Consider the following 53,874-nt stretch of genomic DNA (forward strand, 5'->3'; position numbering starts at 1 on the left):
GTGTGGTGGGGACACCGCGGTCGTAGCCCATGATCTTGGCGACCTCGGGGTCGTGGACCATGAAGTCGATGAACTGGGCGACTTCCCTGGGGTGCTCGGTGCGCTTGTAGCCGCTGAGCATCAGCGAGCCGAGGTACTGGCCGGTGCGCTTGCCGTCCGTGGTGGGGATCGGCGCGAGTCCGTACTCGCTCTTGCCCTCGGAGGTGTAGCGGACGGTGAAGTTGTCCCAGGTGAACTCACTGCCGGCGAGTTCCGCGGACAGGGCCGACTTGGGCTTGATCTGGGCGACCTTCTTGGCGTCGGCGAACAGGCCGGACTTCACACCCTGCTCCGCCTTGGTCCACCAGGTGGTCAGATCCGCCTCGGTGAAGCCGAGTCCGTCCTTGGTGAAGAAGGCCTTGCCGTTCTGGCGGAGGTACAGGTCGTAGAGGTACATGACGCCGTACATGCCGCTGTCCCCGGCCCGGCCGGTCCTGTCGCGGACCTTCGTCATCGCCTCGTCGAAGTCGTCCCACGTCCAGCCCTGTTCGGGCTTGATTCCGGCCCGGGTGTAGACGGGCTTGTCGATGACCAGCGCCATCGAGTTGGAACCCACGGGCACGCCGAGGAGCTTGCCGTCGATCTCGCCGAACTTCTCCAGGCCCGCGCGGAATCCGTCCATGGAGAGGTTTCCCGCATCGACCTGTCCGCTCAGATCGAGCAGGACATTCTTGGCGTCGTATTTACGGAGAAATCCGATGGCAATCTGGAAGACGTCCGGTGGATTCCCCCCGGAGGCCTGGGTGTTGAACTTCTTCCAGAAGTCCGTGTACGGCTGGAAGTCGGTCTTGACCTTGATCTTCGGATACTTCTTCTCGAAGAGCGCGATGGTCTTGTTGATGCGTTCCGCCCGGTCCTCGGCGCCCCACCAGGAGTAACGGATCGTCACCGTTCCGTCTCCGGAGCCGCTGCCGCCGCCGCACGCGGTGGCCGTGGCCCCCAGTCCGGCGACAGCCAGTGAGGCCCCCGCCGCCTTGAGGATCGTGCGCCTTCCGGCCTGCCGCTCCGCATTCCCGCCCTGCTGCATACGAGCCTCCCCGCGACGTCGCTTCCGCCTCATGAATCGTTTCAAGTAAGCGCTTGCTGGCACAAGGTACGGAGGGCCCACGGGTGCGTCAATGATTCGGACAGGAATTGATGGACGGGGGTCGCGACCGGTCCGGCACTCCGTTCGGGAAACGCCGTCCGGCGCCCGGGAGAACCCACAGGTCGGCGCGGTGCGACCGACCGGCCGAACAGCCGCGGGGCCGCGGAGAGCCGTGACTCCGAAGGTCACGGTTGGGTGAAGGCGGGCGGATGCGGAATGCCCGGGCACCTGGGCTCGGCACACACGAAGGCGGCCCGGCTCACGATCGTGAGCCGGGCCGCCTGATGATCCGGTGGGCGATACTGGGTTCGAACCAGTGACCTCTTCGGTGTGAACGAAGCGCTCTCCCACTGAGCTAATCGCCCGGACGCAGGGAGAACATTACCCCATGTCAGAGCCACCGGTGACCAGCGGAGGCCACGCCGACGCACCCGTGCGGGCGGTCGGGCGCACCCCCGCGGGCGGTCACTGGTCCTTGATCTTCCACGGCAGCTCGAGGCCGAACTTCCAGAGGTAGATCCCGGCCAGCACGGCGACGATCACCACGCCGATCGAGGTCAGGATGATGTTCCGGCGCCGCACCTTCGGATCGAGGGCACGCTGCGCCGCCTCGGTGACCTTGCGCTTGGTCCAGCGCAGCACCAGCTGGGCCCAGACGAACTCGGTCGCCCAGATCGCCATGCCGCCGAAGATCACGACCCAGCCCGGTCCGGGCAGCACCAGCATGGCGACGCCGGCCAGCACCACCGCGAGGCCGACGACGAAGACGCCGACCTGCCAGCTCAGGTGCAGCGCACGGCGCGCCTTGACGAATTCCGGTGCCCGCGAACCGAGCGCTCGCTCGGCCGTGGCCTCGTCCGTCCCCGTACGGTCTGCCGCCACGGCCGCCTCGCCGGGCTTGTTACTCCCCGTGTTCATACGGCCAAACACTACCGGAGCGAAACCTGTCACCGGAATGGGCGCAGGACCCGAACGGTCCGTCGGCCGGAAGAGTTACGTAAACACACGCAAAACACTCAGAGGGGTTTACAACGGCACCGTAGGTGGCATGTCGATTTCGCCGACGTGCGAATCCCCGAGCGCACACTGAGCGAAAGGCCCTGGCGCTTATGAACACCACGGTCAGCTGCGAGCTGCACCTGCGCCTCGTTGTGTCGAGCGAGTCCTCCCTGCCTGTCCCCGCAGGCCTGCGGTACGACACGGCCGACCCCTACGCCGTGCACGCCACCTTCCACACCGGAGCCGAGGAGACCGTCGAGTGGGTGTTCGCCCGCGACCTCCTCGCCGAAGGTCTCCACCGTCCCACCGGCACCGGCGACGTCCGAGTCTGGCCGTCCCGCAGTCACGGCCAGGGCGTCGTGTGCATCGCTCTCAGCTCCCCGGAGGGCGAGGCACTGCTCGAGGCCCCGGCGCGGGCCCTGGAGTCCTTCCTGAAGCGCACAGACGCCGCCGTGCCCCCCGGCACGGAACACCGGCACTTCGATCTCGATCAGGAGCTCTCGCACATCCTGGCGGAAAGCTAGGGCGGGGCCCCGCGTGAAGCCGCCCGTCGCCGTCGACTCGGGGTGACGGCACGGGCCCGGACAACCGCATACGGCACACACGGCGTCGTCGCCGCGGATCTCCCGCGGGGGCGACGCCGCCGCGTGCGCGGCGGCGGGGAACGAAGACGGGCCGGCCGCCGTTGTAGAGGCAACCGACGACCGGGACCGGCTCGCGGCCGGTTCGCCCGCCGCGCGAGCCACTACCATCGGCCAGCATCGGCGGGCGCCCGCCCGACCCCCCAGGCCAGGGAGCGAAACGTGCTGATCACCCACGACACCCGGTGCGCGCTCGACACCGTGGTGGATCTGGTGAACACCGTGCCGGAGGACGAATCGGCTCCGGACGGGCTGGCGGACGTCCCGGCCCTCCAGGAATTCGTGGGAACGCACGAAATCAGCGACGTCGGTGTGCTCACGGAACTCGATCTCTCGGCGGTGCGGAGGATTCGCGCGCGGTTCGCGGCGGTCTTCGCCGCTCCGGACGCCCGGACCGCCGCGGGACTGATCAACGACCTCGTCGCGGCCGCCGGCACCACACCCCGGCTGACCGACCACGACGGCTACGACTGGCACGTCCACTATTTCGCGCCCGGCGCCTCCGTCGCGGACCACCTGACGGCGGACTGCGGGATGGCCCTGGCGTTCTTCGTGGTGGCCGGGGAGCAGGAGCGGCTGCGGCGGTGCGAGGCCCCCGACTGCCGGCGCGCCTTCGTCGACCTCTCCCGGAACCGCTCGCGGCGGTACTGCGACAGCCGCACCTGCGGAAACCGCTTGCACGTGGCCGCCTACCGGGCCCGGCGCAAGGAGGCGGCGGGCTGACACCGCCCTTCGGGGCCGGTGCGGACGCGGGGACGGCGACGCGGCCCCCGGCGGGTGGCGCCGGGGAGCGCGGGTACGGCTCACAGCAACAGCAGATCGTGCAACGAAGCCATGAGCAGCAGACACCCGATCACCGCTAGGAAGATCATGAGCGGTGGCTGGGAAAGGGCGAAGAGGCAGCCGCGTGGTTCGTCCTGCACCCGCGCGGTTTCGCTCTGTCTCGTGTCCAGCTGGGAATCCAGCTGAGTGGTGTCCGGCATCTCGCCGCGATGATGACGCAGCGGGTGGGGTTTACGCGATCAACACGCCCGTTATGACCGGCTGTTGGTTGAATGTCGCAATGTCCGGTCGGATCGTGATCATTCCGGAGCACGGGCTGTCGGGCTCGGACCGCTGTGCCGTTCAGCCCCGGAGGCCGGCCGTCACGTCCCGTGCCTCATGTCCCGTGTCTCATGTCCCGTGTCTCATGTCCCGTGGCTCAGATCCCGTGGCTCAGATCCCGTGCTTCTTGAGGATGGCCTCGATGTCGCTGAAGTCGTCGTCACCGCCCCCGGACGCCTTTGCCGGGCGGGAGGCGGGCCGGCCGGCGGGCCGGGGGGAGCCCGATCCGAGGGAGGGGGCGGAGGCCTCCGGAGCCACCGCATCGCGCTGTGCCGCGGCCCGGGCCTCCTTGCGCTCCTTGCGGGTGCCGCCGCGGCGGCGCTCCACCGCGCGTGTGGTCATGAAGAGCACCCAGGCCACGCCCAGCACCCCGAAGCCGGCCCAGGCCACCGGGCTGAAGGCCGTGTCGGCCAGCCACTCGACGACCCCGGTCATGACCAGGCCGATCGGGACCAGCGAGTAGGCCGCGATACGGGCAGCGGTCAGGAAACGCCTGCGGTACGCGGTGACCGCCGCGATGCCCAGGCCCGCCGCGGACACCGCGGAACAGACGGTCTCGGCAATCATCCGGTCCTCCAGGGCTGGGCTCGGTCGGGCACGAGTACTTCGTCCCTTCCATCCTGCACCGTCCGCCCGCCGCGGGGCCATGCCGGAGGACCGAGATCAGGGAGATCTCGGGGTCGGCTCCTCCGCAGGTGCTGGTGGGCGTGGTCACGACGCCGGTTGGGGCGTCGTGCCGCTGGCTGGGAGGATGGGGGCATGAGCGACTCCTCCCCCGCCCGTCCCGCCGTGCCCGTCCTCGACGTCTGGTGCGAGCTGCAGTGCCCGGACTGCCACACCGCCCTGGACGACCTCCGCGCTCTACGGGCCCGCTACGGCGACCGTCTGGAGGTGCGGCTGCGGCACTTCCCGCTGGAGAAGCACAAGCACGCCTTCGCCGCCGCGCAGGCCGCCGAGGAGGCCGTCGCCCAGGGCCGGGGCTGGCCGTACGCCGAAGCGGTCCTGGACCGGGTCGGGGAGCTGGACCGTGGGGGAGAACCCTTCCTGGTAGAGATCGCCCGGGAACTGGGACTGGACGCCGAGGAGTTCGACACGGCGCTCATCGACGGCCGGCACATCCTGATCGTCGACGCCGACCAGGCCGAGGGCAAGGCGATCGGCGTGACCGGCACCCCCACGTACGTGATCGGCGGCGAGCGCCTCGACGGCGGCAAGAGCCAGGAAGGGCTCCGCGAGCGCATCGAGGAGATCGCGGACCGGCTGCTGGCCTAGGCCCTGTCGTCACATTCCCGGCGTCCGCCCGGAGCGCGGGCTCGGCGGCGTCGGATCGCCGCCCGCCGTCACAGCAGCGGCTTGCAGTAGCTGTACCGCGTGGTCTCGTAGCCGAGCGACTCGTAGAGCCGCTCGGCGGCGGTGTTCCCCGCGAAGACGTTGAGGCCGATCAGGGAGCGGCCGGCGGTGACCGCCTGGGCCTCGGCCAGCAGCATCAGGGTGCGGCCGTGTCCCCGGCCCCGGTGCGGAGCGTCGGCCTCGACGTCGAAGACGAAGGCCCGGTCCTCGCGCAGTGCCAGCCACAGGGTCCCGACTCGCTCGCCCTCGTGCTCCAACACGCTGAACCGCATGTTCTCGGTGGCCGGCCCCCGAGGCAGCAGCACTTCGTGATCGCGGCGGGCCTTCGCGTGCGCGTCGGCCTCGGGCACGCCCCGCTCCATCCAGGTCCGGGCGTAGCGCTCCGACTCGTACGCGTGCCAGGCGGCGAAGTCCTCGGGCGTCATGGGCCGCGCCCGGCTGCCCGGGGGCAGGGTGGGCGGGGCGTCGCCGAGCGGCTTGGCCATGGCGCGGTTGCGTACGGCGTAACCGAGTGCCTGCGCGAGCCGCGAGCCCGCCTCGGCGTCGCCGGCGACGCCCGCCTCGATCTGCCGGCAGCCCCAGGCGCGTGCCACCTCCTCCGCGGCGAGCGCGGCCACCGTGCCCCGGCCGCGTCGGCGGTCCGGCTCGTCGACGCGCAGCTTGTGGATCACGGCCACCGAGTCGCCGAGGGAGGGCGAGGTGCCGAGGTGCAGCACGCCGACGGGACGGCTGTTCACACACACCTGGTAGTGGCGCGAACGGGTCCCGTCGGCTGCGCGCTGGAGCGGCTCGGTCGGCCGCAGGGTCGTGGTCATCACGGCAGTTCTACCCGCCGTGGACGAGAACGTCAGCCGAATATCGCGGCTTCGAGGGCGGCTTCGAGGGCGGCTTCGAGGACGCAGGCCGCCGCTCCCCGTCACGGATCCAGGTCGTCCCCGGACCGCTCCTCGAAGATCCGCATGGCCTTGGCCGTCACCGGGCCCCGGGCCCCGGGCAGTTCACGGTCGTCGACCCGGTGCACGGCCTGTACGTCCCGCAGCGTCGAGGTCAGGAAGACCTCGTCGGCGCGCTCCAGGACGTCCAGCGGGAGGTCGGTCTCGCGGGCGCCGGTCCATTCGGCGGCCAGGGCGCGGGTGATCCCGGCGAGGCAGCCGGAGGCGACCGGCGGGGTGTGGATCTCGCCGTCGAGGACGACGAAGACGTTCGACCCGGTGCCCTCGCACAGCCGGCCCACCGTGTTGCCGAACAGCGCCTCGGAGGCGCCCCGTTCGCGGGCGCGGGCCAGGGCGACGACGTTCTCGGCGTAGGAGGTGGTCTTCAGGCCGGTGAGCGCGCCGCGTTCGTTGCGGGTCCAGGGCACCGTGATCACGGCGGTGGAGTCGGGGCGGCGGCCGGTCTCGCCGAGGGCGACGACGAGGGTCGGGCCGTACTCGCCGCGGTCGGAGCCGAGCGGGCCGTGGCCGCCGGTGTAGGTGATGCGCAGCCGGCCCAGCGGCATCGGGTTGGCCTCCAGCACGGCGGCGCAGGCGCGGCGGACCTCGTCGAGGTCGGGGGCGGGCAGGCCGAGGCCGCGGGCCGAGCGGCTCAGCCGGTCCAGGTGCCGGGTCAGCGCGAACGGCCTGCCGTCCACCGCCTTCACGGTCTCGAAGATGCCGTCGCCCACGGTCAGCCCGTGGTCGAGGACGGAGACGCGGGCAGCGCCGATGTCCTGCAGCCCGCCGTCGAGCCAGATCTTCACGTCGCCAGCGCCTCTCCCGTCGCGTTCACCTCGTACGCCCCCGACGCTACCGCGAGCAACCGGGCGGCCTTCAGTTCGGTCTCCCGCCACTCGCCCTCCGGGTCGGAGCCCCAGGTGATGCCGGCGCCGGTGCCGAAACGCAGCCGGGCCTCGCCGTCGGCGGCGCGCTCGATCCAGAAGGTGCGGATGCCGACGGCCAGCTCGCCCGTGCCCCGGTCGGCGTCGACCCAGCCGACGCCCCCGCAGTACGGGCCGCGGGGCGCGGTCTCCAGCGCGTCGATGATCCGCAGGGCGCTGGACTTGGGCGCGCCGGTGACGGACCCGGGCGGGAACGCGGCGTCGAGCAGTTCCGGCCAGCCGGCGTCCACGCGCAGCTCGCCGCGCACCGTGGAGACCAGGTGGACGAGGCCCGGGTGCTTCTCGACGGCGCACAGGTCGGGCACCGTGACCGTGCCGGTGGCGCAGACGCGCCCCAGGTCGTTGCGGACCAGGTCCACGATCATGACGTTCTCGGCGTGGTCCTTCTCCAGCAGGTCGGCCTCGGTCCGCCCGGTCCCCTTGATCGGCCCGGACTCGACCGTGCGGCCGTCCCGGCGCAGGAACAGCTCGGGCGAGGCGGTGGCGATCTCGACGCCGTGTCCGGGCAGCCGGATCGTCCCGGCGTACGGCGCCGGGTTGCCGCGGGCCAGCAGGGCGGTGAGGGCGTCCACGTCGGCTCCGGGGGCGACGGGTGCCGAGAGCACCCGGCAGAGGTTGGCCTGGTAGACCTCGCCGGCGGCTATGTGCGCGCGGATGCGCCGTACGCCCGTCGTGTACGCGGCGTGGTCGAGCGAGGACGTCCAGTCGCCGACGGCGGGACCCCGCCATGCCCCGGTGGTGGGCGCGGGCACCGGCTCGGTCCGCACATCCGCGAAGCGGGCACAGGTCAGGCGGCCTTCGAAGTCCGCGCAGACGGCCCAGAACCCCTCGGATTCGAGGGCGGCGGGATCGCTCGTGACGTCGAGGAGACCGGTGGCGAGGCGGTCGCCGAAGCGGGCGAGTGGCGGGAGGTCGAGCACACTGCCGAGTCTAGGCCGGTGACTCCCGAGTGACCCGAACGTGTCCTTCCGGGTGCCCCGACCAGGTCCGTGACCGGACGCACCGCAGCACGCTGCACAAACGCGTTTTTGTGCTGGCCCCGGAATCCGCTAGAGTTCATCACGTCGCCGGGCCGCGCAAGCGGACCGAACCGACAGGCGGACGTAGCTCAGTTGGTAGAGCGCAACCTTGCCAAGGTTGAGGTCGCGAGTTCGAGCCTCGTCGTCCGCTCGCAGGAAGAGGAGACCTCCCGGGTCTCCTGCACTCCTGGTGGAGTGGCCGAGAGGCGAGGCAACGGCCTGCAAAGCCGTCTACACGGGTTCAAATCCCGTCTCCACCTCCAAGGACGATTAGCTCAGCGGGAGAGCGCTTCCCTGACACGGAAGAGGTCACTGGTTCAATCCCAGTATCGTCCACTGATCCGCAAGGATCACCGATCCGTACGGATCCCCGCGCGATTAGCTCAGCGGGAGAGCGCTTCCCTGACACGGAAGAGGTCACTGGTTCAATCCCAGTATCGCGCACGCAGTACTACCGCACCTGGTGTTTCCAGGACGATTAGCTCAGCGGGAGAGCGCTTCCCTGACACGGAAGAGGTCACTGGTTCAATCCCAGTATCGTCCACACAGAACGAAGCCCCCGGCCGCCTCGAGCGGCCGGGGGCTTCGTCGTGGGCGGGTCAGCTCGAGAAGAGCATGCGGCCGAAGCTCTTCTGGCGGTGGTGGCCGTAGTGGCCGTGACCGCCGCCGTGCGGGGCACCCCAGGCCGGCGCCTGGGCCGCGGGGTACGCCTGCGGCGCGGCGGGCGGGGCCGGCGGAGCGGGCTGGGACCACTGGGCCTCCAGGCGGGTCAGCGACTCCAGCTCGCCGTAGTCGAGGAAGATGCCGCGGCAACCGCTGCACTGCTCGATCTGAACGCCGTTGCGGTTGTAGGTGTGCATCGGTGCGTGGCACTTGGGGCACTGCATGCTCGGCTCAACTCCTCGCCGGTCGGTCCTGCTTCGCGTATCGCCAGGACAGACTCCGTCCCGCCCCGGGTCGGTTGCACCCTACTTCGCGGAACTTCGGCTCAACCCCGTGGGTCGGCGGGCCGTACGGACGCCATGCGCGCGCACGCGTCCACGAGGGAACACTCCACCTCGTCCAGCGCCCGGCCCTCCAGGACCGCCTTGGTGACGGCCCGGGCGGCGGTCTGCGCGGTGAGGGCGCGGGCCGGGACGTCCAGGGCGGGCCACGGGTCGCCGGCGGCGGGGACGGCCGGGCCGCCGGCGGTGCGGTAGGCGGTCAGGAACCGGTGCCACTCCTCGGGCGGGAGCAGCCCGCAGGCGTACCAGGCGGCGGGGCGGGCCAGGTCCCAGGCCGGGACGCCGGTTCCGAGGTCGTCGACGTCGATCAGCAGCCAGGGCCCGTCGGGGGCGGGGTGGCGTATGAGCTGGCCGAGGTGGAGGTCGCCGTGGCAGAGGAGGGCCGGGCCCGGCATGGCGGCCTCGCCGCGCGCCCAGGCGGGGAGCGCGGCCCAGGCCGCCAGCACGGGCCCGGTGGCGGGGTGGTCGGGGGCGGTGCCGCGCAGGCGTGCCGCGGCCAGGGCCGCTTTCGCGGGGCCGCGCATGGGAGGCAGGGCGGCGGGGACCGGTGTGCGGTGGAGGCGGGCGAGGAGGGTCGCCGCGGCTTCCCACGGGGCGGCGTCCGGATCCTCCGGCTCCACGGGCGTGCCGTAGGGCCAGTAGGTGACGAGCCGCCCGTGCACGTCGACGGGGGCCGGGGCGAGCGGGGGCAGCAGCACGCCGGGGAGCAGGGCGGCCGCGGTGACACGGAGGGACAGCTCGGCGGGGTCGGCGTCCGCGGCGTGGGCCTTGGCGACGGTGCCCGCGTGCCGGACGACGGTGGCGTCGGGGCGGTCGGCGAGAGTGGCCGCGCCGCAGGGGCAGGCCGCGGTTCGGGCGTGGGCCGTCTCCCTGACGCGGGCCTCGAGGGCGGGGAGGAGGGTGTGGGCGTCCGTGGTCACGAAGGTGAGGGTACGCAGCAGGCGGAGTGTGCCGCCGCGCTCCCCGTCCCGGCGCTGCCCGGGGAGGGAAAAGCAATGCCGGCGCAGCTCCCCAGCTGCGCCGGCATTTTGCCGTCCGCCGCACCCCCGTCCCCACGGGGTTTCATGGATGGATGTCCCCGCCCGGACCGCTCTTCCGGGCCTGGGGTCGCCGCTCAGCGCCCCAGCACCACACCCACGGACGACGCCTGTGTGGCCACTGTCTCCCACCCGTCGAAGACGAGGAGGAGCAGGACCGCCAGGGGCAGGGCCATCAGCGTCGCCACCGCGGGGTGGCGACGGCCCTGACGGCGGGTTTCCCGTGTGCGGACCAGCGTCCGCGGAACCGTCTGGGCCATGGTCCCTCTCCTGACCGTTCGTTGAGTCGTTCGCGTTGTCTCGTTGCAGCGGCGGGTGTCTGACCTCGGGGGACGAGTTCTGCACCCGCCGCTTGACCTCAAATCTATGCGTCGGGCCATCGCCCGACGTCATGCCCTCGTACCGATTGCCGGGCCTCCCGGAGGATGAGCCGTGACCGGCCGACTACTCCCCTGGGTGGAGATCGGCTCCCCGGTCTCGGGGTCTTCCCGGACGGGGCGCCCACCGTGTCCCGGTATCTCCGGGCTGTCCGGTGACTTCCCTCACTCCGGCCGCCTCCCGGCACACCCCGCCCCGCCCCGGGCAGGGCTCCGCCCGGCGTCGGGCCGTGGGTGCGCCGCCGCTCCCCGTCTCCCCCGCAGGTCCACGGCCGGTTGCCCTCGCCCGTCCCAATCCCTCGGCCGCCGCGGGCGGTTGGGATCACGGGCGGAGGGCGGCCGGCCGGTCCGCGCAGATGCTGACCGCCTCTCAACTCTGGGGCCGGGCACTGACAATCCGTTGTCGCGAGAGGGCGCGGCCTCTGCGCGCGGGCCGCCGGGGAAACGTAAGCTGTGCCACGTCACAGGGACCGGGCAGCGGGGATGAACATGGCGATGATGCGCCTGAGGCGCGAGGACCCGCGCGTCGTCGGCTCGTTCAGGCTTCACAGGCGGCTCGGCGCGGGTGGGATGGGCGTGGTCTACCTGGGCTCCGACAAGAAGGGGCAGCGGGTCGCGCTGAAGGTCATCCGGCCGGACCTGGCGGAGGACCAGGAGTTCCGGTCGAGGTTCGCCCGTGAGGTCTCGGCGGCCCGGCGCATCCGGGGCGGCTGCACCGCCCGGCTGGTCGCCGCGGACCTGGAGGCGGACCGCCCCTGGTTCGCCACGCAGTACGTGCCCGGCCCCTCCCTGCACGACAAGGTCGTCGACGGCGGGCCGCTCGTCGCGGCCGACGTCGCGGCCGTGGGTGCCGCGCTGTCCGAGGGCCTGGTCGCCGTCCACGAGGCCGGGGTGGTGCACCGGGACCTGAAGCCGTCCAACATCCTGCTGTCCCCGAAGGGGCCGCGGATCATCGACTTCGGCATCGCCTGGGCCACCGGTGCCTCCACCCTCACGCACGTCGGCACGGCGGTCGGCTCCCCCGGGTTCCTCGCGCCGGAGCAGGTGCGCGGGGCCGCGGTCACCCCGGCCACGGACGTGTTCTCGCTCGGTGCCACGCTGGCGTACGCGTCGATGGGCGACTCGCCCTTCGGGCACGGCAGTTCCGAGGTGATGCTCTACCGCGTGGTGCACGAGGAGGCCCAGCTGCACGGGGTCCCGGACGCGCTCGCGCCGCTGGTGCGGGCGTGCCTGGCCAAGGACCCCGAAGAACGCCCCAGCACCCTGCAACTGTCACTGCGGCTCAAGGAGATCGCCGCCCGTGAGGCCCAGGGCATGGCCGACGTCCGGCCGCCCGCGCCGCGCAGCGGTGAGGCGGACGTGCCCACGGGGCGGCTCGCCGACACCTATCCGGAGCGTGCCCAGCGGCGCCCGCAGGGGACTCCCGCGCCGCGCGGCACGTCGGGGTCGCGGGGATCCGCGCCCCGGGGTTCCGTCCCGTCGCGGGGCGGAGCACCCTCGCGTGGCGGGACGCCCTCGCGCGGTGGCACACCGTCCCGGGGCGGCGGTACGGGGGCGCGGTCCGGGTCCCGGCCCACGCCGTCCTCCCGCGACACGACCGGCCGGACCCCCTCCCGCAACAACGGCGGCCGGTCCGCACCACGCAGCGGATCCGGTCGTACGGCGCCCAGCACGACGGGGACCCGCTGGCGGCGGCCCGCCAATCCGCGACTGCTGCGGCAGCGTCTGTTCGTGTTCGTGGTCGTGACGCTGCTGGTCGCGCTGGGCATCGCCGCCGCACAGGGCTGCCAGGGGCCCGCGCGGGGGCTCGGCGACGAGCGGGGCGGCGGGGTGCGGGCTACGCAGCAGGAGCGGGTGGACCCGCCGGGCGGCCTCCCGGAGCGGCGGACCCCCGGGCTCTGAAGGCCGGGACCGGACGGCACATCAGGCCGAGGGCCGTCCCGCCGTCACCGCGTAGAAGGCGACCGCGGCCGCCGCGCCCACGTTCAGGGAGTCGACGCCGTGGGACATCGGAATGCGGACCCACGTGTCGGACGCCGCCAGGGCCCGCCGGGACAGGCCGCTGCCCTCGGCGCCCAGCATGAGCGCCACCCGGTCCATGCGGTGCGGGGCGACCGCGTCGAGGGGCTCGGCCCGCTCGTCGGGGGTGAGGGCGAGGAGCGTGAAGCCCGCCTCACCGACCGTCGCCAGACCGGCCGGCCAGGCGTCGAGGCGGGCGTACGGCACGGTGAAGACGGCGCCCATCGAGACCTTGACGCTGCGCCGGTACAGGGGGTCCGCGCAGTCCGGGGAGAGCAGGACCGCGTCCATGCCGAGCGCGGCGGCGGAGCGGAAGATCGCCCCGATGTTGGTGTGGTCGTTCACGGACTCCATGACGACGACGCGGCGGGCGGTCGTCAGGAGGCCGGCGGCCGTGTCCAGCGGCTTGCGCTGCATCGAGGCCAGCGCGCCGCGGTGCACGTGGTAGCCCGTGACGCGTTCGGCGAGCGCCGGGTCCACGACGTACACGGGGGCGGGCGCCTCGTCGATGACGTCGCGCATGGTGTCGACCCACTTGGCGGACAGCAGCATCGAGCGCATCGTGTAGCCCGCCTCGCCGGCCCGCCGGATGACCTTCTCGCCCTCGGCGATGAACAGGCCCTCGGCGGGTTCGCGTCGGCGGCGCAGCTCGACGTCGGTCAGGCCGGTGTAGTCGTGCAGGCGCGGGTCGTCGGGGTCGTCGATGGTGATGAGGTCGGCCATGTCAGACCGTCCCGTACGGACCGACGGCGACGACCTCGCCGACGACGATGACGGCGGGCGGCCTGACCTCCTCGGCGACGGCCACCTCGGCGACGGTGGCGAGGGTCGCGTCCACCCGGCGCTGGGCGGCCGTGGTGCCCTCCTGGACGAGGGCGACCGGAGTGGCGGGGGACTTGCCGTGCGCGATCAGCGTCTCGGCGATCTTGCCGATCTTGTCGACGCCCATGAGGACCACGAGCGTGCCGGTCAGCTTCGCGAGGGACGGCCAGTCGACCAGGGAACGCTCGTCGTCGGGGGCGACATGCCCGCTGACCACGGTGAACTCGTGGGCGACGCCCCGGTGGGTGACCGGGATGCCGGCCGCGCCGGGGACCGAGATGGTGCTGGAGATGCCGGGGACCACGGTGCACGCGATGCCCGCCTCGGCCAGCGCCTGCGCCTCCTCCATGCCCCGGCCGAAGACGAACGGGTCGCCGCCCTTCAGCCGTACGACCGACTTGCCCTGCTTGGCGTGCTCGATCAGCGCGTGGTTGATGGCCTCCTGGGCCATGAAGCGGCCGTAGGGGATCTTGGCCGCGTCGATGACCTCGACGTGCGGCGGCAGCTCGGCGAGCAGGTCGCGGGGCCCGAGCCGGTCGGCGATGACGACGTCGGCCTCGGCGAGCAGGCGGCGGCCGCGGACGGTGATCAGGTCCGGGTCGCCGGGACCGCCGCCGACCAGGGCGACGCCGGGTGTGCGGGTGCGCCGGTGCGGGGCGACGAGGGTGCCGTCGCGCAGGCCTTCCACCACCGCGTCGCGGATGGCGGCCGTGTGGCGGGGGTCGCGGTGGCGCGCGTCGGTGGTGAGCACGGCGACGGTGACGCCCTCGCTGTGTCCGGTCGCCGGGGTCCAGGCCGTGGCCCGGTCGGCGTCGTCGGAGCGGACGCACCACACGCGGTGCCGCTCCCCCTCGGCGGAGGCGGCGTCGTTGGCCGCGGTGTCGCTGGTGGCGATCAGGGCGTACCAGGCCTCGGCGAGGTCCCCGTCCGCGTACGGGCGCTGATCCCAGGTGATCTCGCCCGCGTCCGCCATCGCCTCGACGGACGGGGTCGCCTCCGGGGAGACGAGGCGGATGTCGGCACCGGCCGCGATGAGGGCGGGCAGACGGCGCTGGGCGACCTGTCCGCCGCCGAGGACGACCACGCGACGGCCGGTGAGGCGGAGACCTACGGGGTAGGCGGGGTGTTCGGCCATGAGGGGACGGCTCCTCTTGCGGCGGTGGCGCTGACGTGCGGATTTTACGGCGCGGTGGCCGGTGGGGCCCAGGTGGTCCGGTGGTTGGACCCCCGGTCCGACGGTTGGACGGCCGCTCCGGTGACGAGACCCGGCTGCCGGGTGGGGCCGCGGGCACGGCAGCCCGGCGGGGGCCCGGCACCGTGGTCCCGGGCCCCGCGGCATGCGTGGTCCCGGGCCCCGCGGCGTGCGGCCGCTACTTCTCGGTGACGCCCGCCGAGTCGAAGGTCGCCACCTCGTGCATGGCCCGCGCGGTGCTCTGCACCATGGGGAGCGCGAGCAGCGCGCCGGTGCCCTCGCCGAGGCGGAGGTCGAGGTCGACCAGCGGACGAAGGCCCAGCTTGTTGAGCGCGGCGACGTGGCCGGGCTCGGCGCTGCGGTGACCGGCGATGCAGGCGGCGAGGACCTCGGGGGCGATCGCGCGGGCCACCAGGGCGGCGGCACCGGCGCTGACGCCGTCCAGGATCACCGGGGTGCGCAGGGACGCGCCGCCGAGCAGCAGACCGACCATGGCCGCGTGCTCGAAGCCGCCGATCGCCGCCAGCACGCCGATCGGGTCGGCCGGGTCCGGCTGGTGGAGTTCGAGGGCACGGCGGACGACCTCGGTCTTGCGGGCCAGGGTCTCGTCGTTGATGCCGGTGCCGCGGCCGGTGACCTCGGCCGGGTCGGCGCCGGTGAAGACCGAGATGAGCGCGGCGGACGCGGTGGTGTTCGCGATGCCCATCTCGCCGGTGAGCAGCGCCTTGTTGCCGGCCGCCACCAGGTCGCGGGCGGTCTCGATGCCGACCTCGATGGCCTGCTTGGCCTCCTCGCGGGTCATCGCCGCGCCGGTGGTCATGTCGGAGGTGCCCGCGCGGACCTTGCGGGGCAGCAGGCCCGGGGTGGCGGGCAGGTCGGTGGCGACACCGACGTCCACGACGCAGACCTCGGCGCCGACCTGGGTGGCGAAGGCGTTGCAGACCGCTCCGCCGCCCAGGAAGTTGGCCACCATCTGGGCGGTGACCTCCTGCGGCCAGGGGGTGACGCCCTGGGCGTGCACCCCGTGGTCGCCGGCGAAGACCGCGACGGCCGCGGGCTCCGGGATGGGCGGCGGGCACTGCCGGGACAGTCCGGACAGCTGGGCGGAGATGATCTCCAGCATGCCGAGCGCTCCGGCCGGCTTGGTCATGCGCTTCTGCCGCTCCCAGGCCTCGCCGAGCGCCTTGGCGTCCAGCGGGCGGATCTGCGCGACGGTCTCGGCGAGCAGGTCGTGCGGCGCCTCGCCGGGCAGGGCGCGACGGCCGTACGTCTCCTCGTGCACCACCCAGGACAGCGGGCGGCGCTTGGACCAGCCGGCCTGCATCAGTTCGGGCTCGTCCGGGAACTCGTCGACGTAGCCGACGCACAGGTAGGCGACGACGTCCAGGTGCTCGGGCAGGCCGAGGGCGCGGACCATCTCGCGCTCGTCGAAGAAGCTGACCCAGCCGACGCCGAGACCCTCGGCGCGGGCGGCGAGCCACAGGTTCTCGACGGCGAGCGCGGAGGAGTACGGCGCCATCTGCGGCTGCGTGTGCCGGCCGAGGGTGTGCCGGCCGCCGCGGGTCGGGTCGGCGGTGACGACGATGTTGACCGGGGTGTCGAGGATGGCCTCGATCTTCAGTTCCTTGAACTGCTTGGCCCGGCCCTTGGGCAGCGACTTGGCGTACGCGTCCCGCTGACGCGTCGCCAGTTCGTGCATGGCGCGACGGGTGTCGGCGGAGCGGATGACGACGAAGTCCCAGGGCTGCGAGTGGCCGACGGAGGGCGCGGTGTGGGCGGCCTCCAGGACCCGGAGCAGTACCTCGTGCGGGATGGGGTCGCTGCGGAAGCCGTTGCGGATGTCGCGCCGCTCGCGCATGACCTTGAGTACGGCCGCGCGCTCGGCGTCGTCGTAGCCGGGGGCCGCCGGGCCGGCGGGGTGCCGGGCGTCCGCGGCCGGGGTCCCGTCGTGCGGGGCCTCCTGCGGGACGGGAGCGTCCTGGGGGGCGGGCTCCGCGTCCGGCGCGGCGGGGGCGCCGGGGGCGTTCGCCGCCTCGGCGGTCGCTGTGGCCGTTGCGTCGGCTCCGGCCACGTGGTCGTCCTCGCCGGCGCCCCGGGTGGCCAGGTCGTCGACGCTCTGCACGAGTTCGGGGTCGGCCTCGCGCGGCGCCGGTACCGCGGCGACCGCCTGCTCGGCCACGGGGGCCGCGGCGACGGGCTCCGGTTCCGGGGCCGCTTCCGGCGGGACCAGGACGGCCTCGGGCGGGGTGGGCGCGAGGTGCGGGGTCGTGGGCACCTGCCCGCCGTCGACGGGCAGGAACTGGCCCACGGGCTGGGCGGGGTGCGGTTCCCGGGCGACCGGGGCCGGTACGGGCGCGGGCTCCTGGGCGCCGGAGGCGGACGCGTCCGCCGCTACGGGCTCCGCGGTGCCCTCGGCCACGGCCACGGCCACGGCCCGCTCCCGCTCCTGCTCCTGCTCCTGCTCCTGCTCCTGCTCCTGCTCCTGCCGCATGGTGGCGTCCATGAGGGACTGGGGGCCCTGGGCGGGCTGCGCCGCGGGAGCCTCGGGGGCCTGCGGCTCCGGATCGGATTCCGGGGAGGGCTGCGGGACGGCGAACTGCACGGGCTGGACGTCCGGCTGCGGGTGCGGCGCTTCGTCCGGGGCGGGCGGTGTCTCCGGCGGCGTCGGCTGCGCGGCCTCGACCTGGACCGGAGCGGGCTGCTCCGGCGCCGGAGACGGCTCGGGTTCGGCGACCCCGGGCACGGGCGCTTCGGGCGCGGGCGCCTCGGGTGCCGACGCCACGGGCTCCGCGACGGCCACGGGCGCGTCGGGTGCCTGGGCGTCGCCGCGTTCGGGCTCGGGTGCCTCGGAGGCCGGTGCTTCCTGCGGCGCGGGCGCCTCGGGGGCGTGGTCGGCCACCGGGGGTTCGTCGAGTCCCTGCGGTGCTTCCGCGGGTACCCCTCCGGGTACTTCCGCCGGTGCTTCTTCCGGAGCCGACTGCGCGGGGGCCTCCTGGGCCTCCGGAACCGCCAGCGCCTTTTCGGGCCCGGCGTCTTCCTCGACCGCCGCACGGACGGGCTCGGTCACGGGGATCGCGGGGACCGCCTCGGGAGTCGGTCCGGCTTCCTCCGTGGGACCGGTCGGCTGCCCCGCGCCGGTGTGCGCCGCCTCCGCCGCGGCGGCCTCCTGCGGTTCGTGGGGCTCGCCGGCGCCCGCGGGCGTCCCGCCGGTCGCCGCCACGGCCTCCGTGGCCACGCGGGTCACGAGCGCCTGGGCCGCTCCCACCGGCTCGGCCGCCTGCTCCTCCGGTACCGGAACAACCGTTTCCGCATGCCCCGCCCCGGCGTTCACCGGGACCTCCTGGGCCTGCGGCGCCGTCTGCGCTCCCCAGGGTGCCGCCGCCTGCGGGGTCGGCACGGCGGCCTGCGGTACGTCGAGGTACTCGGGACCCGCGGTGGGCGGGCCGGGGTGCCGTACCGGCGCGTCGGCGGGGCCGCGGTCGGCGAGGGAGCGGACCGGGCTGGCGGAGGTGTCGGGGATCGGCGGACCGAGGTGGAGGGGCCTGCGCGCCGGGACCGGGGTGGAGGCGGGGTCCTGCGCCGGGTCGGGCAGGCGGACACCACTGAGGTCGACCGAGCCGCTGTCACGGCCGGACATCTCGTGCGGTCCGGGCTGGTGCACGGTCTCGACGACCGGCTCCGGCGTCGGCGGCGCGACCTCGTTGCCCCAAGCACTCTGGGCTCCCGGCAGCAACAACAGGTCCTCGTCCTCGGCGGCGGCCTCGGAGAGGTAGGTGTACGCGCCGGGTGCGGGGACGCCCGGCTGCTCCACCATGCCTGCGTTCTCCGGCAGCCCCTCGCCCGGGATCTGGCCGGTGTCGGTCATGCGTAACCCCTCGCCCATCGGTTAGTGCTTCTACGACCAGCTCACCCGGGACGGCGCACCGACCGCCCGTAGTGAAGAACGAGCGGGCGTGCCCAGCGGCACGAACGACCCGCGGGAAAAGACGACAAAGCCATTGAGTGGCATTGTCGCGGTCGTCCCCCCGCCACGACAGCTTGATCCGCGACGGCCCGCTGTGGACTGCGCCACGTTGCGCGTCCTCCGGTTCTGCCGTACCACACCCGCCCCCTGAGGAGCGGGTTTTTACGGACATCGACTGACGAACCGTCGGGTGTCCGCATGCGGTACAACAATCCGCCAGCCTACCCCGCGCGGTATGAACAACGGATCACGGGGCGCGGTCCTCGTCGGGTCCTCAGCGGGGTGCTTCGCGCCGCACGATCTCTCCGCTGAGCAGGAACGCGACGCTCCGCTCCGTCTCCGTCCAGGCCCGGGTGTCGAGTCCGACGGACTGCAGCAGGGCGCAGTCGACGCGGTACCCGTGCTCCGTCAGGTCCCTGCCCACGAGTTCGGCCGCGTCGCGGGTCGCGGCGTGCGCGACGATGCGCTGCGGGCGTCGGTCGGCGACCGCGGAGACCACGGGCACTCCCCCGCCGCCGACCCGGACGACGTCCGGTTCGGGGAGGTCCTCCAGGATGTGGGGGGCGTTGCCGTGCACGGTCTGGAGCTGGACGCCGAAGTGCCGTGCGGTGGCCTCGGTGCGGGCGCAGGCGTCGGCGTCCCGGTCGACCGCGATGACGGCGGCCCCGGCGCGGGCCGCCTCGGTGGCGAAGGCGCCGCTGCCGCAGCCGATGTCCCACACGAGGTCGCCGAGGCGGGGCCCGAGGCGGGCGAGTTGGGCGGTGCGGAGCAGGTCGGTCTCGCCCTCGCCCAGTTCACCGCCGTACGCCGCGGCGGGCAGGGACCAGCCGCGCGGTCCGGTGGCGGGGTCGCGGCCGGTGATCCAGCCGGTGCCGTCGCCCGCGGTGGCCGGGCCGGCGCTGCCGCCGGCCACGATGACGACGTTCGGGTCGCGCCAGGTGTGGTCGGCGGCCTTGTCGGAGGTGACGACCGTGACGCGTTCGCGGGTGGTGCCGAGTTCCTCGCAGATGACGAAGGTGCGGTGGACGCCCTCCATCAGCAGACCGAGCTCGGCCGGTCCGGCCCCCGGTGAGGTGAGGACCGCGACCTTGGTGTGGGCGCGGCACACATTTACCGCGCGTCGCAGGGTGCGGGGATGGGCGACGACCACCTGGGCGTCGTCCCAGGGCATCCCGGCGCGGGCGAAGGCGGCGGCCACCGAGGAGACGGCGGGGACGACCTCCACCTCCAGGCCGAACTCGGGGGCTCGCAGGGTGCGTACGACGCCGAAGAAGCCGGGGTCGCCGTCGGCCAGCACGACCGTCGTGCCGCGGTGCGCGGCGAGGCGGCGGGCGGCGAGGGCGACGCTGCCGAGGCGGATGCGTTCGGCTGCGGGCGGTACCTCGGGAAGTGCCAGGTGGTGGGCGGCACCGGCCACCAGGGTGGCGGCGCCCAGTGCGGAGCGTGCCGCGGCGGTCAGCGGCGAACCGTCCCAGCCGATCACCGTGACCCGGTCGGCCATCGTCTTCAGTCTCCAGGGTTTTCGCAGGTCGTGGTCGTGGAAGCGTCGCGGGTGCGCCCCGTGAGGGTACCTGGTGCGGCCTGGTCCGGGGTGGTGGCGCGGGTCGCCCCTCGGGTATCAGTTCCAGTCGGTGAAGGTGGTGAAACCGTCGGGGTCGGTCAGTTGTCCGGTGGTGCCCTCGAGGTCCTCGGGCAGCAGGCTCCACACGATGAAGTCGGTGCGTACGTCCGTCCAGACGCCGTCGTCGGTGCGTACGCGCGCTATGCAGGCGCCGCGCAGCACACCCTCGCTGATGCAGCCGATCTTCTGGGCGACCTGCTGGGAGGCGGTGTTGTCGGCCGCGGTGCGCAGCTCGACGCGTTCGAACTTCTGGTCGCCGAAGAGCCACTGGGCGGTGGCGAGCGCCGCCTCGGACGCGTACCCCTCACCCCGGGCCCAGGGGGCGACTATGTAGGAGAGTTCGGTGGAGCGTACGTGCCAGTCGGTCCTGGCCAGCTGGATGACGCCGACCAGTCGCTGGGTGAGGAACTCGGTGACGGCGAGGTCGAGTCCCCGGCCCGCGGTGCGCTCGGCGGGGGCGTGGTCGCCGATCCAGGTGGCGGCGTTGTCCTCGGTGAAGGGCTGGGGGACGTGGGTCCAGGCGGCGACCTGCTCGTCGTTCATCATCGCGGCCAGTGCGGGGACGTCGTCCTCGTCGAGGGGGCGCAGCACCAACCGCTCCGTGCTGATGGAGATGTTGGGGAAGGTGCTCGTCATGCGCCGCTCCGTAACCTGTGTAACCGTCAGGGCCTGCTCGAACTGCCCAGCATGCAGCATGAAAGCACTCAACCACACCACCGGGTCCGCCCCGTGTGCACGGAGCGGACCCGGTGGGTGGCGCGGGGCTGGGCCCCGGAAGGCGAGCCGGAGGGAACCTCGGTCGCGGGTTCAGAAGGAGGGCAGGACCGCGCCGGCGTACTTGTCCTCGATGAACTTCTTCACCTCGGGCGAGTTGAGGAGCTTCGCGAGCTTCTGGACGCGCGGGTCGTCCTCATTGCCCTCCTTCACGGCGAGGAGGTTGCTGTTCGGGTTGCCCTTGGCGCTCTCCAGGACGAGGGCGTCATGGGTGGGCTTCAGGTCGGCCTCGATGGCGTAGTTGCCGTTGACGACCGCCGCGTCCACGTCGTCGAGGGAACGCGGCGTCTGGGCCGCCTCCAGCTCCTTGAACTCCAGCTTCTTCGGGTTCTCGGTGATGTCCGAGGGGGTCGCCGCGGTGCCGACGCCGTCCTTGAGGGTGATGATCCCGTTGGCGGCGAGCAGCTGCAGCGCGCGGCCCTCGTTGACGGTGTCGTTGGGGACGGCGACGGTCGCACCGCTCTTCAGGTCGTCGGCCTTCTTCACCTTGTGGGAGTAGAGGCCCAGCGGCTCCAGGTGCACGTCGACGACGGACACGATGTGGGTGCCGTTCTTCTTGTTGAACTCGTCGAGGTAGGGCTGGGTCTGGAAGTAGTTGGCCCCCACGGAGCCGTCCTCCGTCGCCGTGTTCGGCGTGACGTAGTCGGTGAACTCCTTGACCTCGAGGTCGAGACCCGCGTCCTTGGCCAGGTTGTCCTTGACGTAGTCGAGGATCTCGGCGTGCGGGGTGGGGCTCGCGGCGACGACCAGCGGTCCCGAGGTGTCGGTGGCGGAGTCCTTGTCGGAGCCGCACGCGGTCAGACCGAGGGTGAGGGCTCCGGCGGCGAGGACGGCGGTGGTGAACTTGGCGGTGTTACGCACGAAAAGTGCCTTTCCTGAGGTGGTGCGACCCCGCCCGGTACGGCGGGGAGTCTGTGGGGGCGCGGTCAGGCGACCTTGCCGACGTCGGCCGCGGCGGGCTCCTTGGCCCTGAGCAGCCGGAGCCTGGGGGCGGCTCCGCCGCGTCCGCCGCGGCGGTGCAGGGTGCGGGCCGCGTAGTCGCCGGCGAACTGGATGAGCGAGATCGCGACGGCGAGGAGCGCGACGGTGATCCACATGAAGTCGGGTTCGAAGCGCTGGTAGCCGTAGCGGACGGCGAGGTCGCCGAGGCCGCCGCCGCCGACGGTGCCGGCCATGGCGGAGTAGCCGATGAGGGCGATGACCGTGGTGGTGGTGCTGGCGATCAGGGAGGGGAGCGACTCGGGGACGAGCACCTTGCGGACGATGGTCCAGGTGTTGCCGCCCATGGACTGGACGGCTTCGACGAGCCCTCCGTCGACCTCGCGCACGGCGGTCTCCACGAGCCGCGCGAAGAACGGGATGCCGCCGATGGCGAGTGGCACGATCGCCGCCTCGCTGCCGATGGTGGTGCCGGTGACCCAGCGGGTGAAGCTCATCAGCGCGACCATGAGGATGATGAAGGGCATCGAGCGGCCGATGTTGACGATCTGCCCGATGACCTTGTTGAGCAGGACGTTCTGCAGAAGCCCGCCCCGGTCGGTGAGGACGAGGAGCACGCCGAGCGGCAGGCCGGCGACGACGGCGATCAAGGTGGACCAGCCGACCATGATCAGGGTCTCCCAGGAGGCCTGCTCCAGCAGCGGCTGCATCTCGGACCAGGTCACTTGGCACCTTCCTTCACCAGCGAAGCCGACGGGGCCGGCGTGTCCGGCGTGTCCGGCGTCTCGCTCACCACGTCGATCTGCAGGCCCTGTTCGCGCAGGAAGCCGACGGGCACGACGTTGTCCTCGTAGCGGCCGGGCAGTTCGATCCGCATCCGGCCGATCTGGAGACCGCCGACGGTGTCGATGGCGGCGCCCAAAATCGATATGTCGATGTTGTAGGTGCGGGAGAGCTGGGAGATGACGGGCTGGGTGGCGGCCTCGCCGTGGAAGGTCACGTCGAGGACGGTGCGGTCGTCACCGGAGGCGTCGCCGCCGACCGGGAAGAGCGCGGCGGCCAGCTCGGAGCCCGGGGTGGCGAGCAGTTCGCCGACCGTGCCGGACTCGACGACGCGGCCCCGGTCCATGAGGGCGGCCGAGTCGCAGATGCTCTTGACGACGTCCATCTCGTGCGTGATGAGCAGGACGGTCAGCCCGAGTTGCCGGTTCAGGTCACGCAGCAGCTGGAGGATGGAGCGGGTGGTCTCCGGGTCGAGGGCGCTGGTGGCCTCGTCGGAGAGCAGCACCTTGGGGTCGCCGGCCAGGGCGCGGGCGATGCCGACGCGCTGCTTCTGGCCGCCGGAGAGCTGGGCGGGGTAGGCCTTGGCCTTGTCGGCGAGACCGACGAGGTCGAGCAGCTCCAGCGCCTTGCGGGAACGTTCCTTCCCGGACTTGCCGAGGATCTCCAGCGGCAGTTCGACGTTGTCCTGCACGGTCCGCGAGGAGAGCAGGTTGAAGTGCTGGAAGACCATGCCGATGCGGCTGCGCGCCTGCCGCAGTTCCCGGCCCGCGCGGGGGCCGCGGCCGGCCAGGGCGGTGAGGTCCTGTCCCGCGACGGTGACCGTGCCGGCGGTGGGCCGCTCCAGGAGGTTGACGCAGCGGATGAGCGAGGACTTGCCGGCGCCGGACTGGCCGATGACGCCGTACACCTCGCCCTCGCGGACGTGCAGGTCGACGCCGTCCAGGGCGGTGACCTCACGGCCGCGTGAACGATAGACCTTGGTGAGGCCCGATGTGGTGATCACGTGGGTTTCCGTCACTGTCGAGTGCGCGGCGCGGTGGTGTGCGCCGGGCACGGGGCGTTGTTCTTCGGGTTCTCGGGGCCCTTCGGAACGCGGCACGGTTCTCGCGGTGGCGGTGCGCCATGGCGGTGGGACCGGGGAGAAACGTGTGCGCGGGGCGTGGCTCAGCCGCGTGCGCGTCGGGCGCGGTCGGGCATGAGGCGGCGCTCGCTTCGGGGCGCGAGGCTCAGGTGGTGCGGGGGCCCTCTAGAAGGCGCACATTCGGCGGCACATACAACGAGCACCGGGCGTCGTCGTCGCCTCGGTCGCAGGGGTGCGGTCGCTCGTGGTGCTCATGCCGATCAGTAAAGCAGACGTATACCCGTGCCCGGAGACCGCTGTCCGGATACTGGACAGCGGTGGACGGCGGGCGGTCGCGTGGGAGGTGGATCAGCCCCGGACGGTGATCTCGACTCCGCCCTCGGTGACCAGTGCGGACAAGGCCGAGAGGTCGGTGACGACGAGGTCGGCGTCGAGTTCGTCGGCCCGGTGGGTTGTGGCCAACGCCACGGTCCGCATGCCGGCGGCCCGGCCGGCCTGGAGCCCGGCGGGGGCGTCCTCGAAGACGACGCAGTCGGCCGGGTCGACGCCCAGGGCGCGGGCGCCGAGCAGGTAGGGCTCGGGGTCGGGCTTGCCGCGGGTGATGTCGTCGGCGGCGATCAGAGTCTTGGGGAGGATGCCGACGGCGTCGAGGCGGGCCTCGGCGAGGCGCCGGGTGGCGGAGGTGACGACGGCCCACCGGTCGGCCGGGAGCGCGTCGAGGAAGTCGCGGGTGCCGGGCAGCAGGTGCACGCCCCCGCCCGGCACGTCCTCGACCTCCAGCTGTTCGATCCGCGCGACGGCCTCGGCGACCCTCGCGGTGGGCAGCAGGTCGGCGGCTATCTCGGCGGCCGGCCGCCCGTGCAGTTCCACCCGCCGGAACTGCTCGGCGGTGATCCCGTACTCGACGGCCCAGCGCGTCCAGCAGCGGCGCACGGATTCGAGGGAGGAGACGAGGGTGCCGTCGTTGTCGAACAGGAGGGCCTGTGCGTGGAGCTTCATGCCCCCGACCCTACGGGGCCGGGGACGGCGGGCCTTTTGGGCCGTAATAGGCTCGCTGCCATGCTTGACGTCCTGACGCTGGTGACCGGCGTCGCCGCACTGCTGCTGGCCGCCTGGTGCGGCTGGGCCGCCTACCGTGACCAGCCGACGAAGGACTGGCACTTCATCGGCATGGCCGCGGTCTCGGCGCTGGCGCTGATCCAGCTGGTGGTCGGCGTCGTGCAGCTGGCGCGGGGCGAGGAACCCGAGCAGGGCACGACGATCTTCGTGGCGTATCTGCTGGGCGCCTTCGCCTGTGTGCCGGCGGCGGGGTTCATGTCGCTGGCCGAGCGCACCCGCTGGGGTTCGGTGACGGTCGCGGCCGGCGGTGTCGTCCTCGCCGTCCTCGAGGTGCGGCTGTTCGACATCTGGGGAGGCTGACGTGGTGGCCACGGAGGAGAAGCGGGCCGGGCAGCGGCTGATCGGCGGGCCCGGCATCCTGCTGGTGTGGCTGTACGGCGTGATGGTCGTCGGCGCGGTGTCGCGGTCCGCGTACCAGATCGCGACCGAGTTCGACCGGGCCCCGCTCGCCTACGCGCTGTCGGCCCTCGCGGGCGTCGTCTACGGGTTCATCACGTACACCCTGGTGCGCGGCGGCGAGACCGCCCGCAAAGCCGCGCAGGTGTGCTGCGCCGCCGAGTTGGCGGGCGTGCTGACCGTCGGCACCTGGACACTGGTGGAGCCGTCCGCCTTCGCCGACGCGACCGTGTGGTCGGACTACGGGATGGGGTACCTCTTCATCCCCGTGCTGCTGCCGCTGTCGGCGCTGTACTGGCTGCGCCGGGCCCGCACCGCGTAGCGGTCGTCGGGCCCGGCGGTCGTCGGGCGGTCGTCCTCGGGCCGTGCTCCTCAGGCCGTGGTCGCGTACGTCCCGGCCGGCTTCTCCAGGACGATCATGGGTACGCCGTCGGCACCCTCGGCGGTCCCGACCGTCTCGTAGCCGACCCGGCGGTAGAGCCGCAGGTTGCTCTCGCTGCGGTGCCCGGTGTACAGCCGGAACCGCTTGGCGCCGCGCTCCTCGACCAGGGTGGACTCGGCGGCCCGCAGCAGCCGGGCCCCGATGCCGTGCCCCTGGAGGCGGGGGTGGACGCAGAGTTTGCCGATGGACGCGGCCCCGCCCTCGGTCACCCGCCCGCGCACCGAGCCGACGACCTCGTCGCCGAGCCGCGCCACGAAGACGCAGTCGGCGGCGACCTCCTCGCGCACGGAGTCCAGGGTCTGGACGAGCGGGTCGATGCGGTAGTTGGCGTACAGCGCCGCCTCGCTCTGGAAGCAGAGGTACTGCAGCCGGAAGATCTGCTCGGCATCCTGTTCGGTCGCCGCCGAGATGGTCACGCTCATGCCCATGTGCGCATGCCTCCCGCTCACCTGATCACCTATGGTCCCCCACTCCTATCCCCGTCCTCAGCCGGCCGCAACCTCCGGCGTCAGCAATCGACGCAGACATCCCAGACATCGGGAGCGTTCCGGACCAAGACTGCCCTGTGAGATACCCAACTCCCCCGCGATCTCCCGGTATGTGAGGTCCCTGGGTGACAACAGGGCCTCCATCAGCCGGGGGCAGCGCCCGGGCAGCCGGCGCACGGCCTCGCGCAGGGCGCGGTGCCGGGCCGCGGTGAGCGCGAGCCGCTCCGGTTCGTACGCGTACGCGGCGACACCGGCGGGTTCGGTCCCGTACGGCCGCTCGTGACGGGCCCTGCGGCGGGTGCGGCGGGCCTCGGTGCGCACGGCGCTGCGCAGCCAGCGGTGCGGGTCGGGGGGCGGGCCGTCGGCCTCCAGGCGTTCCAGCAGGCGCAGCCAGACGGCCTGTTCCAGGTCGCCCGGCTCGGCGCCGGACGCATATGCCTCGGCCGAGGCCTCGGCGGTGAGCAGGGGGCGCAGGGAGGTGACCAGGTCGTGCGTCATATGCAGGTCGACGCGGCCGCCCGGGCGGCGGGTTGCCCGGGCGGCCGAAGGTCACCCCAACCGGGGGCGGTCGCTCAGCCGTTGACGAAGTCCTCGCGGGCCAGCACACCCGTGTCCGGATTGTCGGTGAAGACGCCGTCGATGCCGGTGGCGAAGTACGTCCGGAAGGCGCCGAAGACGTCGCCGTAGGCGTCGGGGTCACCGCCCTCGCGGAACTCCGCGGGCAGGAAGGGGTTCTCGTTGCGCATCGTGTAGGGGTGCAGGATCAGGCCCGCGCGGTGCGCGTCGCGGACGAGCGTCGTCGGCTCGGTGAGGCGGCCGGCGGAGTCCTTCGGGATGATCAGGTCCAGCGTCGGGCCGATGCCCTGGGCGTAGGAGGCGATCTCCTTCAGGCCCTTGGGGGTGACGAGGTCGGCGGTGGTGCGCGGGTCTCCGGTCTCGACGAAGTCCCAGGGGCGGCTGTTCGCGCCGGACAGGAGGACGGCGAGGGGGTTGCGGACGAGCTTGTTCATCCGCTGGATGCTGGTGGGCTCGAAGGACTGGATGATGACGGGCGAGTTCTTCCGGTCCTTGCCGTACTTGTGCAGCAGCCGTGCCAGGCGTTCCTCCGTGCCGAGGCCCAGCTTGCGGAAGTAGGTGGGGTGCTTGAGTTCGGGGTAGATCCAGACCTGCTTGCCGCGCCTGCGGGTCTGCTCGTTCTGCCAGCGCAGCACCTCCTCGAAGGTGGGGATCTCCCAGCGGCCGTCGTAGAGGGTGTTGTGCGGGCGGTTGGCCGGGATGCGTTCGGTGGCGCGGAGGGTCTTGAGTTCGGCGAGCGTGAAGTCCTCGGTGAACCAGCCGGTGGTGGAGACCCCGTCGAGCAGTTTGGTGCGCTTGCGGTCGGCGAACTCCGGGTGGTCGGCGACGTCCGTGGTGCCGCCGATCTCCGGTTCGTGCCGGCAGACGAGGTGGCCGTCCTTCGTGGGGACCAGGTCGCCGGCCTCGACGATGTCGGCGCCGAGGTCGAGGGCCAGCTCGTAGGAGCCGAAGGTGTGCTCGGGGCGGTAGCCGCTGGCGCCGCGGTGGCCGATGACGGTCGGGACGGGCAGGCTCCCCACCCCGCCGCCGTGTCCGCCGCCGTGCCGGGTGCCCGCGGCTCTCGCCGCGCCGGGCGCGCCCAGTACGGCCCCGCCCGCGCCGAGCACCGCCGCGCCGAGGAGCGCCCGCCGTCCGGTGCCGCCGCCCGCCCGCTCGTCCGACTCCTGCGTTCCCATGGGGCCCTCCTGCCGTTGACCGTCCCGTGCGGGCCGATCGTAGGGGCGCGTACATGACGAGCGGGAGACCGCGGGCCGAACACGCGGGTGCCGCGGGATGTCGTGTGGGGCGGACGGCTGACGTGGCGTCGGCTTGGCGGCGGCACCTCGGGGTAGGCGAAGGACGTGGGCCCGGTGGCGTCGCCCGGGCGGCGCGCCTCACGCGGCCCGCGTGCCGTGTGTGCTTCGATCCGGGCCGTGTCGGTGAACACGCCTCGATACGCGTCAATGCCGCGCCAGACCCGGGTGACCCGAGGTGCGTGATCCCCCGGGCCGCGAGTAATGTCCTCACCTGCACAGACTCATACCGCATCCCCGACACCGGAGGACCCGTTGTCCCGCTTCGTGTTCATCAAGGCAGTGCTCGGTCCGATCATGCGCCTGATGTTCCGCACACGGGTGGAGGGTGTGGAGAACATCCCGGGCGACGGTCCGGTGATCCTGGCCGGCAACCACCTCACCTTCATCGATTCGGTGATCATGCCCCTGACCTGCGACCGGCAGGTCTTCTTCATCGGCAAGGACGAGTACGTCACCGGCAAGGGCCTCAAGGGCCGGCTGATGGCGTGGTTCTTCACCGGGGTCGGCATGGTCCCGGTCGACCGGGACGGCGGCCGGGGCGGGGTGGCGGCGCTGATGACCGGTCGCCGCATCCTGGAGGAGGGCCACGTCTTCGGCATCTACCCGGAGGGCACCCGCTCCCCCGACGGCCGCCTCTACCGCGGCCGCACCGGTATCGCCCGGCTCACCCTGATGACGGGCGCCCCGGTCGTCCCGTTCGCCGTCATCGGCACCGACAAGCTCCAGCCGGGCGGCGCCGGTCTGCCGCGGCCGGGCAAGGTCACGGTCCGCTTCGGCGAGGCGATGGAGTTCTCCCGCTACGAGGGCATGGACCGCGACCGCTACGTCCTGCGGGCGGTGACCGACTCGGTGATGACGGAGGTCATGCGGCTGTCGGGCCAGGAGTACGTGGACATGTACGCGAGCAAGGCGAAGGCGGCGTAGTTCCGCACACGGCAGGCGACACGGCGGGCCGCTCGGTGAGCGGCCCGCCGTGTCGCCTTCGCGCGCCTGCGGCCATTGGGTACGCCGTACGGCTAGAAGTGCTCCGCTCCGTCCTCCAGGCGCAGGCCCCGCAGCAGGTACCAGGACGCCGCGGCGGCGGCCAGGAGTACGGTGGCGCCGACGCCCGCCGCGAGGGTCAGGCCGTCGACGAAGGCCTGCCGGGCGGAGTCGAGGAGCGCCTCCCCGGCGGGGCCGGGGAGTCCGGCGGCGGCCTCCACCGCGCCGCCCAGTGACTCGTGGGCGGCGGCCGGGGTGCCCGCGGGCCCGGTGAAGTCCCGGTACACACCGGTCACGATGGAGCCGAGCACCGCGATGCCCAGCGCGGCGCCGAGTTCGTACGCCGTCTCGGAGACCGCGGAGGCGGCACCCGCCTGCTCCCCGGGCACGCTGGAGAGGATCACGTCGGCGGTGACGGTGAAGGCGAAGCCCGCGCCGAGGCCGACGACCAGCAGGGCCGCGCCGAGCAGCGGATAGCCGGTGTGCTGTCCGACGACGGTGAGCGCGGCGAGCGCGAGACCGACGGCGGCGAGTCCGCCGGAGACGACGGCACGGACCGAGAAGCGCCGGGCCGCCCGGCCCGCGATCAGACCGGCCACCACCGCGCCGACGGCGGCGGGCAGTTCGGCCAGGCCCGCCTCGAAGGGCCGCCTGCCCTGGACGAGTTGCAGGTACTGGGAGAGGAAGAACACCAGTCCCGACAGGCCCAGGATGGTCAGCAGGTCGGCCAGGACCGCCCCGCTGAAGCCGCGGTTGCGGAACAGCCGCATGTCGAGCAGCGGGACCGGCATCGTCAGCTGGCGGCGGACGAAGCCGTGGAGCGCGGCGGCGCCCAGCAGGCCCGCGCCGAGCGTGGCCCAGGCGAACCCGTGGGCGGCGGTCTCCTTGACGGCGTACACGACACCGACCATGCCGACCAGGGACAGGGCGACGCTGGCCAGGTCCCAGGGGCCCGGGTTCGGGTTGCGGGACTCGGGCAGCAGTTTCACACCGACGACGACCAGGACGGCCATCACGGGCAGGTTGATCAGGAAGACGGAGCCCCACCAGAAGTGCTCCAGCAGGAACCCGCCGACGACAGGGCCGACCGCCGCACCGGCGGAGGCGGCCGCGCCCCAGATGCCGACGGCGAGGCTGCGTTCGCGCGGGTCGTGGAAGAGGTTGCGGATCAGGGCGAGGGTGGCGGGCATCAGGGTGGCGCCCGCGACGCCGAGCAGGGCCCGGGCGAGGATCATGACCTCGGGGGTGTGCGCGTAGGCGTTGAGGACGGATATCGCGCCGAACGCGGTGGCGCCGACGAGCAGGATCCGCTTGCGTCCGATGCGGTCGCCGAGGCTGCCCATGGAGACGAGCAGGCCGGCGATGACGAAGGAGTAGACGTCGCCGATCCAGAGCAGCTGGGTGCCGGAGGGCGCGAGGTCCTCGCTGATGTAGGGGGTCGCGAGACCGAGGACGGTCGCGTCGACGGCCACCAGCAGCACGGCCAGTACCAGGACGGACAGCGCCAGCCAGCGGCCGGGGCGCTTCACCGCCCCGGCCGGGTGGGCCGGCTGCAGGGTGCGGGTCATGGTTCCTCTCTCCGGAGTGCGCCGCCGAGCAGCAGCTCGACGATCATGTGGGTGAAGTCGTTGCGGGCCACGCGGCCCTCGGCCACCGCCCAGGCGCCCGAGGCCAGCAGGCCGTACAGCGCTTCGGTGAGCCAGGCGGGCGTGAGGTCGATGCGGAACTCGCCACTCTCCTGGCCCCTGCGGAACAGCTCGGTGAGCCCGGCGTCGATGCGGGCCCAGCCCTCGTTCTGCTCCTCGCCCTCGAACAGCTGGTTCTCGGTGTAGAGGAAGGCGAGCAGACCGGCGGAGCGTTCCATCTCGCGGACCAGCCGGCGCACCGCGTCGGCCGCCGGGCCCTCGTCGGTACGGGCCGCCGCGAGGGCGGCCTCGCACTCGGCGATGCCGAGCGACTCCAGCGCGCGGACGAGGGCGTCGCGCCCGGCGAAGTGCCGGTGCAGCGTGGCCCGGCTGAGGCCGGCGGCCCTGGCGACCTCGTCCATGGTCGCGGTGGATTTCCTGGTCAGCAGGGCCGCGGCGCTGCGCAGTACCTGTTCACGATCGACGGCCATGAGGCAACGATAACCCACATGAGACATTCGTGTCTCATCTTGGGCATGCGTGACTCACCTCTCGGACGGTCACGGAATCTGCGGGCCGGTGTCTCAGTGCCAGGGCAGCCGGCCGCGGCGCTCCCAGTAGGCGTGCGTGTCCTCGGTGAGGGCGCCGAGGCGGGCCACCTGGTCGTCGTCGAGGTCGACCGCGGCGGCGTGCAGGTTGGAGCCGAGCTGGTTGACCGTCGCCGCGCCGGACAGCACGACACCGGCCCAGGGCTGCCGCAGGACCAGGGCGAGGGCGACCGCGTCGCAGCCCAGGGCCGTCTCCTCGGCGACCGCCTTGAGGACGTCGGGGGCATGCGGCTCCGCGAGGCGGCCGTTGGCCATGCCCTCCTTGACGATCACGGTGAGCCCGGCCTCGTGCGCCTCGGCCAGCGCGGGTCCGGCGGAGGTCTCCAGCGCGTTGTACGTCGACTGGACGGTGCGGAAGAGGGGCTCGCCGTCGACGGTCACGGCGAGCGCGGCGCGGATGGCGTCGGCCTGGGCGGGGCCGCTGGTGGAGAAGCCGACGGTGCTGCCCTGCGCGGCGGCCTCGGCCAGCCTGGCGTGCAGTTCCTTGTCGGTGAGGGCCGGGCTGTCCGGGGTGAGCGAGTGGATCTGGTACAGGTCGAGCCGGTCGCCGAGCAGGGCGTCGGTCTCGGCGCGCTGACGGTCGTAGGTGGCGACGCCGTGGTCCTTGACCTCGTGCTTCTCGGCCTCGGTGGACCAGTCGGCCGTGTAGGTGTAGCCCCACTTGCTGCCGACCACCACGTCGTCGACGTCGGGGCGGTCCCGGAGCCAGCCGGCCAGGAACTCCTCCGAACGGCCGTAGGAGCGGGCCGCGTCGAAGTAGCGGACGCCCTGCGCGTAGGCGGCGTCCAGGAGGTCGTGGGTGCGTTCGCGCAACGCCTCGACGGTGCGGTCGGCCGGCAGGTCCCGGTCGCGGCCGAGGTTGATGTAGCCGGGGCGGCCGACGGCGGCGAGTCCCAGACCGATGTGACAGGTGGGGGTGGTCGCCGCGGCCAGGCGGGCGAAGGGCATCGCGGGCTCCGTTCGGTCGACTGCTGAAGCTGCTGAGCTGCTGAGCTGCTGAGCTGCTGAGCTGCTGAGCTGTTGACCAACGTAACCGCGATGCCCCTCGGACACACCGGCTGCCGCCGTCTGCCGCTGCCTCCCGCTACGGCCTGCCGCTACTTCTTGGCGTCCGCCCAGGCGTGCTGGGCCGCCACGTCCGCCTTCACCTCGGCGAGCTGGACGGCGACCGCGCTGGGCGCCGTGCCGCCGCGGCCGTCGCGGGAGGCGAGGGCGCCGGGGACGTCGAGGACGGTGCGCACCTCGGGGGTGAGGTGCTCGGAGATCTTGGCGAACTGCTCGTCGGTCAGCTCGTCCAGCTCCTTGCCGTCGGCCTCGGCGACCTTGACGCACTCGCCGGCCACCTCGTGCGCGACGCGGAACGGCACACCCTGCCTGACCAGCCACTCGGCGATGTCGGTGGCGAGCGAGAACCCGGCCGGGGCCAGCTCCTCCATCCGCTCGCGGTGCACGGTGAGGGTGGCCATCATGCCGGTAAAGGCGGGGAGCAGGACCTCCAGCTGGTCGATGGAGTCGAAGACCGGCTCCTTGTCCTCCTGGAGGTCGCGGTTGTACGCGAGCGGGAGCGCCTTGAGGGTCGCCATCAGGCCGGTCAGGTTGCCGATCAGCCGCCCGGACTTGCCGCGGGCCAGCTCGGCGATGTCGGGGTTCTTCTTCTGCGGCATGATCGAGGAGCCGGTGGAGAAGGCGTCGTGCAGGGTCACGAAGGAGAACTCCTTCGTGTTCCAGATGATGATCTCCTCGGCGATCCGGGAGACGTTGACGCCGATCATGGCGGTGATGAAGGCGAACTCGGCGACGAAGTCGCGCGAGGCCGTCCCGTCGATGGAGTTGCCGGCGCTGCCGTGCTCGAAGCCCAGGTCGCGGGCGACGGCCTCCGGGTCCAGACCGAGGCTGCTGCCCGCGAGCGCGCCCGAACCGTACGGGGAGACGGCCGTGCGCTCGTCCCACTGGCGCAGCCGCTCCGCGTCCCGGCCCAGCGACTGGGCGTGGGCGAGCACGTGGTGGGCGAAGAGCACCGGCTGGGCGTGCTGGAGGTGGGTGCGGCCGGGCATGGCCACGTCCGGGTGGGCCTCGGCGAGGCCGATCAGCGCGTCCTGGAGGTCGGCGATCAGGGAGCCGACGGTCCGGGCGTGGTCGCGCAGGTACATCCGGAAGAGGGTCGCCACCTGGTCGTTGCGGGACCGGCCGGCGCGGAGCTTGCCGCCGAGGTCGGGACCGAGCCGCTCCAGCAGCCCGCGCTCCAGGGCCGTGTGGACGTCCTCGTCGGCGATGGTGCCGGTGAAGGAGCCGTCGGCGACGTCCGCCTCCAGCCGGTCGAGCCCGGCGATCATCCGGGTCAGCTCGTCCTCGGTGAGCAGGCCCGCCTTGTGCAGCACGCGCGCGTGGGCGCGCGAGCCGGCGATGTCGTAGGGCGCGAGCCGCCAGTCGAAGTGGACGGACGCGGACAGCTTCGCCAGGGCCTCGGCGGGACCGTCGGCGAAACGGCCGCCCCAGAGCCGGACGTCACCGCTGTTGCTGCTCACTGGGTCGCTCCTCAACCGTACGATCACTGTCATGCATGAGTATGCAGAACTCTGCATGTTTCGTCAATCTCGCCGGGTGGCGGCGCCCGTCGTGTCCCGCACCCCCATAATCGTTAGACATGGGAAAGACTTATGAGCGCATAGACGGCAGACTCCGCGCCTTCATCGAGGCGCAGCCCCTCTTCTTCACCGCCACCGCTCCCCTGGCCGGCGACGGCACGGTCAACCTGTCCCCCAAGGGCCTCACGGGCTGCTTCGCGGTGCTCGACGAACTGACCGTGGCCTACCTCGACTTCGCGGGTTCCAACGCGGAGACCATCGCCCACCTGCGGGAGAACGGGCGGATCACGCTGATGTGGTGCGCCTTCCAGGGCCCGCCGAACATCGTGCGGGTGCACGGCCGCGGCGAGCCGGTCTTCCGCGACGACGCCCGCTTCCCGGAGCTGCTCACGCACTTCCCGGACATCGACCCCGCCGTGCACGGACTGCGCGCCGTGATCGTCGTGAGCGCCGAACTCATCCGGGACACCTGCGGGTACGCCGTCCCCCTCATGGCGTACGAGAGCGACCGGGACCTGCACGGCAAGCGGTTCGCGCGGGAGGACGACGCCTCGCTCGACGCGTACTTCACCAAGAAGGAGCACATCGCCTCCAGCATCGACGGTCTCCCCGGGCTGCCGTTGCCGCTGCCTCCTTCTACCGTCTGAACCATGCGCCCCGGTGTCGTCGCCGCCCTCGTGTCCGCCTCCCTCCTCCTGCTCGGCGCCGCCCCCGCCGACGGGTCGGCTCCCCGGCCGCTGCCGGACCGGATGGCGGACACCGGCGGCGGCACCCAGCTGATCACCGCCGTCGCACCGGGCACCGGCTCGACCACGGGCACCGTCACCTGGTGGGACCGCAGGGGCGGCAGCCGTGGCCGCTGGGTGGCGGCCGGTTCCGCGCCCGCCCGCTTCGGCTCCGGCGGGCTCGCCGAAGGGGCGACGCGCGTCCAGGGCACGAACACCACGCCGACCGGGCTGTACGACCTGCCGTACGCCTTCGGCATCGAGGCAGCGCCGCGCGGCACGGCGTACCGGTACCGCCCGGTCCACGCGGACTCCTGGTGGTGCCAGGACAACGCCTCCCGCTCCTACAACCGCTGGACCGAACCCCGCCCCGCCGACTGCCGCGCCACCGAGGCCGAGCACCTGATCACCTACTCGGCGCAGTACGCGCACGCCCTGGTCGTCGGCTTCAACTACGACCGCCCGGTGCGCGGCCGCGGCGCGGGCATCTTCCTGCACGTCGACGGGCGCGGGGCGACGGCCGGATGCGTGTCGGTGCCGAAGGAGGCGATGCGGCGGATCCTGCGGTGGGCGGAGCCCGGGGAGCGCCCGCACATCGCCATCGGCACCTCGGGCGGGGCGACGGCGGTCACCCGGTACTGAACGCGGACGGCATTGCCGGACCGGGCTGAACGCTCGACCGGCACGGCGCGTATCTGTGGGCCAAGGGTCAAGTCCCCACGGAGGAACCGTGACCACCACGCTCGCCGGCGGCCGTGCCGCCCGCCGTCAGACGATGCGGCGCATCCGTCCGCGCCGCTCCCCCGCCGTCCCCCTGCTGCTCGCCGTGTGGGCGGGCGCGGCGGGCGTGTTGTGGCTGTGGTGGCGCAACACGCCCGCCATCTCCGACGACACCGGCAGGATCCTCGGCGCGGGCCGGATCACCGGTCTGCTGGCCGGGTACCTGATGGCGCTGGTGGTGCTCCAGATGGCCCGGGTCCCGGCGCTGGAGCGCCGCGTCGGGTCCGACCGGGTGGCCCGCTGGCACGCCATGACCGGCCGCTACACCCTCTGTCTGGTCCTGGCCCACGTCTTCCTGATCATGTGGGGCTACGCGGCGCAGGCCGGCCGGGGCCTCGGCGACATCACCGCGCAGACGGTCGACTCCGTGAACCAGCTGCCGGACATGGGCAAGGCCGCCGTCGGCACCGGCCTGCTGGTCGTCATCGGGCTCCTGTCCGTCGGCCCCGTCCGCCGCCGGATCCCGTACGACGCCTGGTACCACGTGCACCTGCTCACCTACGCGACGGTGTTCCTGACCTTCTGGCACCAGCTGACCACCGGCAACGAGTTCGCCGTCGAGCCGCTCGCCAAGACCGTCTGGTACGTGCTGTACGGCTCGGTGACCGCGCTGGTGCTCTGGTATCGGGTGCTGACCCCCCTCCGGCTCAACCTGCGGCACCGGTTGCGGGTGGAGGCGGTGATCGAGGAGACGCCCGGCATCGTGTCGGTGCTCATCGGCGGGCGCCGGCTGCACCGGATGGGCGCGGAGGCCGGGCAGTTCTTCCGCTGGCGGTTCCTGGCGCCGGGGATGCGGTTCAGCTCCCACCCGTACTCGCTGTCGGCGGCGCCGCGCCCGGACATGCTGCGGATCACCGTGAAGGCGATCGGCGACCACAGCGCCCGGCTGCGCGAGCTGACGCCGGGCACCCGGGTGTGGGCGGAGGGCCCGTACGGCGCCCTGACCGCCCAGCGTCGCAGCCGCGGCAAGGTGCTGCTGGTGGCGGGCGGGGTGGGGATCACGCCGATGCGGGCGCTGTTCGAGACGCTGCCGGGCGCGTCCGGCGACATCACGCTGCTCTACCGGGCCAACAGCACCCAGGACCTGGCGCTGTGGGACGAGCTGGCCGGGATCGCCGACGAGCGCGGGGCCCGGCTGATGTACGCGGTCAACAGTCCGGGCGGGGAGCGCCCGGACATCTCGGCCGAGACCCTGGCCCGCAAGATCCCGGACGTCGAGCGCCACGACGTCTTCCTGTGCGGGCCGCCCGGCTTCGCCCAGTCGGTGTTCGAGGCACTGCGCGGCGCGGGGGTCCCCGCTCGCCGTATCCACCACGAGTCGTTCGAGATGTGAGCGACGGACCTCAGGAGTCCAGGACAGATGAGGAAAAGCCACCCCGTTCGGCGTGCCGTGCTCGCTGGGGCCGCCACCGTGTCCGGGATCGTGCTGCTGCTGTCGCTGAAACCGGCGTCCGACCCGGGCGCCGCCTCCGCAGCCGGCGGCGCGGCACCGCCCGTGGCCGCACAGTCGCCGCAGGGCGGCCGGGGCGCCGGTACCGGCACGGTCACGGGTGACGCGGCCAGCACACAGTACGGTCCCGTGCAGGTCCGGCTCACCGTGAGCGGCGGGAAGATCACCAGGGCCGAGGCCGTACAGGCACCCAAGGGCGGGCAGAGCGACCAGGTCACGGCCGACGCGGTGCCCAAGCTCAACAAGGCGGCCGTCGCGGCCGGGAGCGCCGACGTCGACGCGGTCTCGGGCGCCACCTACACCAGCGCCGGGTACGTGAAGTCCCTTCAGTCGGCCCTCGACAAGGCGGCCTCGGCGGCCGGCTCGGACCCGGGCTCCGGAGCCGCCGGAGAGGACCCGGGCACCGGCGCCGGGCAGGGCACGCAGGTGCTCACCGGTGACGCCGCGCAGACCCAGTACGGGCCCGTGCAGGTCCGGGTGACCGTCAGCGGCGGGAGGATCACCGACGTCGAGGCCCTCCAGGCGCCCAGGGGCGGCCGCAGCGACGAGGTCACCGCGGACGCCGTGCCCAAGCTCAACCGGGCCGCCGTCGCCGCGGGCACCGCCGACATCGACGCCGTGTCCGGCGCCACCTACACCAGCGCCGGGTACGAACAGTCCCTCCAGTCGGCGCTGGACCGGGCCGGTGGCTGACACCGGAGCCGGGTCCGCACAGGCTCCCGCCGCGGTGCGTCATGTGGAGGAGGCGATGGGGACCGTCTTCTCCTTCGACGTCCGCGGCGGGGAACCCGCGGCCGTACGGGCGGCGCTGGACGAGGCGGTCGCCGGGCTGCACCGGGCCGACGAGGTGTTCAGTACGTACCGGGACGGCAGCCAGATCTCCCGGCTGGCGCGCGGGGAACTGACCGTCGCCGCGTGCGCGCCGGAGGTCGCCGAGGTGCTGGAGCTGGCGGCCGAGGCGGAGCGGGTGAGCGACGGCTGGTTCAGCACGCGGTACCGGGGCCGGCTCGACCCGACCGGGATCGTCAAGGGCTGGGCCGTGGAGCGCGCCGCACGGGGGATCGAGGCGGTGGTCGCCGGTGTGAGCGGCGTCAGTGTCAACGGTGGCGGGGACGTGCAGTTGCTCGGGACACCGGGAGCGGCGAGGCCGTGGCGGGTCGGGGTGTCCGACCCGCTGCGGCCGGGCGGGCTCGCGGCGGTGGTCTCGGCGGCGGGGGCGGCGGAGCTGGCCGTGGCCACGTCCGGTTCCGCCGAGCGGGGCGCGCATGTCGTCGACCCGCGCACCGGGCGCTCGGCGGTGACCGACCTGTTGTCCGTGACGGTCGTGGCGTCCCGGCTGACGTGGGCGGACTGCTGGGCGACGGCGGCGTTCGCGATGGGGGCGCGGGAGGGGTTGCGGTGGCTGGAGTCGCTGGAGGGGGTGGAGGCGCTGCTGATCACCGCGGGGGACGAGGTGCGGTGCACGGGAGGACTGGCGGCTCGTTTGGGCTGAGGTATCGGCGTTGGCACTCGCCGCGTTCGCGGGGCGCCGCTGCGCCCACCCGTGCCGCCTGGGGGCACCTCCCAGGCCGTTCGGGCACTGGGGGAGGCACGACTGCCCGCAGCTGCGGGGGGTGTGAGCGGCCTGGCTGCAGCTCCTAGGGGCGCGGGGAACTGCGCGACCGGCCACGACGTGCCCGCGGTCGGCAGATCACCGCACCCCCTCTTCAGCCCCCGTTCTGGGCAAGCCGCAGCAGATGATCCGCCAGGGCCTGCCCGCCCGCCGGCTCCCGGCTGATCAGCATCAGTGTGTCGTCCCCCGCGATCGTCCCCAGGATGTCGTGCAGCTCCGCCTGGTCGATCGCCGAGGCGAGGAACTGTGCCGCCCCCGGAGGGGTGCGCAGCACCACGAGGTTCGCCGACGCCTCCGCGGAGATCAGCAGCTCCGCGGAGAGCCGCCGCATCCGCTCCTCCTTGGCCGACTCCCCGAGCGGCGCCCGCGGGGTGCGGAAACCGCCCTCGCTGGGCACCGCGTAGATGAGGTCGCCGTCGGTGTTGCGGATCTTGACCGCGTTCAGCTCGTCCAGGTCCCGGGACAGCGTCGCCTGGGTGACGGTGAGCCCGTCGTCGGCGAGCAGCTTCGCCAGCTGGCTCTGGGAGCGGACCGCCTGCCGGTTGAGGATGTCCACGATCCGGCGGTGGCGTGCGGTGCGGGTCTGCGGCAGGGCGGGCCCTGCCGTCTGCTCGTGCTCCTGCGCGTGGCTCATCGTCGTCTCATTCTCCGGATCGTCCGTCCCCGTGGGCCGTCTCGGCGGCCTGGTCAAGGATGCCGGGCAGCGCCCCGAGGAACGCCTCCACGACGTCGTCGCCGAGGTTCAGCGCGGGCATCAGCCGTACGACATCGGGCGCGGGCGCGTTCACCAGGATTCCGGCGTCCTGAGCCGCCTGCTGCACCTGGGCGGCGAGCGGCTCGGTGAGCACGATACCCAGGAGCAGTCCGGCGCCCCGGACGTGGGCGACGAGCGGGTGGCCGAGCGCCTCGGCCCCGCCGCGCAGCGTCTCGCTCTGCCGCTTGACGTTGTCCAGCAGTCCCTCGTCGGCGATGGTGTCGAGGACGGCGAGTCCGGCGGCGCAGGCGACCGGGTTGCCGCCGAAGGTGGTGCCGTGGTGGCCGGGCCGGAGCAGGTCGGCGGCGCGGCCGAAGGCGACCGTCGCGCCGAGCGGCAGTCCGCCGCCGAGGCCCTTGGCGAGGGTGACGACGTCCGGCAGGACGCCCTCGTGGGCCTGGTACTCGAACCAGTGCCCGGTCCGGCCGACGCCGGTCTGCACCTCGTCCAGGACGAGCAGCGCGCCGGTGGCGGCGGTGATGGCGCGGGCCGCCTTCAGATAGCCGGGGGGCGGGACGACGACGCCGTTCTCGCCCTGGATCGGCTCGATGATCACCAGCGCCGTCTCCTCGGTGACCGCGGCGGCCAGCGCCTGCGGGTCGCCGTACGGCACGTGCGTGACGTCGCCGGGCAGCGGCAGGAACGGTTTCTGCTTGCCGGGCTGGCCGGTCAGCGCCAGGGCGCCCATGGTGCGGCCGTGGAAGCCGCCGCGGGTGGCGACCATGTGCGGCCGGCCGGTCAGCCGGCCGATCTTGAAGGCGCCCTCGTTGGCCTCGGCGCCGGAGTTGCAGAAGTAGACCTTGCCGTCGCGGCCGAAGTGCTGGAGCAGCCGTTCGGCGAGGGCCACGGGCGGCTCGGCGATGAAGAGGTTGGAGACGTGGCCGAGGGAGGCGATCTGCCGGCTCACGGCGTTGACCACCGCCGGGTGGGCGTGGCCGAGCGCGTTGACCGCGATGCCGCCGACGAAGTCCAGGTACTCCTTGCCGTCGGCGTCCCAGAGCCGGGCGCCCTCGCCGCGCACCAGGGGCAGGCGCGGGGTGCCGTAGTTGTTCATGAGGGTGCCCTGCCACCGCTCGGTCAGCGCTTCGTTGCTCACGACTCCCCCTGTTCGTCCGGCACGACCATCGTGCCGATCCCCTCGTCGGTGAAGATCTCCAGCAGGATCGAGTGCTGGACCCGGCCGTCGATGACGCGGGCGGTGGTGACGCCGCCGCGTACGGCGTGCAGGCAGCCCTCCATCTTCGGCACCATGCCGCTGGACAGGTCGGGCAGCAGTTTCTCCAGCTCGGAGGCGGTGAGGCGGCTGATCACCTCGTCGGAGTCCGGCCAGTCCTCGTAGAGGCCCTCCACGTCGGTGAGGACCATGAGAGTCTCGGCGCCGAGTGCCGCAGCGAGTGCCGCAGCCGCCGTATCAGCATTGACGTTGTAGACATGGTGGTCGTCCTGGGAGCGGGCGATGGACGAGACGACCGGGATGCGGCCGTCGGCCAGCAGTGCCTCGATGGCGCCGGTGTCGATCTCGGTGATCTCGCCGACCCGGCCGATGTCGACGGGCTCGCCGTCGATCTCGGGCCGGTGCTTGGTGGCGGTGAGGGTGTGCGCGTCCTCGCCGGTGAGGCCGACGGCGAGCGGTCCGTGCTGGTTGAGCAGCCCGACCAGCTCCCGCTGCACCTGCCCGGCCAGCACCATCCGTACGACGTCCATGGCGTCCTCGGTGGTGACGCGCAGGCCGGCCTTGAACTCGCTGACGATGCCGTGCCTGTCGAGGGCGGCGCTGATCTGCGGTCCGCCGCCGTGTACGACGACGGGCTTGAGGCCGGCGTGGCGCAGGAAGACGACGTCCTGGGCGAAGGCGGCCTTGAGGTCCTCGTCGATCATGGCGTTGCCGCCGAACTTGATGACGACGGTCTTGCCGTGGTGCCGGGTCAGCCAGGGCAGCGCCTCGATGAGGATCTGGGCCTTGGGGAGCGCGGTGTGCTTCCGCGTGGGTCCGTTGCTCGTTCCGTTGCTCATGAGGAGTACGCGCTGTTCTCGTGGACGTAGTCTGCGGTGAGGTCGTTGGTCCAGATGGTGGCCGTGGCGTCGCCCGCGGCGAGGTCGGCGACGATGTGCACCTCGCGGTAGCGCATGTCGACCAGCTCGCGGTCTTCTCCGACGCCGCCGTTCTTGCAGACCCAGACGCCGTTGATGGCGACGTTGAGCCGGTCGGGCTCGAAGGCGGCGGACGTGGTGCCGATCGCGGACAGGACGCGGCCCCAGTTGGGGTCCTCGCCGTGGATGGCGCACTTGAGCAGGTTGTTGCGGGCGATGGTGCGGCCCACCTGGACGGCCTCGTCCTCGGTCGCGGCGTTCACGACCTCGACCCTGATGTCCTTGCTGGCGCCCTCGGCGTCCCGGACGAGCTGCTGGCCGAGGTCGTCGCAGACGGTGCGGACGGCCTCGGCGAAGGCGTCGTACTCCGGGGTGGTGCCGGAGGCGCCGGAGGCGAGCAGCAGCACGGTGTCGTTGGTGGACATGCAGCCGTCGGAGTCGACCCGGTCGAAGGTGACCCTGGTGGCGGCGCGCAGGGCGCGGTCCAGGGCCTCGGTCTCCAGGTCGGCGTCGGTGGTGATCACGACGAGCATGGTGGCGAGGCCGGGGGCGAGCATGCCCGCGCCCTTGGCCATGCCGCCGACCGTCCAGCCGTCCCGCGTCACGACGGACGTCTTGTGCACGGTGTCGGTGGTCTTGATGGCGATGGCGGCCTTCTCGCCGCCGTGCTCGGAGAGCTGCCCGGCGGCCGTCTCCACGCCCGGGAGCAGCTTGTCCATGGGCAGCAGTACGCCGATGAGCCCGGTGGAGCACACGGCGACCTCGCCCGCTCCCGTCCCGAGGACCTCCGCGACCTTCTCGGCGGTGGCGTGGGTGTCCTGGAAACCCTTGGGCCCGGTGCAGGCGTTGGCGCCGCCGGAGTTGAGCACGACGGCGGTCACCTCACCGCTCTTCAGCACCTGCTCGGACCACAGGACCGGCGCGGCCTTGACGCGGTTGGAGGTGAAGACGCCCGCGGCGGAGCGCCGGGGGCCGGTGTTGACCACGAGGGCCAGGTCGGGGTTGCCGCTCTCCTTGATCCCGGCGGTGATGCCCGCCGCCGTGAATCCCTGTGCTGCCGTCACACTCACGGCGCAACTCCGATCGTCGTCAGTCCGGTGGTCTCGTCGAGACCGAGGGCGAGGTTCATGCTCTGGACGGCACCGCCCGCGGTGCCCTTGGCCAGGTTGTCGATGGCGCTGATGGCGATGATCCGGCCCGCGGCGGCGTCGTACGCGACCTGCACCTGGACGGCGTTGGAGCCGTACACGGAGGCGGTCGCGGGCCACTGGCCCTCGGGCAGCAGGCGCACGAACGGTTCGTCGCCGAAGGCCTTCTCGTAGGCGGCCCGCACCGTCTCGGCGCTGGTCCCGGGCTTCGCCTTCGCGGTGCAGGTGGCGAGGATGCCGCGGGGCATCGGCGCGAGGGTCGGCGTGAAGGAGACGGTGACCGGCTCCCCCGCCACCGCGCCGAGGTTCTGGATCATCTCGGGGGTGTGCCGGTGGCCGCCGCCGACGCCGTACGGCGACATGGAGCCCATGACCTCGCTGCCCAGCAGGTGCGGCTTGGCCGCCTTGCCCGCGCCGGAGGTGCCGGAGGCGGCGACGATCACGGCCTCGGGCTCGGCCAGCGACGCGGCGTACGCCGGGAAGAGGGCCAGGGACACGGCCGTGGGGTAGCAACCGGGCACCGCGATGCGCTTGGACCCCTCCAGCGCGGCGCGGGCACCCGGAAGTTCGGGGAGGCCGTAGGGCCAGGTGCCGGCGTGCGGCGAGCCGTAGAACCGCTCCCAGTCACCGGCGTCCTTGAGCCGGAAGTCGGCGCCCATGTCGACGACGAGGACGTCCGGCCCGAGCTGCTCGGCGACGGCGGCGGACTGCCCGTGCGGCAGCGCGAGGAACACGACGTCGTGACCGCCGAGCACCTCGGGGGTGGTCGCCTCCAGCACCCGGTCGGCCAGCGGCAGCAGGTGCGGTTGCAGCGCGCCGAGCCGCTGCCCCGCGTTGGAGTTGCCGGTCAGGGCGCCGATCTCGACCTCGGGATGGGTCAGGAGCAGACGCAGCAGCTCACCGCCCGCATACCCACTCGCTCCGGCCACCGCCGCACGTACCGCCATGGAATACCCTCCTCCTGGAGAGCATGACTATACGTGCCGTTGCACGTTTATGCAACGGGATACGGCACGGCCCCGGGGCGCTGCCGCAGGCATCGGCTAGCCTGCCGCTTCCGGACTCCGAGCACCGTGGGGGTGGCTGTGCGTTCGTGGATCGTCGAGCTGGTCGTCGGACTGAGGCCGTGGCAGCGCGCCGTGCTCGTCGTGTCCCTGTGCGCGCTCGCGCTTCCCCTGTGGTTCGCCGCGGGGAACACGGACCGGTATCGGCAGGGGCAGCCGGCGGTGACGGAAGGGTTCGTCGACTGCGAGTGGGACGGGCCGTGCCAGGGCGCGTGGACGCTGGCGGACGGAAGCCGGGGCGCGGGCAGGATCGACGGCCTGGACTTCACCGCCGAGGAGGAGCTCATCGAGGACATCGCGCTCTTCGGAGGCCGCGACTGGGCGGTCGCCGACCGCGGGACCCTGCTCCGCCACGCGGTGGCCCAGTACACGGTGGCTCCGGTCGGCGCGGCGCTCGTCGTCTGGATCGCCCGGCGGCGCTCGAAGTACAACCAGGAGATGCTTGTGTTGATTCGGCGGTACCGCAGCCCTACGCCTTGACGGCCTCCGCGATCCGCAGCGCCGCCCCGGCGGGCGTGAGGTGCGTGGTGTCGACGACCTCGGCCTCGGCGTGCAGCCAGGTGCGGGCGGCCTCGGCGTACGGCTCGAGGTACCGGAGCCGGAACGGCGAGTTCGGCCCCAGTACGGTGTCCCCCGCGATACGCCCCCGCAGGGTCTCCTGGTCGGCGTGGAGGACGAAGTGCCGTACCGGGATCGCGTGCGCGGCGAGTCCGCCCGCGATCTCCCTCCAGTACTCCTCGACCAGGACCGTCATCGGCATCACCAGGGTGCCGCCGGTGTAGTCGAGCACCCGGCGGGCGGTCTCGACGACGAGCGGCCGCCACGGCGGCCAGTGCTGGAAGTTGTCCGTCCCGGGCAGCCCCGGCGTGATGTCCATGAGCGTCTCGCCGACCTTCTCGGCGTCGAACACCCGGGAGTCCGGGAGCAGCTCCTGCACGAGCGCGCCGGTCGTCGTCTTGCCCGCACCGTGGGTGCCGTTCAGCCATACGATCATGCGTCCCCACGCTAGCCCGGACCGACGACGCCGTGGGGCGGTTTCGTCGCCGGTCCGGGTCGCGGGCCGCCGGGCTACCGGGCTACCGCTGCCTGAGCCGCAGGAACGTCACCGAGTTCGCCGGGAAGGTGTACGTGAACTCGCTCGCCGCCCCCGAGAAGGTCGAGGTCACCGGGGCGACCGGGGTGTCCGTCTCGGTGTTGACCGCGTCCTGGCCGGCGGCCAGCGTGGTGACCGCGGCCCTGGACGCCACCTTCGCGCCGCCGAGGTCGACGGCGGTGCGGGCCGCGGTGTCCTGGGCGTTGACGACCTTGACGATCAGCTCGCCGGTGCGGTCGTCGCGGGTGACGGTCTGGCGGAACGGCTCGGCCGGCTTGTCGTCGATGAAGCCGCCCCACTCCTCGCCGTCGAGGTAGAGGGTCACCTGGCGGCCCCTGACCTTGACGTCGATGTCGTAGGCGCGGCCCGTCTCGATGGACCCGGCCTTGGACAGGAGCGTGGACTTGCCGCCGTCGGAGGCCTGCTCGACGGCGGACTGGGTGTTGTTCCAGCCGCCCAGGTTCCACCAGTAGTAGTTGCCGGTGTCCTTGACGCCGAAGGCGACCAGGAAGCCCTCCTTTCCGGACTTCTTCGTGGCCCTCACGTGCAGGTCGTAGTCGTGCCAGGCCGGGTCGCCCGCCGTGACCAGGGTGTTCTCGGCGGCCGCGTCCGTCTGGACGTACTGGCCGTCCTGGACCGTCCAGCTGCCGGCGCCCGAGTGGGTCCACTGCGAGGCGTCGCCGGAGAAGTCGTCGGACAGGAGGGTCTCCCCGGCGGCCGAGGTCACCTTCACGTCGTCGTACGCCGCACTGGTCGCCCAGGTCGACAGGCCGACGCCGCCGGTGATGGGGCCGCTGACGGCGGGGGTGCCGGTGGCCGTGGAGGGGACGACGCGGTCGCCGGTGTTGTTCATGAACAGCTTCTGGACCTCGTAGTTGGCCGAGCCCCAGGACGCGTGGTTGTTGAACCAGATCAGGTCCGGGCTCCACTGCACGTAGTCCTCGTTGGACAGCAGCGGGGCGTAGGAGGCCAGCTTGACGACGTCGGCGTTGCGCTCCAGGCCGGTCATGAACGCGGCCTCGGCGAGGGCGTTCTTCCAGGCGTTGCCCTGGGAGGCGTACTCGCCGAGGAAGACCTTGGGGCCGTTCCTGTCGTAGGAGTCGTAGCGGTCGTTGTTCTGGAGGAACCACTGCGGGCTGTTGTAGTAGTGCTCGTCGACCATCGCGACACCGGCGTCGCGGTTGAGCTGCCAGGCGGTGTCGAAGGTGGCGCCGGAGTCGTCGGGGCCGGAGTTGGAGACGACGGTGATGTCCGGGTACGTCGCCTCGATGGCGGCGCGGAACTGCTCGAAGCGGGCGAAGAACTCCTTCGGGAGGTTCTCCTCGTTGCCGACTTCGAGGTGGGTGAGGTGGAAGGGCTTGGGGTGGCCCATCTCCGCGCGCTTGCCGCCCCACTCGCTGGTGCGGGGGCCGTTGGCGAACTCGATGAGGTCCAGGGTGTCCTGGATGTGCCGCTTCAGCAGCGTGTCGTCGTCGACGGCCTGGTTCTGGCCGCAGCCGGTGACCAGGGCGGGGACGACGGGCAGCGGCATGGCGCCGATGTCCTCGGCGAAGCGGAAGTACTCGTAGTAGCCGAGGCCGTAGCTCTGGTTGTAGCCCCAGAAGTTGGCGTTGGTGGCGCGCTCCTCGACCGGGCCGACGGTGTCCTTCCACTGGTAGCTGCGCTTGCGCTGCCAGCCGGAGTCCGCGCTGTAGTCCGCCATGGAACCGGTGTTGACCAGGCAGCCGCCCGGGAAGCGCAGGAAGCCGGGATGCAGGGCCTCGATCTTCTCCGCGAGGTCCTTGCGCAGGCCGTTCGGCTGGTGCCGGTAGGTGTCGCGGGGGAAGAAGGACACCATGTCGAGGGCGGCGGGGGCGGTGGTGGCGACGGCGAGGCGGCCGCGGTTGCTGGTGCGGGTCGCGGTGAAGGTGGCCGTGTATTTGCGCCACTGCCCCTTCGCGGCCACCTGGCGCGTCTTCGCGAGGGTGCCCGCGGCGTCCGTGAGCGTCACGGTGAGGGTGGTGCCCTGCTCGGCGCGGGACCAGACCGAGAAGTCGTACCTCGCACCCTTCTCGACCCGGATGCCGGTGTTGTAGCCCGCGTTGGCGACGGTGGAACCGGCGGCCAGGGAGAGGTAGTTGCGGTTGCGTTCGTTGAGGCGGCCCCCGTCGTCCACCACCTCGGCCGCGCCGTCGGCCGCCCATGCGGTGAGCGGGGTGTACGAGGCGTTGTCGGCGGTGGAGTACTCGAAGGACCGGTTCTGCACGAGTTCCGCGTACAGGCCGCCGTCGGCGGCGCGGTTGATGTCCTCGTAGAAGACGCCGTACATCGTGTCGTCGATCGCGGGGCCCCGGCCGGACGGGTCGACGGTGATCGTGTAGTCGGCGACGGCCTCCGCGTGTGCCGGGGACGGCAGCAGGGCGGATGCCGTCAGGAGGGCGGTGACGCTGAGACCGAGTCTCCAGCGGGTGCGTGACATGGATACTCCGCGGCTCTCACCAGATAGTCGTTCGGGATATCGGACATTGGTCAGCACTTCGAACGGCAAGATAGGGAGGGGGTGGCGGTGCGTCAATGGGTCGCGCGGCAACGAGTGGGCCGGAGCGGGAAAGCGAGTGGAAATGGGCGAGTTGTGGCCGGTGCCCGACGTACTGGCGTACCTCGCGGGGCGCTGGCGCACCGAGCGGTCGGTGCGGGATCTGGCGGGCGGCCTGGAGGGCCGCTTCGAGGGACTCACGTCCTTCGACGCGCTCGACGGCGGCGGGCTGATCGGTCGGGAGTCGGGCGCCTTCACCTGGCAGGGCGTGACCCGGCCCGCCGAGCGGACGCTGCGTTACGAGCCGGGCGGCGGGCCGGGCCGGGTGGACGTGCGTTTCGCGGACGGCCGCCCCTTCCACGGCCTGGACCTGACCTCGGGACACCATGTGGCCGACCACCCATGCGCCGCCGACCTCTACCGGGGCGAGTTCACCGTCCGGGGCCCGGACCGCTGGCGGACCGTGTGGCGGGTGGGCGGCCCGGCCAAGGACCTGCTGCTCACAACGGATTACCTTCGCGAAACGCCGGATGCCTGACACCCTGGCCCGGTGCCCCCTCGAAGCGGAGGCTCCAGCGGCCCGCACGGCCCGTCACGGTGGTCGTCGACAGTGGGCGGACGTCCAGGTTCCAGTACGTTCCGGGCGGTGCCTTCAGCGCGTAGACCAGCGCGGCCCGGATGACGGAGGGCTCGGCCACGGCGACGATCCGGTCGCCGTCCTCCCCGGGGCGGGTGTCGAGCCAGCCGCCCACCCGGGTGATGAAGGCCAGCAGTGACTCCCCACCGTGCGGGGCCGACCGGGGATCGGCGAGCCAGGCGTCCACGGCCGCCGGTTCGCGAGCCATGGCCTCACCGAGCGTCAGACCCCGCCACCGGCCCATGTCACAGTCCCGCAGGGCCAGTTGGGACAGTGGCGCGCAGCCGAGGGCGTCACCGGTGGCGCGGCTGCGGGGCGTGGGCGAGCAGTAGCGCAACTCGGCGGCGGCAAGTGGCAGCAGGTCGCCCGCGGCGCGCAGCGCCTCGTCCCATCCGGCCTGGTCCAGCGGCCGCTCGTCGTCGAAGCGCTCGGCGAGCAGCGGTGAGCTGCGCGCAGCCGCGACGAACGTGACCCGAAGCGCCATGCGGTGATGGTGGAGCCGGAAGGAGTCCAGGTCAAGGGGTGTTACCTGTGGGTCACCCAGGGTGTGCCACGGTTCACCGACCGAAGGCGAACGCCATCCACTGGTCCGGCCGGTCCAGCGCCGTGAACCCGAGCTTCTCGTAGACCCCGTGCGCGTCGTGCGTCGCCAGCAGGATGCGGCGCAGTCCGTGCGGCGCCAGGTGCTCGCGCACGGCCGCGACGAGCGCCGTGCCGACACCCTTGGCCCGCACCGACGGATCGACGTACACGTCGCAGAGCCAGGCGAAGGTGGCCAGGTCGGTGACCACCCGGGCGTAGGCGACCTGCTCGCCGGAGACCGCGTCGTACACGCCGAAGTTGAGCGAGCCCTCGATCGCCCGGTCCTGCTTCTCGCGGGACCGCCCCAGGGCCCAGTACGCGTCGGTGGACAGCCAGTGGTGCACCCGGCCGGCGTCGATACGGTGCGGGTCGGTGGAAAGCTGGTAGCCCTCGGGGAGCCTCGGCGTGTCGGTCATGCCGGGATGCTCGCAGGGCAAGTGAGAGCGCGTCGACCGGATATCCCGCCCGCGTCAGCCGCCCCACACCTCCTGGCAGGCGGTGCGCAGGCGCCGCACTCCTTCCGCGATCTCCCCGACGTTCGCGACCGCCGCGAAGCTCAGCCGGAAGTGGGCGGCCGGGGGTTCGGCGCTGAAGTACGGACGGCCCGGGGTGATCGCGACGCCCGCGCGCAGGGCGGCCGAGGTGAGGACGGTCTCGTCCGTGCCCTCGGGCAGCCGGGGCCACAGGTGGTAGCCGCCGGAGGGGACGTGGGCCAGGGAGATCTCAGGGAGTCTCAGCCGCAGTGCGGAGGTCATCGCGTCCCGGCGGGCCTTCAACTCGGCCGAGACGGCACGCAGGTGGCGCGGCCAGGCGGGTGAGCCGACGAGTTCCAGCGCCGCCTCCTGGAGCGGCCGGGGCACGAAGAAGGTGTCGACGATCTGAATGGCGCGCAGGCGTTCGAGGACCGGCCCGTGCGCGGCCAGGGCGCTCACCCGGAAGCTGGGCGAGGTCGCCTTGGTGAGCGAGCAGACGTGGACCACGACGCCGTCCGGGTCGTCGGCGGCCAGCGGCGCGGGCAGCGGGCCCGCGTCCTCGTGCACGAGCCGGCGCACGAAGTCGTCCTCCACGACGAAGGCACCGGCCGCCCGCGCGATGCGCAGCACCTCGCCGCGCCGCTCGGGGGCGAGCACGGCGCCGGTCGGGTTCTGGAACAGGGGCTGGCAGACGAAGACCCGGGCGCCGGTCGCGCGGAAGGCGTCGGCGAGCAGGGCGGGCCGTACGCCGTCGGCGTCGACGGGGACGGGCACCGGACGCAGTCCGGCCGCCCGTGCGATGGCCAGCATGCCGGGGTAGGTGGGGGACTCGACGAGCACGGGAGCACCGGGCGGGGCGAGCGCGCGCAGGGCGGTGGCCAGCGCGGACTGGCCGCCCGCGGTGATCAGCACCTCGGCCGCCGTGATGGCGCCGCCGATGCCGCGCGCGAACCACTCCCGCAGCTCCGGCAGCCCCTCCATGGGCGGCCGGCCCCAGGCGCCGGGCCGCCGTCCGGCCCGGGCCAGGGCCGCCGCCATCGCCCGCTCCGGCTGCAACGAGGGGTGCAGGTACCCCCCGTTGAACTCCACGACGCCGGACGGCGGGGCGGCCAGCGAGACCAGCACCCCGGAGGCGTCCACCGAGCGCGGTACGAGGTCGGCGGCGCCGTCGGCGCTCAGCGCCACCTCCTGCCAGGAGGTGTCCCCGGCGGGTGCGGCCGAGGGGCGTGGCCGGGCCCGGAAGGCGCCGGCGCCGGGCCGGGTGACGACCAGCCCCTCGGCGGCCAGCTGGGCCAGGGCGCGGGAGACCGTCACCGGGCTCACCCGGAACCGGTCGACGAGGGCACGGCTGGACGGGAGCTTTCCACCGGGTGAGTAGCGGTCCAATTCTCGCCGCAACACGACCACCAGGTCAGCGACGCTGCTACGCTCTTGCATGAGAGCACAGAGTAGCGCTACCGCACCGTCCCGGATAGCAGTCGGCGCCACCGACGCGGACACCGGCGGCGCGTCCTTCGGCACCGTCCAGGCCGCCCTCGGTGTCGTCGCCTTCTCCCTCACCTTCCCCGCCACCGTCTGGGGCCTGGAGGGCTTCGGACCCTGGTCCCTGATCGCCGTGCGCAGCATCCTGGCCGCCGTGGTCGCCGGGGTGTGCCTGCTGGTCCTGCGCGTGGCACCGCCCGAGCGGCGGCACTGGTCCGGCCTCGCGGTGGTCGGCGCCGGCGTGGTGCTGGGCTTCCCGCTGCTGACCACGCTCGCCCTGCAGACCTCGACCACCGCGCACGCCGCCGTCGTGGTGGGCCTGCTGCCGCTGACCACCGCGCTGCTGTCCGCCCTGCGCGTCGGCACCCGCCCCTCGCGCACCTTCTGGATCGCGGCCCTGGCGGGCGCGGCGGCCGTGATCGCCTTCACGGTGCAGCAGAGCGGCGGCGCGCTGACCTCGGCCGACGCCTATCTCTTCGGGGCCCTGCTGGTGTGCGCCGCCGGCTACACGGAGGGCGGCCGGCTGGCCCGGGTGATGCCGGGGTGGCAGGTCATCGGCTGGGCGCTGGTGCTGTGCCTGCCGCTGACGGTGCCGATGGCGGCGGTGGCCCTGTCCTTCGAGCCGGTGCACCTGACTGCGCACGCCGTGACCGGGCTGCTGTGGGTGGCGATCGGTTCGCAGTTCCTCGGCCTGGTCGTCTGGTACCGGGGCATGGCGGCGATCGGCATCCCGAAGGCCAGCCAGTTGCAGCTGGCCCAGCCGCTGCTCACACTGGTGTGGTCGGTACTTCTCCTGGGCGAGCACCTGCCGGTGGCCGCTCCGCTGACGGCCGCGGCCGTACTGGTGTGCATCGCGGTCACCCAGCGGGCCAGGGGTTAGCGCCTGTCCTCAGGCCGCACACAGGTGAGGAGGCCTCACGGATGCACGCAACCAAGGGCGACCAGCTGGTCCAGCACGGCCGGGTGGTCGGTGAGCACGACAAGGTCGCGGAGATCGTCGAAGTCATGGGCGACAAGGGCACTCCCCCGTACCGGGTCAGGTTCGAGGACGGGCACGAGGCCGTGTGCTCGCCCGGCCCCGACTCGCAGATCCGGCACCGGGAGACCCGGTTGTAGCCCAGGGGCCGCACCCCGCGCGGGAGCGGTTCAGCGCGGGACGGCGGCCGGCTGCGTGTAGTGGTCGGCGGCCACCCGCGCCATCGCGCCGCCGCGGTCGTCGGCGACGTCCTTGGCCGAGAAGTAGACGTGCCCGCGGACCTCCGGGTACCGCGCGGCCAGCGTCAGGTGGCGGGAGAGTTCGGCCGGGTCCTGCCAGGCGGCGGGCTGCGCCGGGTCCCCGGACTTGTACAGCGCCTCGCCGATGTAGAGCTGGGTGCGGCTGCCCCGTGCGGCCTCGGCCCACCAGGGCAGCAGCTTCGCGTAGTCGGCGCCGTCCAGGCCGATGTTCCAGTACAGCTGCGGCACGACGTAGTCGATCCAGCCCTCGCGCACCCACTTGCGGGTGTCCGCGTACAGGTCGTCGTACGTCTGCACGCCCGCCCGGGTGTCCGAGCCGCGCTCGTCGGTGGCGGCGTTGCGCCACACGCCGAAGGGGCTGACGCCGAAGCGGGCGGCCGGCCGGACCTCCTCGACGCGCCGCGCGGTCTCGCGCACCAGCCGGTCGATGTTGTCCCGCCGCCAGTCGGCCTTCGTGGCGAAGCCGGTGCCGAACGTGCCGAAGGTCCGGCCGTCGTCGAAGCTCTGGCCCGCCACCGGATACGGGTAGAAGTAGTCGTCGAAGTGGACCCCGTCCACCGCGTACTTCGCCACCGCGTCCATGATCGCGTCCTGGACGAAGGCCCGGACCTCGGGCAGCCCGGGGTTGTAGTAGAGCTGCCCGCCGTACGGCACCACCCACCCGGGGTTCTTCCGCGCGGGGTGCGAGGAGACGAGGCGGGCCGGGTCGTCGTGGGTGGCGACGCGGTACGGGTTGAACCAGGCGTGCAGGTGCAGGCCGCGGGCGTGGGCCTCCTTGACGGCCGTGCCCAGCGGGTCCCAGCCCGGGTCGCGCCCCTGGCTGCCGGACAGGTACTGCGACCACGGCTCGTGTGCCGAGGACCACAGCGCGTCGGCCGTCGGCCGCACCTGGAGGAACACCGTGTTGAGGCGGTGCCGGACCGCGTTGTCGAGGTGCTCGATCAGCTCCGCGCGCTGCTCGGCGGCGCGCAGCCCGGCGCGGGTGGGCCAGTCGCGGTTGGCCACGGTGGCCAGCCACATCCCCCGCATCCCGGCGGCGGCGCTGCGTGCGGACGCCGGCTTCGCCGGACCCGGGGTCGCTGCCGACGCCTCGGGCACGAGCGTGAACGCCGACAACGCCGCCACCGTGAAGGCACGGCGCGAGACACCGCCCATGGGAAGACCTCCTGAACGCTGTGGATCCGTACGGTCACGGATCGTGTACGGGGCCTCAGCATGCCCGACCCGGGAGACGGAACCGTGACCATTCGGGGGTAACGTGCTCGATCGGAGCAGGCGACGGGGACCCCGGCATGCCTGCGGCCAGCCGTGGAGTCAGCGAAAGGGACGATGTGACCGGCATCTCGGGAGATATCACACGCGTCGGCGTGGTCGGCTGCGGTCAGATGGGGGCGGGCATCGCCGAGGTGTGCGCCCGCTCGGGTCTGGAGGTGATGGTCGCCGAGACCACCGGCGAGGCTCTGGAGATCGGCCGTACCCGGCTGTACAACTCGCTGGCCAAGGCGGCCGAGCGCGGCAAGATGACCGAGGAGGAGCGGGACGCGACGCAGGCGCGGCTCAGCTTCACCACGGACCTCGGCGAGTTCGCCGACCGTGATCTGGTGATCGAGGCCGTCGTCGAGAACGAGCAGGTCAAGACCGAGATCTTCCAGGTGCTCGATCAGGTCGTGACCCGGCCGGACGCGATCCTGGCCTCCAACACCTCCTCGATCCCGCTGGTGAAGCTGGCGGTCGCCACCTCGCGGCCGGACCACGTCATCGGCATCCACTTCTTCAACCCGGCCCCGGTGCAGCAGCTCGTCGAGCTGATCCCGGCGCTCACCACCTCCGAGGGCACGCTCAGCAGGGCCCAGCTGTTCACCGAGAAGGTGCTCGGCAAGCACGGGATCCGTGCCCAGGACCGCTCCGGCTTCGTGGTCAACGCGCTGCTGATCCCCTACCTGCTCTCCGCGATCCGGATGTTCGAGTCGGGCATCGCCAGCCGCGAGGACATCGACAACGGCATGGAGATGGGCTGCGCCCACCCGATGGGCCCGCTGAAGCTGACCGACCTGATCGGCCTGGACACGGTCGCCTCGGTGGCGTACTCGATGTACGAGGAGTACAAGGAACCGCTGTACGCCGCTCCCCCGCTGCTCCAGCGCATGGTCGACGCGGGCCGCCTCGGCCGCAAGAGCGGCTCGGGCTTCTACGCCTACGGCTGACTCGCACCATCAGTTCGACCGGGGCACGCCGGAGCCCCGCCCCCGTGCAGGACGAAGGGCCGTCGCCGGTGATCCCGGCGACGGCCTTCAAGATCGTTACGAGCCTCAGGGGGTTCGGTGGGAGATCACGTCACTCCCTCACGCGGCAGGAGCGATGCGTATCCCTCCGGAGGCCGGGCCCGCCG

54 protein-coding genes, 6 tRNA genes and 1 pseudogene (2 of these 61 cut by a window edge) are annotated in these 53,874 nt (G+C 72.7%); 22 read left to right on the forward strand and 39 right to left on the reverse strand.

All coding sequences use genetic code 11. The features are described from left to right. The 3 genes from C4J65_RS04435 to C4J65_RS04445 all read right to left on the reverse strand — a co-directional run. Nucleotides 1-1,066, reverse strand: the 5' portion of a protein-coding gene (locus C4J65_RS04435) for an extracellular solute-binding protein (RefSeq protein WP_115741197.1). It extends 236 nt beyond the left edge of the window; the window shows 1,066 of its 1,302 coding nt (coding positions 1-1,066); the start codon lies at nucleotides 1,064-1,066; the stop codon falls past the left edge of the window. A gap of 353 nt (nucleotides 1,067-1,419) precedes the next feature. Next, nucleotides 1,420-1,491 (reverse strand) — tRNA-Val (locus C4J65_RS04440). A gap of 100 nt (nucleotides 1,492-1,591) precedes the next feature. Then, the gene (locus C4J65_RS04445; RefSeq protein WP_115741198.1) at nucleotides 1,592-2,044 is read right to left on the reverse strand and encodes a TIGR02611 family protein; all 453 of its coding nucleotides are present in this window, start codon (nucleotides 2,042-2,044) and stop codon (nucleotides 1,592-1,594) included. 191 nt (nucleotides 2,045-2,235) lie between these two features. On the opposite strand from C4J65_RS04445, the gene C4J65_RS04450 reads away from it, so the two are divergent. Together C4J65_RS04450 and C4J65_RS04455 are read left to right on the forward strand one after the other, a co-directional pair. Next, nucleotides 2,236-2,649 carry an SsgA family sporulation/cell division regulator gene (locus tag C4J65_RS04450; protein ID WP_004002642.1) on the forward strand — a complete coding sequence of 138 codons (414 nt, stop codon included), beginning with the start codon at nucleotides 2,236-2,238 and terminating at the stop codon, nucleotides 2,647-2,649. A gap of 279 nt (nucleotides 2,650-2,928) precedes the next feature. After that, complete coding sequence (locus C4J65_RS04455; protein WP_115741199.1) at nucleotides 2,929-3,489, forward strand: CGNR zinc finger domain-containing protein; 561 nt, start codon at nucleotides 2,929-2,931, stop codon at nucleotides 3,487-3,489. 80 nt (nucleotides 3,490-3,569) lie between these two features. Here the strand turns inward: C4J65_RS04455 and C4J65_RS04460 are convergent, their stop codons facing one another. Both C4J65_RS04460 and C4J65_RS04465 read right to left on the reverse strand, forming a co-directional pair. Beyond that, nucleotides 3,570-3,749 (reverse strand): hypothetical protein, encoded by a 180-nt coding sequence (locus C4J65_RS04460; protein WP_003977283.1) that lies wholly within the window; start codon nucleotides 3,747-3,749, stop codon nucleotides 3,570-3,572. Between the two features lie 232 nt (nucleotides 3,750-3,981). Continuing rightward, entirely contained in the window at nucleotides 3,982-4,437 is a 456-nt protein-coding gene (locus tag C4J65_RS04465) for a hypothetical protein (protein WP_115741200.1), read from the reverse strand. A 192-nt stretch (nucleotides 4,438-4,629) separates the two neighbouring features. On the opposite strand from C4J65_RS04465, the gene C4J65_RS04470 reads away from it, so the two are divergent. Then, the gene (locus tag C4J65_RS04470; RefSeq protein ID WP_162833013.1) at nucleotides 4,630-5,142 is read left to right on the forward strand and encodes a DsbA family protein; all 513 of its coding nucleotides are present in this window, start codon (nucleotides 4,630-4,632) and stop codon (nucleotides 5,140-5,142) included. Nucleotides 5,143-5,210: 68 nt separating this feature from the next. Here C4J65_RS04470 and C4J65_RS04475 read toward each other — a convergent pair whose 3' ends face one another. The 3 genes from C4J65_RS04475 to C4J65_RS04485 form a co-directional block, all read right to left on the reverse strand. Beyond that, nucleotides 5,211-6,035 (reverse strand): GNAT family N-acetyltransferase, encoded by an 825-nt coding sequence (locus C4J65_RS04475; protein WP_162833014.1) that lies wholly within the window; start codon nucleotides 6,033-6,035, stop codon nucleotides 5,211-5,213. Nucleotides 6,036-6,136: 101 nt separating this feature from the next. Next, a complete protein-coding gene (locus C4J65_RS04480) occupies nucleotides 6,137-6,958 on the reverse strand; it encodes an aminodeoxychorismate lyase (protein ID WP_115741203.1) in 822 nt (273 codons plus the stop codon). Then, nucleotides 6,955-8,016, reverse strand: coding sequence for a chorismate-binding protein (locus tag C4J65_RS04485; RefSeq protein WP_115741204.1), 1,062 nt, complete (start codon nucleotides 8,014-8,016; stop codon nucleotides 6,955-6,957). The genes C4J65_RS04480 and C4J65_RS04485 overlap by 4 nt, the downstream gene beginning before the upstream one ends. Before the next feature lie 177 nt (nucleotides 8,017-8,193). On the opposite strand from C4J65_RS04485, the gene C4J65_RS04490 reads away from it, so the two are divergent. The 5 genes from C4J65_RS04490 to C4J65_RS04510 all read left to right on the forward strand — a co-directional run bounded on the left by C4J65_RS04490 (nucleotide 8,194) and on the right by C4J65_RS04510 (nucleotide 8,659). Beyond that, nucleotides 8,194-8,266, forward strand: a tRNA-Gly gene (locus tag C4J65_RS04490). 38 nt (nucleotides 8,267-8,304) lie between these two features. Beyond that, a tRNA-Cys gene (locus C4J65_RS04495) sits at nucleotides 8,305-8,378 on the forward strand. A 1-nt stretch (nucleotide 8,379) separates the two neighbouring features. After that, a tRNA-Val gene (locus C4J65_RS04500) sits at nucleotides 8,380-8,451 on the forward strand. 36 nt (nucleotides 8,452-8,487) lie between these two features. After that, a tRNA-Val gene (locus C4J65_RS04505) sits at nucleotides 8,488-8,559 on the forward strand. A 28-nt stretch (nucleotides 8,560-8,587) separates the two neighbouring features. Then, a tRNA-Val gene (locus tag C4J65_RS04510) sits at nucleotides 8,588-8,659 on the forward strand. A gap of 55 nt (nucleotides 8,660-8,714) precedes the next feature. Here C4J65_RS04510 and C4J65_RS04515 read toward each other — a convergent pair. The 3 genes from C4J65_RS04515 to C4J65_RS04525 form a co-directional block, all read right to left on the reverse strand. Next, nucleotides 8,715-9,002, reverse strand: a complete 288-nt coding sequence (locus C4J65_RS04515; RefSeq protein ID WP_109033875.1) for a zf-TFIIB domain-containing protein — start codon at nucleotides 9,000-9,002, stop codon at nucleotides 8,715-8,717. A 101-nt stretch (nucleotides 9,003-9,103) separates the two neighbouring features. After that, complete coding sequence (locus tag C4J65_RS04520; protein ID WP_115741205.1) at nucleotides 9,104-10,039, reverse strand: aminoglycoside phosphotransferase family protein; 936 nt, start codon at nucleotides 10,037-10,039, stop codon at nucleotides 9,104-9,106. Nucleotides 10,040-10,233: 194 nt separating this feature from the next. Further along, nucleotides 10,234-10,416 (reverse strand): hypothetical protein, encoded by a 183-nt coding sequence (locus C4J65_RS04525; RefSeq protein WP_115741206.1) that lies wholly within the window; start codon nucleotides 10,414-10,416, stop codon nucleotides 10,234-10,236. A 600-nt stretch (nucleotides 10,417-11,016) separates the two neighbouring features. Between C4J65_RS04525 and C4J65_RS04530 the strand changes: the two genes are divergently transcribed. Continuing rightward, nucleotides 11,017-12,435, forward strand: a complete 1,419-nt coding sequence (locus tag C4J65_RS04530) for a serine/threonine-protein kinase (RefSeq protein WP_162833015.1) — start codon at nucleotides 11,017-11,019, stop codon at nucleotides 12,433-12,435. A gap of 21 nt (nucleotides 12,436-12,456) precedes the next feature. Here the strand turns inward: C4J65_RS04530 and C4J65_RS04535 are convergent, their stop codons facing one another. The 9 genes from C4J65_RS04535 to C4J65_RS04575 form a co-directional block, all read right to left on the reverse strand. After that, nucleotides 12,457-13,275, reverse strand: a complete 819-nt coding sequence (locus tag C4J65_RS04535; RefSeq protein ID WP_115741208.1) for an RNA methyltransferase — start codon at nucleotides 13,273-13,275, stop codon at nucleotides 12,457-12,459. A 1-nt stretch (nucleotide 13,276) separates the two neighbouring features. Then, on the reverse strand, nucleotides 13,277-14,509 hold the full coding sequence (gene cobA / locus C4J65_RS04540) for a uroporphyrinogen-III C-methyltransferase (RefSeq protein WP_115741209.1): 1,233 nt from the start codon (nucleotides 14,507-14,509) through the stop codon (nucleotides 13,277-13,279). A 235-nt stretch (nucleotides 14,510-14,744) separates the two neighbouring features. After that, nucleotides 14,745-18,431 carry a nicotinate-nucleotide--dimethylbenzimidazole phosphoribosyltransferase gene (cobT, locus tag C4J65_RS04545; protein ID WP_115741210.1) on the reverse strand — a complete coding sequence of 1,229 codons (3,687 nt, stop codon included), beginning with the start codon at nucleotides 18,429-18,431 and terminating at the stop codon, nucleotides 14,745-14,747. 373 nt (nucleotides 18,432-18,804) lie between these two features. Then, nucleotides 18,805-20,031, reverse strand: coding sequence for a precorrin-6y C5,15-methyltransferase (decarboxylating) subunit CbiE (gene cbiE / locus C4J65_RS04550; RefSeq protein WP_115741211.1), 1,227 nt, complete (start codon nucleotides 20,029-20,031; stop codon nucleotides 18,805-18,807). Nucleotides 20,032-20,148: 117 nt separating this feature from the next. Continuing rightward, the gene (locus C4J65_RS04555; protein ID WP_162833016.1) at nucleotides 20,149-20,787 is read right to left on the reverse strand and encodes a GNAT family N-acetyltransferase; all 639 of its coding nucleotides are present in this window, start codon (nucleotides 20,785-20,787) and stop codon (nucleotides 20,149-20,151) included. Between the two features lie 171 nt (nucleotides 20,788-20,958). Beyond that, entirely contained in the window at nucleotides 20,959-21,786 is an 828-nt protein-coding gene (locus C4J65_RS04560; protein ID WP_115741213.1) for a MetQ/NlpA family ABC transporter substrate-binding protein, read from the reverse strand. Nucleotides 21,787-21,851: 65 nt separating this feature from the next. Continuing rightward, nucleotides 21,852-22,589: a methionine ABC transporter permease gene (locus tag C4J65_RS04565; protein ID WP_162833017.1), complete on the reverse strand. Its 738-nt coding sequence runs from the start codon at nucleotides 22,587-22,589 to the stop codon at nucleotides 21,852-21,854. Continuing rightward, nucleotides 22,586-23,650 carry an ATP-binding cassette domain-containing protein gene (locus C4J65_RS04570; protein WP_162833018.1) on the reverse strand — a complete coding sequence of 355 codons (1,065 nt, stop codon included), beginning with the start codon at nucleotides 23,648-23,650 and terminating at the stop codon, nucleotides 22,586-22,588. Before C4J65_RS04570 ends, C4J65_RS04565 begins: the two co-directional genes overlap by 4 nt. Nucleotides 23,651-24,076: 426 nt before the next feature. Beyond that, nucleotides 24,077-24,727, reverse strand: a complete 651-nt coding sequence (locus C4J65_RS04575) for an HAD family hydrolase (RefSeq protein WP_115741215.1) — start codon at nucleotides 24,725-24,727, stop codon at nucleotides 24,077-24,079. A gap of 60 nt (nucleotides 24,728-24,787) precedes the next feature. On the opposite strand from C4J65_RS04575, the gene C4J65_RS04580 reads away from it, so the two are divergent. Both C4J65_RS04580 and C4J65_RS04585 read left to right on the forward strand, forming a co-directional pair. Then, complete coding sequence (locus tag C4J65_RS04580; protein ID WP_115741216.1) at nucleotides 24,788-25,147, forward strand: hypothetical protein; 360 nt, start codon at nucleotides 24,788-24,790, stop codon at nucleotides 25,145-25,147. 1 nt (nucleotide 25,148) lies between these two features. Then, complete coding sequence (locus C4J65_RS04585; RefSeq protein WP_115741217.1) at nucleotides 25,149-25,565, forward strand: hypothetical protein; 417 nt, start codon at nucleotides 25,149-25,151, stop codon at nucleotides 25,563-25,565. A gap of 50 nt (nucleotides 25,566-25,615) precedes the next feature. On the opposite strand, the gene C4J65_RS04590 is transcribed toward C4J65_RS04585, so the two are convergent. The 3 genes from C4J65_RS04590 to C4J65_RS04600 all read right to left on the reverse strand — a co-directional run bounded on the left by C4J65_RS04590 (nucleotide 25,616) and on the right by C4J65_RS04600 (nucleotide 27,924). Further along, entirely contained in the window at nucleotides 25,616-26,113 is a 498-nt protein-coding gene (locus tag C4J65_RS04590) for a GNAT family N-acetyltransferase (protein ID WP_115741218.1), read from the reverse strand. Nucleotides 26,114-26,170: 57 nt separating this feature from the next. Then, complete coding sequence (locus C4J65_RS04595; protein ID WP_011027851.1) at nucleotides 26,171-26,671, reverse strand: sigma-70 family RNA polymerase sigma factor; 501 nt, start codon at nucleotides 26,669-26,671, stop codon at nucleotides 26,171-26,173. Nucleotides 26,672-26,745: 74 nt separating this feature from the next. After that, nucleotides 26,746-27,924 (reverse strand): glycerophosphodiester phosphodiesterase, encoded by a 1,179-nt coding sequence (locus tag C4J65_RS04600; RefSeq protein WP_115741219.1) that lies wholly within the window; start codon nucleotides 27,922-27,924, stop codon nucleotides 26,746-26,748. Nucleotides 27,925-28,226: 302 nt separating this feature from the next. Between C4J65_RS04600 and C4J65_RS04605 the strand changes: the two are divergent. Continuing rightward, a pseudogene (locus tag C4J65_RS04605) lies at nucleotides 28,227-28,968 on the forward strand (lysophospholipid acyltransferase family protein). A gap of 92 nt (nucleotides 28,969-29,060) precedes the next feature. Here the strand turns inward: C4J65_RS04605 and C4J65_RS04610 are convergent. The 4 genes from C4J65_RS04610 to argH all read right to left on the reverse strand — a co-directional run bounded on the left by C4J65_RS04610 (nucleotide 29,061) and on the right by argH (nucleotide 33,783). Next, nucleotides 29,061-30,593: an MFS transporter gene (locus tag C4J65_RS04610; protein ID WP_115741220.1), complete on the reverse strand. Its 1,533-nt coding sequence runs from the start codon at nucleotides 30,591-30,593 to the stop codon at nucleotides 29,061-29,063. Beyond that, nucleotides 30,590-31,141: a TetR/AcrR family transcriptional regulator gene (locus C4J65_RS04615; RefSeq protein ID WP_240330373.1), complete on the reverse strand. Its 552-nt coding sequence runs from the start codon at nucleotides 31,139-31,141 to the stop codon at nucleotides 30,590-30,592. The genes C4J65_RS04610 and C4J65_RS04615 overlap by 4 nt, the downstream gene beginning before the upstream one ends. A gap of 93 nt (nucleotides 31,142-31,234) precedes the next feature. Continuing rightward, nucleotides 31,235-32,206 (reverse strand): aldo/keto reductase, encoded by a 972-nt coding sequence (locus C4J65_RS04620; protein WP_115741222.1) that lies wholly within the window; start codon nucleotides 32,204-32,206, stop codon nucleotides 31,235-31,237. Nucleotides 32,207-32,355: 149 nt separating this feature from the next. Continuing rightward, nucleotides 32,356-33,783: an argininosuccinate lyase gene (gene argH / locus C4J65_RS04625; protein ID WP_115741223.1), complete on the reverse strand. Its 1,428-nt coding sequence runs from the start codon at nucleotides 33,781-33,783 to the stop codon at nucleotides 32,356-32,358. A 119-nt stretch (nucleotides 33,784-33,902) separates the two neighbouring features. Here argH and C4J65_RS04630 point away from each other — a divergent pair, with 119 nt between their 5' ends. From C4J65_RS04630 to C4J65_RS04650, 5 genes are all read left to right on the forward strand, one after another. After that, nucleotides 33,903-34,490 (forward strand): pyridoxamine 5'-phosphate oxidase family protein, encoded by a 588-nt coding sequence (locus C4J65_RS04630; RefSeq protein ID WP_115741224.1) that lies wholly within the window; start codon nucleotides 33,903-33,905, stop codon nucleotides 34,488-34,490. A 3-nt stretch (nucleotides 34,491-34,493) separates the two neighbouring features. Next, nucleotides 34,494-35,210, forward strand: a complete 717-nt coding sequence (locus C4J65_RS04635) for a L,D-transpeptidase family protein (RefSeq protein ID WP_115741225.1) — start codon at nucleotides 34,494-34,496, stop codon at nucleotides 35,208-35,210. Nucleotides 35,211-35,298: 88 nt separating this feature from the next. After that, entirely contained in the window at nucleotides 35,299-36,681 is a 1,383-nt protein-coding gene (locus tag C4J65_RS04640) for a ferredoxin reductase family protein (protein ID WP_162833021.1), read from the forward strand. A 27-nt stretch (nucleotides 36,682-36,708) separates the two neighbouring features. Continuing rightward, on the forward strand, nucleotides 36,709-37,491 hold the full coding sequence (locus tag C4J65_RS04645) for an FMN-binding protein (RefSeq protein WP_115741226.1): 783 nt from the start codon (nucleotides 36,709-36,711) through the stop codon (nucleotides 37,489-37,491). After that, entirely contained in the window at nucleotides 37,484-38,290 is an 807-nt protein-coding gene (locus C4J65_RS04650; RefSeq protein WP_240330374.1) for an FAD:protein FMN transferase, read from the forward strand. Before C4J65_RS04645 ends, C4J65_RS04650 begins: the two co-directional genes overlap by 8 nt. A gap of 214 nt (nucleotides 38,291-38,504) precedes the next feature. Here C4J65_RS04650 and C4J65_RS04655 read toward each other — a convergent pair whose 3' ends face one another. Genes C4J65_RS04655 through argC form a run of 5 tightly spaced genes read right to left on the reverse strand, consistent with a single transcriptional unit; the run spans nucleotide 38,505 to nucleotide 43,350 of the window. Further along, entirely contained in the window at nucleotides 38,505-39,044 is a 540-nt protein-coding gene (locus C4J65_RS04655) for an arginine repressor (protein ID WP_007447727.1), read from the reverse strand. A 7-nt stretch (nucleotides 39,045-39,051) separates the two neighbouring features. Further along, nucleotides 39,052-40,260, reverse strand: a complete 1,209-nt coding sequence (locus C4J65_RS04660; protein ID WP_115741228.1) for an acetylornithine transaminase — start codon at nucleotides 40,258-40,260, stop codon at nucleotides 39,052-39,054. After that, nucleotides 40,257-41,177 carry an acetylglutamate kinase gene (gene argB / locus C4J65_RS04665; RefSeq protein ID WP_115741229.1) on the reverse strand — a complete coding sequence of 307 codons (921 nt, stop codon included), beginning with the start codon at nucleotides 41,175-41,177 and terminating at the stop codon, nucleotides 40,257-40,259. The genes C4J65_RS04660 and argB overlap by 4 nt, the downstream gene beginning before the upstream one ends. After that, nucleotides 41,174-42,325 (reverse strand): bifunctional glutamate N-acetyltransferase/amino-acid acetyltransferase ArgJ, encoded by a 1,152-nt coding sequence (argJ, locus tag C4J65_RS04670; RefSeq protein ID WP_115741230.1) that lies wholly within the window; start codon nucleotides 42,323-42,325, stop codon nucleotides 41,174-41,176. The genes argB and argJ overlap by 4 nt, the downstream gene beginning before the upstream one ends. Further along, nucleotides 42,322-43,350: an N-acetyl-gamma-glutamyl-phosphate reductase gene (gene argC / locus C4J65_RS04675; protein WP_115741231.1), complete on the reverse strand. Its 1,029-nt coding sequence runs from the start codon at nucleotides 43,348-43,350 to the stop codon at nucleotides 42,322-42,324. Before argC ends, argJ begins: the two co-directional genes overlap by 4 nt. A gap of 132 nt (nucleotides 43,351-43,482) precedes the next feature. On the opposite strand from argC, the gene C4J65_RS04680 reads away from it, so the two are divergent. Continuing rightward, nucleotides 43,483-43,947, forward strand: coding sequence for a hypothetical protein (locus C4J65_RS04680; protein ID WP_240330375.1), 465 nt, complete (start codon nucleotides 43,483-43,485; stop codon nucleotides 43,945-43,947). On the opposite strand, the gene C4J65_RS04685 is transcribed toward C4J65_RS04680, so the two are convergent. Then, entirely contained in the window at nucleotides 43,937-44,461 is a 525-nt protein-coding gene (locus C4J65_RS04685) for an ATP-binding protein (RefSeq protein ID WP_115741233.1), read from the reverse strand. The genes C4J65_RS04680 and C4J65_RS04685 overlap by 11 nt on opposite strands. An 82-nt stretch (nucleotides 44,462-44,543) precedes the next feature. After that, nucleotides 44,544-47,018, reverse strand: coding sequence for an alpha-L-arabinofuranosidase C-terminal domain-containing protein (locus C4J65_RS04690; RefSeq protein ID WP_115741234.1), 2,475 nt, complete (start codon nucleotides 47,016-47,018; stop codon nucleotides 44,544-44,546). Between the two features lie 142 nt (nucleotides 47,019-47,160). Between C4J65_RS04690 and C4J65_RS04695 the strand changes: the two genes are divergently transcribed. Next, the gene (locus C4J65_RS04695; RefSeq protein ID WP_162833022.1) at nucleotides 47,161-47,613 is read left to right on the forward strand and encodes a DUF6314 family protein; all 453 of its coding nucleotides are present in this window, start codon (nucleotides 47,161-47,163) and stop codon (nucleotides 47,611-47,613) included. On the opposite strand, the gene C4J65_RS04700 is transcribed toward C4J65_RS04695, so the two are convergent. The 3 genes from C4J65_RS04700 to C4J65_RS04710 all read right to left on the reverse strand — a co-directional run bounded on the left by C4J65_RS04700 (nucleotide 47,576) and on the right by C4J65_RS04710 (nucleotide 50,204). Then, nucleotides 47,576-48,196 carry a histidine phosphatase family protein gene (locus tag C4J65_RS04700; protein ID WP_115741236.1) on the reverse strand — a complete coding sequence of 207 codons (621 nt, stop codon included), beginning with the start codon at nucleotides 48,194-48,196 and terminating at the stop codon, nucleotides 47,576-47,578. The genes C4J65_RS04695 and C4J65_RS04700 overlap by 38 nt on opposite strands. A 73-nt stretch (nucleotides 48,197-48,269) precedes the next feature. Then, nucleotides 48,270-48,710: a GNAT family N-acetyltransferase gene (locus C4J65_RS04705; RefSeq protein WP_115741237.1), complete on the reverse strand. Its 441-nt coding sequence runs from the start codon at nucleotides 48,708-48,710 to the stop codon at nucleotides 48,270-48,272. Between the two features lie 54 nt (nucleotides 48,711-48,764). Continuing rightward, nucleotides 48,765-50,204, reverse strand: coding sequence for a PLP-dependent aminotransferase family protein (locus C4J65_RS04710; RefSeq protein WP_162833023.1), 1,440 nt, complete (start codon nucleotides 50,202-50,204; stop codon nucleotides 48,765-48,767). Between C4J65_RS04710 and C4J65_RS04715 the strand changes: the two genes are divergently transcribed. Next, the gene (locus C4J65_RS04715) at nucleotides 50,203-51,129 is read left to right on the forward strand and encodes a DMT family transporter (protein WP_115741238.1); all 927 of its coding nucleotides are present in this window, start codon (nucleotides 50,203-50,205) and stop codon (nucleotides 51,127-51,129) included. The two genes, C4J65_RS04710 and C4J65_RS04715, sit on opposite strands and share 2 nt — an antisense overlap. Before the next feature lie 41 nt (nucleotides 51,130-51,170). Next, complete coding sequence (locus C4J65_RS04720) at nucleotides 51,171-51,365, forward strand: DUF1918 domain-containing protein (protein ID WP_115741239.1); 195 nt, start codon at nucleotides 51,171-51,173, stop codon at nucleotides 51,363-51,365. Between the two features lie 30 nt (nucleotides 51,366-51,395). Here C4J65_RS04720 and C4J65_RS04725 read toward each other — a convergent pair whose 3' ends face one another. Next, nucleotides 51,396-52,640 (reverse strand): family 10 glycosylhydrolase, encoded by a 1,245-nt coding sequence (locus C4J65_RS04725; RefSeq protein WP_115741240.1) that lies wholly within the window; start codon nucleotides 52,638-52,640, stop codon nucleotides 51,396-51,398. 137 nt (nucleotides 52,641-52,777) lie between these two features. Between C4J65_RS04725 and C4J65_RS04730 the strand changes: the two genes are divergently transcribed. After that, the gene (locus C4J65_RS04730) at nucleotides 52,778-53,689 is read left to right on the forward strand and encodes a 3-hydroxybutyryl-CoA dehydrogenase (RefSeq protein WP_115741241.1); all 912 of its coding nucleotides are present in this window, start codon (nucleotides 52,778-52,780) and stop codon (nucleotides 53,687-53,689) included. A 138-nt stretch (nucleotides 53,690-53,827) separates the two neighbouring features. Here C4J65_RS04730 and C4J65_RS35985 read toward each other — a convergent pair whose 3' ends face one another. After that, nucleotides 53,828-53,874, reverse strand: partial view of a hypothetical protein gene (locus tag C4J65_RS35985; protein WP_162833025.1) — the end only. 97 nt of this gene lie beyond the right edge of the window; only the last 47 of its 144 coding nucleotides appear in the window; its start codon lies beyond the right edge, outside the window — the gene reads right to left on this strand; it ends in the stop codon at nucleotides 53,828-53,830.

This window comes from Streptomyces sp. CB09001, assembly GCF_003369795.1.
GTDB lineage: Bacteria > Actinomycetota > Actinomycetes > Streptomycetales > Streptomycetaceae > Streptomyces.

Excerpts from the sequence above, each read along its gene's own strand:
- C4J65_RS04445 (WP_115741198.1), bottom strand. The coding sequence starts at position 2,044 with ATGAACACGGGGAGTAACAAGCCCGGCGAGGCGGCCGTGGCGGCAGAC.
- C4J65_RS04450 (WP_004002642.1), top strand. The coding sequence starts at position 2,236 with ATGAACACCACGGTCAGCTGCGAGCTGCACCTGCGCCTCGTTGTGTCG.
- C4J65_RS04460 (WP_003977283.1), bottom strand. The coding sequence starts at position 3,749 with ATGCCGGACACCACTCAGCTGGATTCCCAGCTGGACACGAGACAGAGC.
- C4J65_RS04465 (WP_115741200.1), bottom strand. The coding sequence starts at position 4,437 with ATGATTGCCGAGACCGTCTGTTCCGCGGTGTCCGCGGCGGGCCTGGGC.
- C4J65_RS04470 (WP_162833013.1), top strand. The coding sequence starts at position 4,630 with ATGAGCGACTCCTCCCCCGCCCGTCCCGCCGTGCCCGTCCTCGACGTC.
- C4J65_RS04475 (WP_162833014.1), bottom strand. The coding sequence starts at position 6,035 with ATGACCACGACCCTGCGGCCGACCGAGCCGCTCCAGCGCGCAGCCGAC.
- C4J65_RS04515 (WP_109033875.1), bottom strand. The coding sequence starts at position 9,002 with ATGCAGTGCCCCAAGTGCCACGCACCGATGCACACCTACAACCGCAAC.
- C4J65_RS04525 (WP_115741206.1), bottom strand. The coding sequence starts at position 10,416 with ATGGCCCAGACGGTTCCGCGGACGCTGGTCCGCACACGGGAAACCCGC.
- C4J65_RS04530 (WP_162833015.1), top strand. The coding sequence starts at position 11,017 with ATGAACATGGCGATGATGCGCCTGAGGCGCGAGGACCCGCGCGTCGTC.
- C4J65_RS04535 (WP_115741208.1), bottom strand. The coding sequence starts at position 13,275 with ATGGCCGACCTCATCACCATCGACGACCCCGACGACCCGCGCCTGCAC.
- cobA (WP_115741209.1), bottom strand. The coding sequence starts at position 14,509 with ATGGCCGAACACCCCGCCTACCCCGTAGGTCTCCGCCTCACCGGCCGT.
- cobT (WP_115741210.1), bottom strand. The coding sequence starts at position 18,431 with ATGACCGACACCGGCCAGATCCCGGGCGAGGGGCTGCCGGAGAACGCA.
- cbiE (WP_115741211.1), bottom strand. The coding sequence starts at position 20,031 with ATGGCCGACCGGGTCACGGTGATCGGCTGGGACGGTTCGCCGCTGACC.
- C4J65_RS04555 (WP_162833016.1), bottom strand. The coding sequence starts at position 20,787 with ATGACGAGCACCTTCCCCAACATCTCCATCAGCACGGAGCGGTTGGTG.
- C4J65_RS04575 (WP_115741215.1), bottom strand. The coding sequence starts at position 24,727 with ATGAAGCTCCACGCACAGGCCCTCCTGTTCGACAACGACGGCACCCTC.
- C4J65_RS04580 (WP_115741216.1), top strand. The coding sequence starts at position 24,788 with ATGCTTGACGTCCTGACGCTGGTGACCGGCGTCGCCGCACTGCTGCTG.
- C4J65_RS04590 (WP_115741218.1), bottom strand. The coding sequence starts at position 26,113 with ATGGGCATGAGCGTGACCATCTCGGCGGCGACCGAACAGGATGCCGAG.
- C4J65_RS04595 (WP_011027851.1), bottom strand. The coding sequence starts at position 26,671 with ATGACGCACGACCTGGTCACCTCCCTGCGCCCCCTGCTCACCGCCGAG.
- C4J65_RS04600 (WP_115741219.1), bottom strand. The coding sequence starts at position 27,924 with ATGGGAACGCAGGAGTCGGACGAGCGGGCGGGCGGCGGCACCGGACGG.
- C4J65_RS04610 (WP_115741220.1), bottom strand. The coding sequence starts at position 30,593 with ATGACCCGCACCCTGCAGCCGGCCCACCCGGCCGGGGCGGTGAAGCGC.
- C4J65_RS04615 (WP_240330373.1), bottom strand. The coding sequence starts at position 31,141 with ATGGCCGTCGATCGTGAACAGGTACTGCGCAGCGCCGCGGCCCTGCTG.
- C4J65_RS04620 (WP_115741222.1), bottom strand. The coding sequence starts at position 32,206 with ATGCCCTTCGCCCGCCTGGCCGCGGCGACCACCCCCACCTGTCACATC.
- C4J65_RS04630 (WP_115741224.1), top strand. The coding sequence starts at position 33,903 with ATGGGAAAGACTTATGAGCGCATAGACGGCAGACTCCGCGCCTTCATC.
- C4J65_RS04635 (WP_115741225.1), top strand. The coding sequence starts at position 34,494 with ATGCGCCCCGGTGTCGTCGCCGCCCTCGTGTCCGCCTCCCTCCTCCTG.
- C4J65_RS04645 (WP_115741226.1), top strand. The coding sequence starts at position 36,709 with ATGAGGAAAAGCCACCCCGTTCGGCGTGCCGTGCTCGCTGGGGCCGCC.
- C4J65_RS04655 (WP_007447727.1), bottom strand. The coding sequence starts at position 39,044 with ATGAGCCACGCGCAGGAGCACGAGCAGACGGCAGGGCCCGCCCTGCCG.
- argB (WP_115741229.1), bottom strand. The coding sequence starts at position 41,177 with ATGAGCAACGGAACGAGCAACGGACCCACGCGGAAGCACACCGCGCTC.
- argC (WP_115741231.1), bottom strand. The coding sequence starts at position 43,350 with ATGGCGGTACGTGCGGCGGTGGCCGGAGCGAGTGGGTATGCGGGCGGT.
- C4J65_RS04685 (WP_115741233.1), bottom strand. The coding sequence starts at position 44,461 with ATGATCGTATGGCTGAACGGCACCCACGGTGCGGGCAAGACGACGACC.
- C4J65_RS04690 (WP_115741234.1), bottom strand. The coding sequence starts at position 47,018 with ATGTCACGCACCCGCTGGAGACTCGGTCTCAGCGTCACCGCCCTCCTG.
- C4J65_RS04695 (WP_162833022.1), top strand. The coding sequence starts at position 47,161 with ATGGGCGAGTTGTGGCCGGTGCCCGACGTACTGGCGTACCTCGCGGGG.
- C4J65_RS04700 (WP_115741236.1), bottom strand. The coding sequence starts at position 48,196 with ATGGCGCTTCGGGTCACGTTCGTCGCGGCTGCGCGCAGCTCACCGCTG.
- C4J65_RS04705 (WP_115741237.1), bottom strand. The coding sequence starts at position 48,710 with ATGACCGACACGCCGAGGCTCCCCGAGGGCTACCAGCTTTCCACCGAC.
- C4J65_RS04715 (WP_115741238.1), top strand. The coding sequence starts at position 50,203 with ATGAGAGCACAGAGTAGCGCTACCGCACCGTCCCGGATAGCAGTCGGC.
- C4J65_RS04710 (WP_162833023.1), bottom strand. The coding sequence starts at position 50,204 with ATGCAAGAGCGTAGCAGCGTCGCTGACCTGGTGGTCGTGTTGCGGCGA.
- C4J65_RS04720 (WP_115741239.1), top strand. The coding sequence starts at position 51,171 with ATGCACGCAACCAAGGGCGACCAGCTGGTCCAGCACGGCCGGGTGGTC.
- C4J65_RS04725 (WP_115741240.1), bottom strand. The coding sequence starts at position 52,640 with ATGGGCGGTGTCTCGCGCCGTGCCTTCACGGTGGCGGCGTTGTCGGCG.
- C4J65_RS04730 (WP_115741241.1), top strand. The coding sequence starts at position 52,778 with ATGCCTGCGGCCAGCCGTGGAGTCAGCGAAAGGGACGATGTGACCGGC.